Source organism: Flavobacterium sp. CYK-55 (genome assembly GCF_018413465.1).
Classification (GTDB): domain Bacteria; phylum Bacteroidota; class Bacteroidia; order Flavobacteriales; family Flavobacteriaceae; genus Flavobacterium.
The window spans coordinates 1-57,671 of the sequence record NZ_JAHCDK010000002.1; the positions used below are offsets into that span (position 1 = coordinate 1).

The 57,671-nt window shown below is 40.4% G+C and carries 53 protein-coding genes (1 of these 53 running past the window's edge); 23 read left to right on the forward strand and 30 right to left on the reverse strand.

Annotated elements, in window-relative coordinates; genetic code table 11:
- Nucleotides 1-594 precede the first annotated feature (594 nt).
- The gene (locus KIH23_RS02595) at nt 595-1,092 is read left to right on the forward strand and encodes a hypothetical protein (protein WP_213211112.1); all 498 of its coding nucleotides are present in this window, start codon (nt 595-597) and stop codon (nt 1,090-1,092) included.
- Nucleotides 1,093-1,179: 87 nt separating this feature from the next.
- On the forward strand, nt 1,180-1,566 hold the full coding sequence (locus KIH23_RS02600) for a DUF1398 domain-containing protein (RefSeq protein WP_213211113.1): 387 nt from the start codon (nt 1,180-1,182) through the stop codon (nt 1,564-1,566).
- Nucleotides 1,567-1,647: 81 nt separating this feature from the next.
- Here KIH23_RS02600 and KIH23_RS02605 read toward each other — a convergent pair whose 3' ends face one another.
- Together KIH23_RS02605 and KIH23_RS02610 are read right to left on the reverse strand one after the other, a co-directional pair.
- Nucleotides 1,648-2,013 carry a type II toxin-antitoxin system VapC family toxin gene (locus KIH23_RS02605; protein ID WP_213211114.1) on the reverse strand — a complete coding sequence of 122 codons (366 nt, stop codon included), beginning with the start codon at nt 2,011-2,013 and terminating at the stop codon, nt 1,648-1,650.
- Complete coding sequence (locus tag KIH23_RS02610; protein ID WP_213211115.1) at nt 2,003-2,170, reverse strand: hypothetical protein; 168 nt, start codon at nt 2,168-2,170, stop codon at nt 2,003-2,005. The genes KIH23_RS02605 and KIH23_RS02610 overlap by 11 nt, the downstream gene beginning before the upstream one ends.
- 1,086 nt (nt 2,171-3,256) lie before the next feature.
- Here KIH23_RS02610 and KIH23_RS02615 point away from each other — a divergent pair.
- From KIH23_RS02615 to KIH23_RS02670, 12 genes are all read left to right on the forward strand, one after another.
- Nucleotides 3,257-3,985 (forward strand): hypothetical protein, encoded by a 729-nt coding sequence (locus KIH23_RS02615; protein ID WP_213211116.1) that lies wholly within the window; start codon nt 3,257-3,259, stop codon nt 3,983-3,985.
- Between the two features lie 153 nt (nt 3,986-4,138).
- The gene (locus KIH23_RS02620) at nt 4,139-4,381 is read left to right on the forward strand and encodes a type II toxin-antitoxin system ParD family antitoxin (protein WP_213211117.1); all 243 of its coding nucleotides are present in this window, start codon (nt 4,139-4,141) and stop codon (nt 4,379-4,381) included.
- On the forward strand, nt 4,378-4,668 hold the full coding sequence (locus KIH23_RS02625; RefSeq protein WP_213211118.1) for a type II toxin-antitoxin system RelE/ParE family toxin: 291 nt from the start codon (nt 4,378-4,380) through the stop codon (nt 4,666-4,668). Before KIH23_RS02620 ends, KIH23_RS02625 begins: the two co-directional genes overlap by 4 nt.
- 206 nt (nt 4,669-4,874) lie before the next feature.
- Nucleotides 4,875-5,129 (forward strand): type II toxin-antitoxin system Phd/YefM family antitoxin, encoded by a 255-nt coding sequence (locus KIH23_RS02630; protein ID WP_213211119.1) that lies wholly within the window; start codon nt 4,875-4,877, stop codon nt 5,127-5,129.
- Nucleotide 5,130: 1 nt separating this feature from the next.
- Nucleotides 5,131-5,388, forward strand: coding sequence for a Txe/YoeB family addiction module toxin (locus tag KIH23_RS02635; protein ID WP_213211120.1), 258 nt, complete (start codon nt 5,131-5,133; stop codon nt 5,386-5,388).
- A gap of 678 nt (nt 5,389-6,066) precedes the next feature.
- A complete protein-coding gene (locus KIH23_RS02640) occupies nt 6,067-6,606 on the forward strand; it encodes a hypothetical protein (protein WP_213211121.1) in 540 nt (179 codons plus the stop codon).
- Between the two features lie 251 nt (nt 6,607-6,857).
- Nucleotides 6,858-7,811: an AAA family ATPase gene (locus KIH23_RS02645; RefSeq protein WP_213211122.1), complete on the forward strand. Its 954-nt coding sequence runs from the start codon at nt 6,858-6,860 to the stop codon at nt 7,809-7,811.
- A 9-nt stretch (nt 7,812-7,820) separates the two neighbouring features.
- Nucleotides 7,821-10,346, forward strand: a complete 2,526-nt coding sequence (locus tag KIH23_RS02650) for a S8 family peptidase (protein WP_213211123.1) — start codon at nt 7,821-7,823, stop codon at nt 10,344-10,346.
- 40 nt (nt 10,347-10,386) lie between these two features.
- The gene (locus KIH23_RS02655) at nt 10,387-10,830 is read left to right on the forward strand and encodes a hypothetical protein (protein ID WP_213211124.1); all 444 of its coding nucleotides are present in this window, start codon (nt 10,387-10,389) and stop codon (nt 10,828-10,830) included.
- 179 nt (nt 10,831-11,009) lie between these two features.
- Nucleotides 11,010-12,038 carry a DKNYY domain-containing protein gene (locus KIH23_RS02660; RefSeq protein WP_213211125.1) on the forward strand — a complete coding sequence of 343 codons (1,029 nt, stop codon included), beginning with the start codon at nt 11,010-11,012 and terminating at the stop codon, nt 12,036-12,038.
- 28 nt (nt 12,039-12,066) lie between these two features.
- Nucleotides 12,067-12,264, forward strand: coding sequence for a hypothetical protein (locus tag KIH23_RS02665; RefSeq protein WP_213211126.1), 198 nt, complete (start codon nt 12,067-12,069; stop codon nt 12,262-12,264).
- Between the two features lie 274 nt (nt 12,265-12,538).
- A complete protein-coding gene (locus tag KIH23_RS02670; RefSeq protein ID WP_213211127.1) occupies nt 12,539-12,742 on the forward strand; it encodes a hypothetical protein in 204 nt (67 codons plus the stop codon).
- A gap of 164 nt (nt 12,743-12,906) precedes the next feature.
- On the opposite strand, the gene KIH23_RS02675 is transcribed toward KIH23_RS02670, so the two are convergent.
- The 3 genes from KIH23_RS02675 to KIH23_RS02685 all read right to left on the reverse strand — a co-directional run bounded on the left by KIH23_RS02675 (nt 12,907) and on the right by KIH23_RS02685 (nt 14,667).
- On the reverse strand, nt 12,907-13,548 hold the full coding sequence (locus KIH23_RS02675; protein WP_213211128.1) for a DUF6266 family protein: 642 nt from the start codon (nt 13,546-13,548) through the stop codon (nt 12,907-12,909).
- Between the two features lie 571 nt (nt 13,549-14,119).
- Nucleotides 14,120-14,395, reverse strand: a complete 276-nt coding sequence (locus KIH23_RS02680) for a type II toxin-antitoxin system RelE/ParE family toxin (protein ID WP_249684763.1) — start codon at nt 14,393-14,395, stop codon at nt 14,120-14,122.
- A 41-nt stretch (nt 14,396-14,436) separates the two neighbouring features.
- Nucleotides 14,437-14,667 carry a hypothetical protein gene (locus tag KIH23_RS02685; protein ID WP_213211129.1) on the reverse strand — a complete coding sequence of 77 codons (231 nt, stop codon included), beginning with the start codon at nt 14,665-14,667 and terminating at the stop codon, nt 14,437-14,439.
- A 230-nt stretch (nt 14,668-14,897) separates the two neighbouring features.
- Here KIH23_RS02685 and KIH23_RS02690 point away from each other — a divergent pair, with 230 nt between their 5' ends.
- Nucleotides 14,898-15,695: a hypothetical protein gene (locus tag KIH23_RS02690; RefSeq protein WP_213211130.1), complete on the forward strand. Its 798-nt coding sequence runs from the start codon at nt 14,898-14,900 to the stop codon at nt 15,693-15,695.
- 744 nt (nt 15,696-16,439) lie between these two features.
- Here the strand turns inward: KIH23_RS02690 and KIH23_RS02695 are convergent.
- From KIH23_RS02695 to KIH23_RS02735, 9 genes are all read right to left on the reverse strand, one after another.
- Complete coding sequence (locus KIH23_RS02695) at nt 16,440-16,604, reverse strand: hypothetical protein (protein WP_213211131.1); 165 nt, start codon at nt 16,602-16,604, stop codon at nt 16,440-16,442.
- A gap of 109 nt (nt 16,605-16,713) precedes the next feature.
- Nucleotides 16,714-18,063 (reverse strand): c-type cytochrome, encoded by a 1,350-nt coding sequence (locus tag KIH23_RS02700; RefSeq protein WP_213211132.1) that lies wholly within the window; start codon nt 18,061-18,063, stop codon nt 16,714-16,716.
- A 6-nt stretch (nt 18,064-18,069) separates the two neighbouring features.
- On the reverse strand, nt 18,070-19,512 hold the full coding sequence (locus tag KIH23_RS02705; RefSeq protein WP_213211133.1) for a c-type cytochrome: 1,443 nt from the start codon (nt 19,510-19,512) through the stop codon (nt 18,070-18,072).
- Nucleotides 19,513-19,674: 162 nt separating this feature from the next.
- Complete coding sequence (locus tag KIH23_RS02710) at nt 19,675-19,962, reverse strand: YHS domain-containing protein (protein ID WP_213211134.1); 288 nt, start codon at nt 19,960-19,962, stop codon at nt 19,675-19,677.
- Nucleotides 19,959-20,639: a superoxide dismutase gene (locus KIH23_RS02715; protein ID WP_213211135.1), complete on the reverse strand. Its 681-nt coding sequence runs from the start codon at nt 20,637-20,639 to the stop codon at nt 19,959-19,961. Before KIH23_RS02715 ends, KIH23_RS02710 begins: the two co-directional genes overlap by 4 nt.
- Nucleotides 20,640-20,643: 4 nt before the next feature.
- Nucleotides 20,644-21,633: an alpha/beta hydrolase family protein gene (locus KIH23_RS02720; RefSeq protein WP_213211136.1), complete on the reverse strand. Its 990-nt coding sequence runs from the start codon at nt 21,631-21,633 to the stop codon at nt 20,644-20,646.
- On the reverse strand, nt 21,634-22,500 hold the full coding sequence (locus tag KIH23_RS02725) for a helix-turn-helix domain-containing protein (RefSeq protein ID WP_213211137.1): 867 nt from the start codon (nt 22,498-22,500) through the stop codon (nt 21,634-21,636). It abuts the gene before it with no gap.
- 34 nt (nt 22,501-22,534) lie between these two features.
- Complete coding sequence (locus KIH23_RS02730) at nt 22,535-22,909, reverse strand: hypothetical protein (RefSeq protein WP_213211138.1); 375 nt, start codon at nt 22,907-22,909, stop codon at nt 22,535-22,537.
- A gap of 18 nt (nt 22,910-22,927) precedes the next feature.
- On the reverse strand, nt 22,928-23,527 hold the full coding sequence (locus KIH23_RS02735; RefSeq protein WP_213211139.1) for an SCO family protein: 600 nt from the start codon (nt 23,525-23,527) through the stop codon (nt 22,928-22,930).
- Between the two features lie 543 nt (nt 23,528-24,070).
- Between KIH23_RS02735 and KIH23_RS02740 the strand changes: the two genes are divergently transcribed.
- The gene (locus KIH23_RS02740) at nt 24,071-24,502 is read left to right on the forward strand and encodes a PaaI family thioesterase (protein ID WP_213211140.1); all 432 of its coding nucleotides are present in this window, start codon (nt 24,071-24,073) and stop codon (nt 24,500-24,502) included.
- 59 nt (nt 24,503-24,561) lie between these two features.
- On the opposite strand, the gene KIH23_RS02745 is transcribed toward KIH23_RS02740, so the two are convergent.
- Entirely contained in the window at nt 24,562-26,379 is a 1,818-nt protein-coding gene (locus KIH23_RS02745; RefSeq protein ID WP_213211141.1) for a LamG-like jellyroll fold domain-containing protein, read from the reverse strand.
- Nucleotides 26,380-26,484: 105 nt separating this feature from the next.
- Nucleotides 26,485-27,561: a hypothetical protein gene (locus KIH23_RS02750; RefSeq protein ID WP_213211142.1), complete on the reverse strand. Its 1,077-nt coding sequence runs from the start codon at nt 27,559-27,561 to the stop codon at nt 26,485-26,487.
- 149 nt (nt 27,562-27,710) lie between these two features.
- Here KIH23_RS02750 and KIH23_RS02755 point away from each other — a divergent pair, with 149 nt between their 5' ends.
- Both KIH23_RS02755 and KIH23_RS02760 read left to right on the forward strand, forming a co-directional pair.
- Nucleotides 27,711-28,457: a LytR/AlgR family response regulator transcription factor gene (locus KIH23_RS02755; protein ID WP_213211143.1), complete on the forward strand. Its 747-nt coding sequence runs from the start codon at nt 27,711-27,713 to the stop codon at nt 28,455-28,457.
- Nucleotides 28,408-30,336 (forward strand): tetratricopeptide repeat protein, encoded by a 1,929-nt coding sequence (locus KIH23_RS02760; RefSeq protein ID WP_213211144.1) that lies wholly within the window; start codon nt 28,408-28,410, stop codon nt 30,334-30,336. The genes KIH23_RS02755 and KIH23_RS02760 overlap by 50 nt, the downstream gene beginning before the upstream one ends.
- Here KIH23_RS02760 and KIH23_RS02765 read toward each other — a convergent pair.
- The gene (locus KIH23_RS02765; RefSeq protein ID WP_213211145.1) at nt 30,333-30,734 is read right to left on the reverse strand and encodes a TerB family tellurite resistance protein; all 402 of its coding nucleotides are present in this window, start codon (nt 30,732-30,734) and stop codon (nt 30,333-30,335) included. The genes KIH23_RS02760 and KIH23_RS02765 overlap by 4 nt on opposite strands.
- A 106-nt stretch (nt 30,735-30,840) precedes the next feature.
- A complete protein-coding gene (locus KIH23_RS02770; protein WP_213211146.1) occupies nt 30,841-31,272 on the reverse strand; it encodes an Hsp20/alpha crystallin family protein in 432 nt (143 codons plus the stop codon).
- A 214-nt stretch (nt 31,273-31,486) separates the two neighbouring features.
- Here KIH23_RS02770 and KIH23_RS02775 point away from each other — a divergent pair, with 214 nt between their 5' ends.
- Entirely contained in the window at nt 31,487-32,311 is an 825-nt protein-coding gene (locus KIH23_RS02775; RefSeq protein ID WP_249684764.1) for an alpha/beta hydrolase, read from the forward strand.
- A 113-nt stretch (nt 32,312-32,424) separates the two neighbouring features.
- On the forward strand, nt 32,425-32,862 hold the full coding sequence (locus tag KIH23_RS02780; RefSeq protein ID WP_213211147.1) for a DUF1456 family protein: 438 nt from the start codon (nt 32,425-32,427) through the stop codon (nt 32,860-32,862).
- 44 nt (nt 32,863-32,906) lie between these two features.
- Here KIH23_RS02780 and sucC read toward each other — a convergent pair whose 3' ends face one another.
- Nucleotides 32,907-34,100: an ADP-forming succinate--CoA ligase subunit beta gene (sucC, locus tag KIH23_RS02785; RefSeq protein ID WP_213211148.1), complete on the reverse strand. Its 1,194-nt coding sequence runs from the start codon at nt 34,098-34,100 to the stop codon at nt 32,907-32,909.
- Between the two features lie 298 nt (nt 34,101-34,398).
- Here sucC and lysA point away from each other — a divergent pair, with 298 nt between their 5' ends.
- Nucleotides 34,399-35,604: a diaminopimelate decarboxylase gene (gene lysA, locus KIH23_RS02790; protein WP_213211149.1), complete on the forward strand. Its 1,206-nt coding sequence runs from the start codon at nt 34,399-34,401 to the stop codon at nt 35,602-35,604.
- Nucleotides 35,605-35,606: 2 nt separating this feature from the next.
- Here lysA and KIH23_RS02795 read toward each other — a convergent pair whose 3' ends face one another.
- From KIH23_RS02795 to KIH23_RS02840, 10 genes are all read right to left on the reverse strand, one after another.
- Nucleotides 35,607-36,842 (reverse strand): T9SS type A sorting domain-containing protein, encoded by a 1,236-nt coding sequence (locus KIH23_RS02795; protein WP_213211150.1) that lies wholly within the window; start codon nt 36,840-36,842, stop codon nt 35,607-35,609.
- Between the two features lie 7 nt (nt 36,843-36,849).
- A complete protein-coding gene (pafA, locus tag KIH23_RS02800) occupies nt 36,850-38,463 on the reverse strand; it encodes an alkaline phosphatase PafA (protein ID WP_213211151.1) in 1,614 nt (537 codons plus the stop codon).
- A gap of 126 nt (nt 38,464-38,589) precedes the next feature.
- On the reverse strand, nt 38,590-40,467 hold the full coding sequence (locus KIH23_RS02805) for an OmpA family protein (protein ID WP_213211152.1): 1,878 nt from the start codon (nt 40,465-40,467) through the stop codon (nt 38,590-38,592).
- 12 nt (nt 40,468-40,479) lie between these two features.
- Nucleotides 40,480-41,427: a type IX secretion system membrane protein PorP/SprF gene (locus KIH23_RS02810; RefSeq protein ID WP_213211153.1), complete on the reverse strand. Its 948-nt coding sequence runs from the start codon at nt 41,425-41,427 to the stop codon at nt 40,480-40,482.
- Nucleotides 41,428-41,439: 12 nt separating this feature from the next.
- Nucleotides 41,440-48,438 carry a gliding motility-associated C-terminal domain-containing protein gene (locus KIH23_RS02815; RefSeq protein WP_213211154.1) on the reverse strand — a complete coding sequence of 2,333 codons (6,999 nt, stop codon included), beginning with the start codon at nt 48,436-48,438 and terminating at the stop codon, nt 41,440-41,442.
- A gap of 573 nt (nt 48,439-49,011) precedes the next feature.
- Complete coding sequence (locus KIH23_RS02820; protein WP_249684765.1) at nt 49,012-49,440, reverse strand: hypothetical protein; 429 nt, start codon at nt 49,438-49,440, stop codon at nt 49,012-49,014.
- A gap of 4 nt (nt 49,441-49,444) precedes the next feature.
- Nucleotides 49,445-50,389 (reverse strand): NAD(P)H-dependent flavin oxidoreductase, encoded by a 945-nt coding sequence (locus KIH23_RS02825; protein WP_213211155.1) that lies wholly within the window; start codon nt 50,387-50,389, stop codon nt 49,445-49,447.
- Complete coding sequence (locus KIH23_RS02830; RefSeq protein WP_213211156.1) at nt 50,389-52,008, reverse strand: S8 family serine peptidase; 1,620 nt, start codon at nt 52,006-52,008, stop codon at nt 50,389-50,391. The genes KIH23_RS02825 and KIH23_RS02830 overlap by 1 nt, the downstream gene beginning before the upstream one ends.
- Before the next feature lie 26 nt (nt 52,009-52,034).
- Nucleotides 52,035-53,222: a tRNA 2-thiouridine(34) synthase MnmA gene (gene mnmA / locus KIH23_RS02835; RefSeq protein WP_213211157.1), complete on the reverse strand. Its 1,188-nt coding sequence runs from the start codon at nt 53,220-53,222 to the stop codon at nt 52,035-52,037.
- A gap of 64 nt (nt 53,223-53,286) precedes the next feature.
- Nucleotides 53,287-54,033 (reverse strand): toxin-antitoxin system YwqK family antitoxin, encoded by a 747-nt coding sequence (locus KIH23_RS02840; RefSeq protein ID WP_213211158.1) that lies wholly within the window; start codon nt 54,031-54,033, stop codon nt 53,287-53,289.
- Nucleotides 54,034-54,294: 261 nt separating this feature from the next.
- Between KIH23_RS02840 and KIH23_RS02845 the strand changes: the two genes are divergently transcribed.
- The gene (locus KIH23_RS02845; RefSeq protein WP_213211159.1) at nt 54,295-55,266 is read left to right on the forward strand and encodes a fasciclin domain-containing protein; all 972 of its coding nucleotides are present in this window, start codon (nt 54,295-54,297) and stop codon (nt 55,264-55,266) included.
- 78 nt (nt 55,267-55,344) lie between these two features.
- Here the strand turns inward: KIH23_RS02845 and KIH23_RS02850 are convergent, their stop codons facing one another.
- A complete protein-coding gene (locus KIH23_RS02850) occupies nt 55,345-57,435 on the reverse strand; it encodes a M1 family metallopeptidase (protein ID WP_317197019.1) in 2,091 nt (696 codons plus the stop codon).
- 136 nt (nt 57,436-57,571) lie between these two features.
- Here KIH23_RS02850 and recG point away from each other — a divergent pair, with 136 nt between their 5' ends.
- Nucleotides 57,572-57,671: the start of an ATP-dependent DNA helicase RecG gene (gene recG / locus KIH23_RS02855; protein ID WP_213211161.1), read on the forward strand. The gene runs 2,003 nt beyond the window's last position; only the first 100 of its 2,103 coding nucleotides appear in the window; it begins with the start codon at nt 57,572-57,574; its stop codon lies beyond the right edge, outside the window.

The following is a 57,671-nucleotide window of genomic DNA, read 5'->3' on the forward strand; positions in this document are numbered from 1 at the left end:
GTCACCCCGAGCGCAGTCGAGGGGCACTCAGAAACTCAATATCTCTTTTATCCAAAAGCGCAGTGGTTTCTAGCGCAGCGTTTCCCGAATGATTAACGATTAACGAATTTTGAAGTTTTTGAATCGTGTAATCGACAACCATCGCTTTTATCCTAAAGCCAGCGGTCTGAAGCAAAGCGTGTCCCAAAGCGCAGCGGTTATTCCTTGTCACCCCGAGCGCAGTCGAGGGGCACTCAGAAACTCAATATCTCTTTTATCCAAAAGCGCAGTGGTTTCTAGCGCAGCGTTTCCCGAATGATTAACGATTAACGAATTTTGAAGTTTTTGAATCGTATCATCGACAACAATACGTTCTATCAAAAAGCGCAGCGGTCTATAGCCCCGCGTGTCCGTAGGCGCAGCCGTGTCTTAAAGCGCAGCGGTCTGTTTAAAAGGTTTAAAAAGTGCAGGAAGTTTAAGAAGTTTAGTTGAAGCCCCATTCGTAATTCGTAATTCGTAATTCTTAATTCGTAATTCGCAATTCTCACAACGCAACACACAAACAATAAAGGCTTATCTTAGTACAGAATCTAAATTTGAAACAAACGCATACCCATGAAGTCGTTATTTTTTGTCTGTACGTTGCTGTTTAGCTTGGCTCCGAAAGTGTCGGCGCAGATATTATTGCCCAATGAAACCAACCTGTTTTCATTTAAAACCCACAACAACAAAACGGTTACCTTGGCGCAAGACAAAGACCAAAAATACATGGTATACCGATTTGGAACTCCTGAAAAAATAGAACTCGAATATCCTGAAAAAGAGCTGAAAAGCTACAACAAGTTTAAGTATTCATTTTATATGAGAGGCGGCGGAAAAATGAACGAAGGCATGGATGTCAATTTTGTATCGTTTATACAAGGTGATTACAAATATGTGCTCTACGCAACGTACTACGCCATCGATGAAAAATCTGAAATAGGCATCAAAGTCATCCACCTCAAAACCAACAAAACCACCAAAATCAAAGGCCAATTAAAATCACAAAAAGGCAGTTTGATTGATTTTAGATACAATGAACTTTTGAGCATTGACGATCAACTTTACGAATAAACGTGTTTTAAGAGCGCTGGTTCAACGCAAATAGCACACGTCTATGTGGATATAAGTCATTTTATAATCATTAAAAATCAAACCAAAATGTTTACTGTAGAGCAAATCAAAGCTGCGCATAGCAAAGTAAAATCAGGAGCCGACTTTCCGGCCTACATTCAAGAAATCAAAGCCCTGGGCGTTACGCACTATGAAGCCTATGTGTCTGATGGGCATATAGATTACCACGGTGCCGAGCACACCGCCCAAGTACCCGAAAAATATGCACCTTTAGCCATTGCAAGCACCCCCGACCTCAGCACCTTCAAAACTGAATTACGAGCACACCAACAAGGCCAAACCGACTACTTGACTTTTATTCAGATGTGCGCCACCACCGGCATTGAAAAATGGAAGGTGTGTATGGAGCAAATGACCTGTACCTATTTTGATGTTTCGGGGAATGAGGTGTTGGTAGAGGCGATTCCGTTTTGAGGGGCTGAGGTACTGAGTTACTGAGTACCTGAGAAGCTGAGCCGCTGCGCTTCATGAATGAGGCGTATTTTAGCAGGCGTTTTACATTTCAATCAGAACTAAATCTAATTCACTTATTTTAGAAAAACCTTTGTCAGCACTAACCAATGGAATGTCATAAACAATACATGATGCAGCTATTATGGCATCCGGAAGTTTGATGTGATATTTTCGTTTTAGTAGAATAGTTTGTTCTTTAATTTTTGTATTCCATTCAATTTGAAAACAATCATTAAGCAACATTTTCAATTTGGCTTCTTCAGACTTAGTAATTCCGTTAAACCCAAGTAATTCTATTTCAGAAACAAATGAAACACCAAAGTTATACTCCAAAAACGGTTCAACAATTAAATTTCCTTCATGAAGATAAACCAGGAAATTTGTATCAGCAATAAAATCAATCTTCATTTTCCCTTGCTGAAGTTTGATATTCTAAGCCGTCAATATCGCGTTTAAGTTTTCCGAAATGCTTAGCCAAGTTACCAGTCGTGTTTGATTTCTTCAATTTCTCACTAAGAATTTTTGAAGTGTTCTTTAAGTTTGATTTATCTATTACAACTGTCATAACACGTTTGTTTTTTTCAAAAATACAAAATTATTTATATCAAGATAACGATTCGTCAAAAATGCCTTTGGATTGAGTTCTTGAGTGCCTGAGTGCCTGAGAAGCTGAGCAGCTGCGCGGAATGATTAACGATTGAAGATTAACGAACTTTGATTTTTGAAGTAATTGAATTCGTGTAACCAACAACCCACTACACATTTAAAAAGTGTAAAAGGCTCAATAAGTTGATATTGAAGCATCATTCTTAATTCTTAATTCTTAATTCTTAATTCGTAATTCGTAATTCGTAATTCGTAATTTATCCAGCGTAGCGGGCGTTCTTGTCACCCCGAGCGCAGTCGAGGGGCGAGTGAGCCCCTGAGTGCCTAAGCAGCTGCGCGGAATGATTAACGATTGAAGATCAACGAACTTTGAATTTTGAAGTTTTTGAATCGTGTAACCGATAACCCACTACAGGTATAAAAAGTGTAAAAGGGTTAAGACGTTTAGTTTGAAGCAATATTTGCTGAGTGCCTGAGCTACTTAGTGCCTGAGAGGCTGAGAGGCTGCGCGGAATGATTAACGATTGAAGATTAACGAACTTTGATTTTTGAAGTAATTGAATTCGTGTAACCAACAACCCACTACACATTTAAAAAGTGTAAAAGGCTCAATAAGTTGATATTGAAGCATCATTCTTAATTCTTAATTCGTAATTCGTAATTCGTAATTCGTAATTCGTAATTTATCCAGCGTAGCGGTCGTTCTTGTCACCCCGAGCGCAGTCGAGGGGCGAGTGAGCCCCTGAGTGCCTGTGCAGCTGCGCGGAATGATTAACGATTGAAGATCAACGAACTTTGAATTTTGAAGTTTTTGAATCGTGTAACCGATAACCCTCCACGCGTTTAAAAAGCATACAAGGTTAAAGAAGTTTAGTTGAAGCCCCATTCGTAATTCGTAATTCTTAATTCGTAATTCTTTCAGCGCAGCGACCCTAAATCACAACCTGATTTTCTGAACTTCTAAACAATTTCTACCAGAAAATGATATCTTAGCGTTACATCCGCAGTGAGCGGCTCTGTACAGCAACTATATAAGCCATTTCGAATGAACAATACAACTTCAACAAAAAAGTCAATTGTATCAAAATTAACTTTTCACAAACTTGATTGGTTAGAAAAGGTGACACTATGTATGGGTTTGTGGTTCTGGATTTATCCCAAGCCCTATACATTACTTTTTACAGCGCTACTCATTATTCCAATTTTAGGATTAATCCTCAACGGATTAAACGGAAAACCAAGCATTGCCAGCCTGGTAGAAATAAACACCAATGAAGACGGAGATGACAAATATGACGTTGCTGATTTTATTGATTTTGCCGCCATCGTAATATTTATTAGGGTATTAAAAGATTACGAATTTGAAGACTTTTATAGTTTAATGATTCCCGGAATGATCGGATTCATCATCATGATCATTATTGTTGTAGCAACACACAAAATAATCGTTGATAATGGCAAGAGCAAGTTGTGGATTTACGGTTCGCTCACCTTTAATATATTTCTCTATAGTTATTCTGCAACCTATGGAATCAATTGTACTTATGATTATTCTAAACCTCAAGTATATGAAGCCCAGATACTTGAAAAAAGAATCTCAAAAAGCAGAAAGAACACAAGCTATTATGTGCGTGTAACACCCTGGGGGCATCACTATGACTCTGAAGAAATATCTGTCGCGCCAAGCCAATATCAGGCGCTTCAAACAGGGCAAACCGTAAAAATAGATCTAAAGAAAGGGGTTTTTAATATTCCTTGGTATGAGATTGAATAAAACGATTACTCGGAAACATAGCAACTGAACACCTGAGTGCCTGAGCGGCTAAGCTTTATGAATGAAGCGTATGCTATGAGCCATTCTGTTAAAAATCCGCAAAACATTTCAATTTATACCATAGTTTGGTATATTTAGCAAAAATATTTTGTTATGGCAAAAAACACATCAATATTACTTGGAGATCATTTTAGTAATTTTATAAATAGTGAAGTTGCATCAGGGCGCTATAGTTCAGCAAGTGATGTAGTGAGATCGGCACTCAGACTATTAGAAGTTGAAGAGAGCAGAACTAAGTGGTTGCAAAATGAACTTGAAATTGGAGAGAAAAGTGGATTCGTTGAAAATTACGATCCCAAAAAACATCTTGAAGAAATCAAGAGAAAGTATTTATGAAATATAGAATAACCGAAGCTGCTTATCGAGATTTGAATGATATTTGGTTCTACACATTTCAAGAATGGTCAGAAAATCAAGCTAACCAATATTTTGAATCAATAATTCAACAAATCATACTGTTTAGTGAAAATCCGAGTAAAGCAAAGAAGCTGGCAAAAGTAAAGTCTGAATACTATTATTTTCGTGCATTATCTCATTATGTATTTTTCAAATATGGAGATCATCAAATCGACATCATTAGGATTCTTCACAAAATGATGGATTTCCCAAAACATTTGGAATAAGAACGGCTCATAACCGCGGTCATGACTTATGGCTTTATTTTCTTAGCTTCTCGCCTATTTTTAACGAACAAAATATCTTAGCGAAGCGTACTCTGCTCACTTTTCTACAACGCGCGCCTAGCAAGAGAACGTTAGCGCCCATAATTTAACAGAGAAATTAGCTTTTCGTATAATATTGTACATATATTTGTACAAATTATACAATTATGGTAGTAGCAAATATTTCAGATTTTAGAAAAGATATCAAATCATATTTCGATCGTGTTGCAAAAAATTTTGAAACATTGATTATTAATCGTGGAAAAGATTCCGGTATCGTTATAATGTCACTTGAAGAATACAATTCTTTAATGGCTACTAATCATGAATTATCGTCAAGAGCTAACGAAAAAAGATTAGATTCTGCAATCGAAAAATTAAAAACCGGAAAGTCATTTTCAAAAGATTTAATCGAAGAATAATATGAAATATGTTTTTGTAGATGAATCTTGGGAAGATTATTTATACTGGCAAAAGATTGACAAAAAGAAAGTCAAAAAAATAAATGACTTACTAAAAGATATTTCAAGAACTCCGTTTGAAGGTTTGGGAAAACCTGAGCCTTTGAAACATAAATATGCTGGATTTTGGTCGAGAAGAATTGATGACGAGCACAGATTAATTTACAGGTTTCAAGACGACGAAATTCAAATCGTTAAGTGTAGACATCATTACGATTAATTATTACGGGCACTAACCCACTACACATTTAAAAAGTGTAAAAGGCTCAATAAGTTGATATTGAAGCATCATTCTTAATTCATAATTCATAATTCGTAATTCGTAATTTATCCAGCGTAGCGGGCGTTCTTGTCACCCCGAGCGCAGTCGAGGGGCGAGTGAGCCCCTGAGTGCCTAAGCAGCTGCGCGGAATGATTAACGATTGAAGATCAACGAACTTTGAATTTTGAAGTTTTTGAATCGTGTAACCGATAACCCACTACAGGTTTAAAAAGTGTAGAAGGTTTAAGAAGTTGAGCTGAAACAGCCGTGAAACAGACAATCCACTACAGGTTTAAAAAGTGTAAAAGGGTTAAGAAGTTTAGTTGAAACCCCATTCGTAATTCGTAATTCATAATTCGTAATTCTCACAGCGCAGCGGTCCTACAGCGCAGCGGTCTTACAGCGTAGCGTGTCTTCTCATCCCCTCATCCCCTCATTCAACACACAACATTCAGCATTCAACATAAAAAAACTTGTCTCCGTAAGAAAAATCACTACATTTACCCCACTCACCACTTTTACTACCTCATAACACCGCTACTCAAATTGACTTTTGAGGGGTGGGTATTGTTGTGGGGATAATCTTGATTTAAGAATTAGAATTGGGAAATATAAATTTAGTTTGCTGCAATTATTATGAAATTTTTTGTCTATATATTAACCACACTACTACTAGCAATAGCATGTAAAAACACACCGAATGATTCAGTGAATTACGATTCAGAGGAAATCGAGATGTCAGACATTCAAACTGATGATGATGCCCAACAATACTATGACCAAACTGGCAATTATCCAGATGGCACATATTGCTCAGAGGTAGAATATTATAATCCAAATACAGGAACACGAAACACATATGACTTAGATGTTGAAGTCGAAGATGGAGAACTTACTGTTATACATTGGCCAAACGGTGGTTGGCTTGATGAAACACATTTTTACCCTGAAGACATAACAAGTGGTCAATGCGAATTTACTTCTGATAGAGGTTATAGATACACAATAACTCTTGGTGAATTTGGAGGTTGCGGATATACTGACGATTACAAAATAAGAAATGATGTAAATAGTGAAGTTGAGAGCACTACATGTCCCAATTGTGGCGATGAAAAAAACAGCTATGATGATTATTGTGATAGTTGCCAGAAAGAAAATGAGGAAGAGAAAGAATAAAATTATAAATGTGCATAACAATACATAAAACCATAGTGTAATTCTGTTGGTTTAGCATTTCTTTTTCCGTCAAACACACGTAACACACTGACAAAAAGACGATTGAAGACTTAGTTTAAAAATAGTCGAGATTAATTCTATGGAAAAACATTATGTTTTAAGAATCCGAAAATAGTTTCCAATAGAAAGTTAAGTTTTTTAAAAAAATATCGGGTATAAATTTGGTAAATTTGCGTTATACATAATAAATAATGGCAAAAGCAGACTATATAGTATCGTTAATAAAATTACATTACAACAACGAACCTGAAAGGTTTACTACGGTAGCGTTGCAGATAGCTGCACACGAAGCCAAGCTAGGTCATACAATTGTTGCTAATGACATTAAATCAATTATTGACAAGGCAAAGGAAGCCAAACATAAAACCAAAACATTTGCACCCGACTTACAGGGTTTGATACAGGAAAATGTTCCTGCAGTAAAACTGTTAGATATTATTGCTACTGAAGATATTAAATCAAAAATAAATCGCATCATTTCTGAATTTGTACAGCGGGATAAATTGCGCAGACATGATTTGGAAAATCGCAGAAAAATTTTACTGTCTGGCCCCCCTGGAACGGGCAAAACCCTAACAGCCTCAATCATTGCCAACGAATTAAACTTACCTCTTTACACAATTCTAATGGATAAAATGGTGACAAAATTTATGGGCGAAACTAGTGCAAAACTTCGCCAAGTATTTGATTTGATAGAACAACGTCAAGGTATTTACCTTTTTGATGAATTTGATGCCATTGGTGGTGAGCGGAGTAGAGATAATGATGTAGGTGAGATGCGAAGGGTATTAAATTCGTTTCTTCAATTTATTGAACGTGACAATTCCGATAGTTTAATTATTGCCATTACAAATAATAAAGAACTATTAGATCAAGCCTTGTTCCGCAGGTTTGACGATGTTATTTTATATCACTTACCTAGTTTAGAAGAAAAAGAGGAATTACTGAAAAACAGACTTTCACAGTTTACAAAAAAAATTAAGTTTAAAGATTTATTACCTGACATAAACGGGCTTAGCCACGCTGAAATTTCACTTGCTTGTATCGATGCTATAAAAGAAACCATCTTGAATGAAAAGCAACAGATGAACAATAATTTAATTTTAAAAGCAATCAAAGATCGTAATTCAGCTTATTACAAATAAGTTTAAAATATGGCATTATATAAACACTTCTTCATACAAGGAAATATAAATAGTGAAAAATATAGAGCACCATCTACAATGGGAGCGAAACCTCGTATACCCGTTCGTGACAGGTCAGCTCAAAGTCAAAAACTTTTGAATCAGTTTGCAGAAATTTGGCAACAAAAAAACCAAATGCAAGAACAGCGAAGTGCTGAGCAAATCACAACAAGAGAAGGAACGTATATCCAGTTTACAAGTGCAGCAGACAACGACTTGATTAGTAAAAGTCTTGAAAGTATGCGAGGTAAAAAGTCAGAAAAATGGATAAGGCTTTTAAATATTAAAACTGAATTATCGGAACAAAATCAAATTATTACTAAGGCTATTATTTATGTCCCAAATGGAAAGGAAGGACATTTCATCAAGAAAATCCAAGATTATCAAAACAAAAATTTTAGAGATACCGAAAATCCACTTAATGCAGATTTAGTAAATAGCATCGAAGATATCAGCATAGCCCTACTTGAGGGTTTATGGACAGATAATCCAAAGCTTATTCCAACAGATTCGGCTAAATGGTGCGAAGTGTGGCTGAATGTGAACACAAAAGACAACCAAGAAAAAGAACAAATTGCACAGTTTCTTAGAACGCTAGAAAGCATTGGAATAGAATATAAACACAATAGCATTGTTTTTCCTGAAAGAACCGTTTTATTGGTAAACGCAAATCGTGAACAGTTAATTGAGTTGATGCTACAAAGTGATTTATTAGCAGAGTTCAGAGCAGGACAAGAACCAGCAGGATTTTGGGTAAACGAAAGCCGGATTGAACAACAAGCATGGGTAGATGATTTGTTGCATAGAATACAAATTGTAGATAGTAATGTAAAAGTTTGTCTCTTGGACACAGGCGTAAACAATGGGCATCAACTTTTGCAGCCGCTAATTGATAATAACAATACGTTGACAGTTGATAATTCTTGGGGAACAAACGATCACGCCAACGGTTCAGGACACGGAACACTTATGGCGGGTGTTGCTGGTTATGGACAAATGGAACAAGTGCTTACTTCAACCAATACTGTTCCGCTTACACATCAATTGTGTTCAGTAAAAATTCTACCCAATCAAGGGCAAAGCCCCCGAGAATTGTGGGGAGATATAACTTCACAAGGAATTTCAATAGCCGAAATACAAAATCCTAATATGGTTTTGGTGTATTGCATGGCGGTAACATCACAAGATGACACAGATAGAGGTAGGCCTTCTTCGTGGTCAGGAGCTGTAGATAATCTGGCTTATGGAGAAGGTGAAAGCCAACGCCTGATAATCATTTCGGCAGGAAATGTAACTGATGAAGAAATGTGGCAAAATTATCCCAATTCAAACTTTACATCTTCTATTCAAAATCCTGCCCAAGCTTGGAATGCATTAGTAGCAGGAGCATACACGAATAAAATTCAGACAAGCGACCCAAATTTTCAAAATTACAAACCTGTTGCAAACGAAGGGCAACTTTCACCTTACAGCTCAACTTCACTAGTTTGGGAAAAAAAATGGCCAATAAAGCCTGATTTAGTTTTTGAAGGTGGAAATTTATTAAAAGCTCCTGATAATAGTATTTCGAGACACGAAGAAATGGAGCTTTTGTCCACATCAAAACAGTTTAATACAAGAAGTCATTTTGATACGATTTGGGCAACAAGCGCAGCAACTGCTAAAGCATCTTGGTTTGCAGCAAAAATTGCTTATGAATATCCAAACGCTTGGGTAGAAACTATAAGAGGTTTAATGGTTCATTCTGCTAATTGGAATGAAGCCATGTTTCATCAATTAAATATTCGCAAAACAAAAAAAGGAGATTATATAAATTTATTAAGAACTTTCGGATATGGCATTCCCGATTTAGATCGCGCATTATACAGTCAAGAAAGTGCCTTGACCTACATTGCACAAGAAACTATCCAACCATTTAATTACAAAATTAAGGACGGAAAAAAAACGAATGATAGCGAAACAAATGAAATTCATTTTTTCAATCTACCATGGGCAAGTGATTTACTTTTGCAAATGGGTGAAACGCCAGTAAAATTGAAAGTTACACTATCCTATTTCATCGAGCCCGGAGCAGGTGAAATCGGTTGGAAAGATAAATATCGTTATCAATCACATGGTCTGCGTTTTGATGTTAACAACGTAAATGAAAGTGAAGACGATTTTAGGAGACGTGTTAACATTGCTGCTCGGGAAGAAAACGAAGAAGTTAACGGAACAGCAGGGAGTAATCGCTGGACAATAGGAACAAACAACCGAAGTACAGGTTCAATACATTCCGATTATTGGGAAGGAACAGCAGCTGCCTTAGCAACCAGCAATCACATTGCTGTCTATCCTGTTATTGGTTGGTGGCGTGAACGCAAACATATAGGTAAAGTAGAAAATCAAACTCGTTATTCTTTGATTATTTCTCTTGAAACACCTACCGAAGATGTTGAGCTATACACAACTGTTAAAAATATGATTGAAATACCAATTGAAATTAATATGAGATAGTTACAAAATTAATATTAATTATCATCACTAAGTACCCCCCATGACCCTCCTCCCTCACAATTCCCTCATCATCTTCGGCGGCATCGGTATGATGTTTACGGCCGTGGTTTATCCGTATATCCGACATGTGGTTTTTGATTGGTATAATGACATCAAAAAGCTCAAACCGCTCAACCAAGAAATTGCCAAAACCTATGGCCGCTATATACAGGGCTTAAACTTTTCGTTTGGGCTCATCACGATTTTGTTTACCGACGAGCTCAAAAACCAAACCGGGCTGGCGGTGGCCTTAACCGGTCTGATTGCCGCCTACTGGACGGGCAAGGTGGCCACGCAATTTGCCTATTACCCGATGTATGAAATTCCGAAAAAACCTATTTTTAAAATCGGTGAGGTACTCATGAACACTTTGTTTATTTCGTTTTCCCTGATTTTTATCGCTTTGTTTGTGAGCAATTTGATGGGATATCTGAGCGCACGATAAACCCCTAGTACAAGTGAGCACCGGAACAAAGCAATCCAATAAACTTGATGTTTTATAGTGGCTTTTGAATCGGGTGGCTACATTAAAACAAAAAACTTATCTTAGCTAGGCATAGGCTGTACATGAATTTAAAACCGCAGCCATGTATAAAATATTCGTTAGAACTCATAAAACAACACATGTATAGAATCCTATTTTTATGGTTATTTATTTCATTAGTTTCATGTGGCCCGGGCGAGCTGATTGATGAACACAAATCAAAATCATATTTTATAAATTCTTCTGGGGACATTATTTATTGCACCAACGGAAATTATCTGGCTTTTGGTACAGAAACCGTTGATGCTGATAAAGCATCATTCAAAGTGATTGAAGATGCCTTTGCCCGAGATAAAAATTACATATTCTACAAAGGCCTCAAGCAACCGCAAATTGATTATCATAGTTTTTACCTTGAAAAAGGAATCCCAAAAGACAAACAATCGGTGTATTTGATGGATTTCAACCGACTTAAAAAAATTGAAAATGTTGATGCCCAAACCTTTGAGTATTTATCAATAGACACACTCAACAATTGTTTGTCAAGAGATAAATTCAACTACTTCTTGAATCTAAAAAAGCTAAAAGTTGATAGAAAAACATTTACTTTTCTGAATGATACATTTGCCAAAGACAAAGATTCTGTATATGCCTATTTTAATTGTTGGAAGCTACAATCTTTGTTGCCCAATAATCAAAAAATAGAGGTGCTCAATGAGCGTTACATCAAAACCAAAAATCAACTGTATTATGTCAGTGATTTTGAAAAAGCTGAGCTACTTTCAATCAACTACACAAATTTTAAATACATCAGAGTCGTTGATAAAAACATCATCTGTGTGAACGATGACGTAGTTTATGATGGCAAAAAGTTCAAAGATAAAACGGCCGATGCAAAATCATTTGTAGTTTATTTTCCGGGGACTATGAGCTTTTATACTAAAGATAAGAATAGTGTGTATTACGATCAAGTTAAAATTCCGGGAGCCGACCCAAAAACATACAAACCCCTGGTGCTAGGCTTCGGAAAAGATGACAAAAATGTTTATTACGAAACCAAATTACTCCAAGGAGTTGATGCGCACAGCTTCAAAGAAACCGGTGAATATTCAACCATTTTTGGTGACAAATACGGACATTTATTCAACAGCGAAGGAAAAAAACTGTAGCCAAAACCTATAACCAAACACCAACCCCATGAAACAAAAAAAAGGCACCAACTTCTTCTTCATCGTCATAGGCCTCATTACCGGCAGTAAACTGCTGCAACACTTTGACTTTCAAACCCTGAGTTTTCAAAAACCGTGGATTGATGCAATTTACCTGATTACTTTTTTGGTCATGGTTGTTTTGATGATCAAAAACCTGATCAAAAAGCCTGAAAATAAAAAATAGACGTGTTTTTTTGCCGCTAAATATTCCAACAACCCATAAGTATTTATGTTATTCTTAGGGCAACTTGGCAGCAAAAACCGCTGCCAAGGCCCCTGTTTTAGGCGCTGTACTGCCTTAAAACCGGCTTTGGTGTACGCTAAAAACCAACGACCAAAAACAAAATCACAAAAATTTGAATTAATGGGTTCAAAAAAGTATCTTTGAATTTGTAAACGCCAATGACAATAAAACGTCATGAAGTAAATAGTATAAACCATCTAAAACCATACCCACCATGACTGATTTTTTGTTAGACTCAGCCTTCCCTTTTCTGGACATCATTTTTGGAATCGTTATGCTCTTAACAGCCTTCAAGGTCATTAACCTGATAGACGACGATGTAGTTTTAAAAAAATACAGAGTGTACATCATTATAGGCGGACTTATTTTGATCTCGGGCGGAATTATATACTTCTACTTAGAATATGTTTCTGAGTAAAATTATGTTCAGATTATTGTTTGAAGCAAACGGTACAACCGAGTGCCTATGCGGTTATTGGTTTAGACCCGTTTAAACCCATGCTTCAAACCCACCTGCCATCATAAGGTTGCACCGCCGGCGCGCGCGTTTGGCTCGTGCCGCACCCACTTTTTTTATACCGCTTATACCAACGCCACAGCGCCCAAATACAAGCTGTTGGCGCATTTCTGACCTGTTGGGTTGGTCATACTGATCCAAATATGAGCGGTATTGCCTACCCAGGTGGGCGGAAGCTCATATAAAAACACGCCATCGGCACGCATGGCGGCTTGAGTGCGGTAGGCAAACACATCGCGTGCGGGGTTGTACACCACCACCAGCAAGCCATCGGTAGCTTTGGCCTGCCCCAGCCCGCTGTTGTCTTGCCAGGTAAACCGCAGGGCAGCCCCTGCCTGTGCTGCTACGGCGGGTTGGTCAACGCCCAAGAGTTCGCCCTTGCTGATGATGACTTTGGGGTAATCAATTTGAAAGTTGGGATAGGTTCCGCTCAGCGCCTCAAGGCGGTGGTAGGTAAATGCTTGATTGAACCGCGATTTAGAGCCTGAAGGCGCCCCGAAATAAACCGCCAATACCTCCTTGATTTGCGCCAAAAAGTGCGAGGTCACCGCAAACCGGGCGCGGACCTCTAATTGGGCCGGGCTGGCTTTGCGGTTGGATTTTTTAGGGCGACTGCGCATGACGTCTAAGCCGCGCCAGTTATAACCTACGATGGTTCCGATGGTGCCTGAGAATCCGCCCAGGATGCCTTTGTTGAATATGCTCATGATTTCTAAAATTTAAAATGAAACAAACTGTTTTTAATGGGTTGGCCACCCCATCGACCCCCGAAGTTAAAACAGCCGTTCCGAGCACGCAAAAAAACGACCGAAAATGACCGAAAATGACTGAAAACGACCGAAAACGACTGAAAACGACCGAAAATGACCGAAAAAAGGCTAAAAGCAAACGAAAAGACTTACAAAAATAGCCCCAAAACCCACGCATTCGTTTTAGAGGGCACCGAAACTGCGTTTGTTTGAATCAAACTCGGGTTTTGTTTGACTGTTGTTTGTAAAATAGGGGTGTTTTACAAACATGATTCAAAGAAGAGTCAAAGAAGAGTCAAAGAAATAGACACGGCTGCGCCTGCGGACACGCTGCGCTGTGAGAATTACGAATTAAGAATTACGAATTAAGAATTACGAATTGGGAATTACGAATTACGAATGGGGAATTACGAATTGAGAATTACGAATTAAGAATTACGAATTACGATTGGGGCTTTAACTAAACTTCTTAAACCTTTTACACTTTTTAAACCTTTGAAACAGATCGCTGCGCTGTGAGCAGAAGGCTTTATTTAGTTCGCTTTAGTTTTATTGGATTTTGCCTTGTATCAAAAACATCGGCAATCTTTATCAACTTTGCTTTTTTATCAATAGAATAAATCAGTTTGTAGTTTTTAAAAACTAAATATCTATATTCATTTTCTCTGTCTAATAAAAGTTCTTCACGTTGGCTTATTTCAGGAATCAATAATAACTTTTTCGGTTCTGAAATAATTTTTTGCAATAAACTTTGTGCAACTCTTACACTAGCATTTTCACAATAATATTCATAAATTTTATCCAATTCAATTTCGGCTTAATCAGACCAAATTATTTGAAATGCCATTATTTATACTTTTTGAGAAGTTCAGAACTAGTTTTAAATTTTCCATTTTTAAAATCTAATTCAGATTTATCGATTCGGGAATTTAGTTCTTCAATTGACATTGGAGTTATTGTCGGAGATTTTCTCGAAGATTTATTTTTGAGCAAACTTTCAAATTGAGAAATTACTTCTTCATTTTGAAGTTTCAAAAACTTTTGTACAAATTCAATTTTTCTAGTTTGCAAATCCATAATTAAATATTTGAATCCAAATTAACAAATTATGTAAAAAACACGTAGATATTTTTGCAACGAATTTAGTTAAGCTTTCTGCTAACTATACGCTAGCCGCACGAAAACTCATTCATTGGTTTTAAGTGTTTGTTTGCATAAAAAATTTATCTTAGCAAAGCATACTACGCGCGGTTGCGCAAGGTTTGCATCAATGCTTCATGGCCTCTAAAACGTGATCAACTATTCAAATGAAAAAAGCACTGCTGTTTATTTTTGGTTTTCTCATCATGGGTTGCAATTCTGATGATCAGAGCTCAACCACTCCTGAACCCACCTATCACATCAATGAATATTATTTCAACCATATGATGTATCCCAACGGAGTAATGGAAAATTTAGACAACCTTGTCAAGATTGAATATGACACCAACTTGAATATCACCCAACGAAAAGGAGGATATACCGCATTTGATCCGGCTACAGGTTATGCCTTTATTTTTACTGATGTTCTTTATGACCAATTAACCTATTCGTCCAACCAAATATTCATTGAGAAAAAGACCACTTCAACGTTCTCAGTTCCTAAATTTGAAAGAAAAATATTTTTAGACAACCAGCATAGAATGATCAAAAAAGCAATATTCAGAGAATTTGATTTGACGCCCCGAGATACCTTCTATTATTCATACAATGCAAACGGAAAACTCATAGAATCAAGAAACGGAAACATCAATAGTGTTCATGAAGTTTCAAGCTTCTATTATAACTCGGCAAACAATCTCGATAGCATTGTGACCCAAAAGTACCAGGCAGCAACACTACAATCTAAAGTTGTAGAAGAATTTTCAAACTATGATTCAGCAGCAAACCCGGTAAAAAATCTCTTTCTTTTTGAAGAAACATTCTACAGATCGCTCACGCAGAATAACTTCAGAAAATACGAACGAAAAGAATACGATGCAGATGACCATTTGACTTTTTCGTCATTTAAGAATTGGACTCTCATTTATGACGAATCAGGAAACGTTCAGTTTGAAAGTCATTAGGAGCTCTGCCAACACGTATAAAACAGTTAATGAGTGACTGAGAGGCTGAGTGCCTGAGCAGCTGCGCTCCACGAATGAGGCGTTTCTCTTTTATATTGTTTTCCTGAATAATTTTTTGAAACCGTCGTGTAAAACCACATCCCTTCTGTCCTAAAGCGAAGCGGTCTTACAGCGCAGCGGTCTGTAGCGCAGCGTGTCCGTAGGCGCAGCCGTGTGGTCTGTTTAAAAGGTTGAAAAAGTGTACAAAGTTTAAGAAGTTGAGCTGAAACAGCCGTGAAACAGAGAACCCACTACAGGTTTAAAAAGTGTAAAAGGTTTAAGAAGTTTAGTTTGAAACATCATTCGTAATTCGTAATTCTCAATTCGTAATTCTTTCAGCGCAGCGATCTTACAGCGCAGCGGTCTTACAGCGCAGCGATCTTACAGCGCAGCGGTCTGTAGCGCAGCGTGTCCGTAGGCGCAGCCGTTTCTCTCATTCCGACGCAGGAGGAATCTCACTATCTCCCCTGCTCAGGCACTCAGCCGCTCAGCAACTCGAAATTTTGACTTACCGTGTAGCTTATAAATCAAAAAAAGCCCTGTGTGTGTCAGCAACAACAGGGCTTCAAACTAACCAAAATGTAAGAACCGCTTATTGCTCAATAGCTTCGAGCCAGTTCTTAAAAATGAAACCTTACATTTACGACTATACAAGATTTCAATTTACCAATTTAGGACTTTACTCATGGGAAATGCACTTTTTAACTAGTAAAGCCCTTTGATAAATTGGTAGTTTTTTTCTAATGGATTTTCTTGGTTGTTTACTTCTTTTGATTTGACAATTTGTGTGGCGACACTTTTGATTTTGATCAAAAAGTAAATACACATGCCCACAAAGAGCAAAATCATAATGGCTAAAACTTGAGTCATATTTTTTTGTTTTTAAAATTGTTAGTTATGTCCTGACCGATACCTCAACAAAAGAAACATACCCATTGCAATGAGTACCGGCACCCAGAAGAATATTTTTAATTTCATTTTACTTTTTTATTGTCAATATATACTCGGCCAATTGGTCAAGCTGTTCTTGATTGAGTTGGGCTGCAAAACTTGGCATCTGCGGATAATCAGGGCGTTTTTTACCGGGATTTTTAATCCAACTTTGCAAGCCGTCTTTGTTGCCTTTATAAATAGAATTCATTTCAATAATCGGCGGTCCTACTAGTTTTTCATTGGGTTTGTGACAAGCAGCACAATATTGATTGAATACATTTTTCCCTTTGTCAGCTAAGGATAAATTAGCGTTTTGTTCAGAGGCTTGCTCTTTTTGGCTTTCAACAAGCGCTTCTTTTTTGCGTTTTTGGAATTCTTCGGTGCGCAGTCGAACCAATTCTCGGTGTTTTTCAAGTGCATTGGCCCGATATACCTGACGGCCTGAACCCATAAACAAAACCGTAACAGACATGAGTATCAAAACTTTCTTGAAATCTTTATCGATGGTTTGTTCGTTGCCGTTGATTCCTTTCCACATCATCCACATGGCGGGTATGGCTATAGCAGCACCGGTAAAAATAATAGCGATTAAATTCCAACCCAATCCTTTAGAAGGTAAGGTCAAGAGAACAATTGGGCCAATCAAAAACTGAATGACCGAAGCCACCAAAGCCAACGAATAACCTTTTTTCTTGAGTTCAAATCGGGTGAGTTGAGTAAAAATTGTTTCGAATGGATAGTTTTTTCGGCCCATATACCAATGCAAAAACAAACCTGTAATGGAGAGCGAGGCCATGATGAAGTGCAAATACCTCGGGAACACGTTGGGCAAAAGCAAGGCGCTAAAAAATCCTTTGACCGTTCCCCATTTTTCAGGAAACAGCATCAGGTTGATGTTGGTGAGGAAAATCAGCGGAATAAACAAAAACAAAGCTACCGAAACAGCCAGAATCGAGATGTGTATGGCTTTGTGTTTTTCTAAAGCTTCCCAAGTAAACTTGTGCAAATAAGTCAATAAAAAAGCTACGGTGACCAGTGGTACGATGGCCAACCACATGAGTCCGGTAAGCGCATTGGCCGAATAAAAATAAAGGCTGTACAACGTGTTGATACACAACAAAGGTGCAATACCCATAACCACCGCCATACTTTTGTTGACTGTTATGGTCGAGGCAATTTCATGGGCCAGTGTATCGTATTCTTTATTTTTTAACCCTTTGATTTGTGCCATCAAAGTAAGGATAGAACCACCCACCATCAGATTGACAAAAAGGATGTGCACTAAAAAGGAAACCACCAACAAAACCACCAGCAACCACTCAGGTAAAGGTAATGGCAAAGGAAGGTCTCTGGGTACAGGCGTGGTTTGCCAAAAAATCAACAAGCTTGCGAACATATCTATTTATTTTCTGTTTTTTAATAAGGCTTCGGCGGTATGTTCAGGATTGATTTGAACTCCCTCTTCTTGCGCACCCGAGTATACATCATCGGTTTGTTGCAAATAGCGGATGTAGGTTGCCAGCGCATCGGCCTCGGCATCATTCCCCGGAAATTCGGGCATAAATGTTCGTCCGTTGTGCATGTTTTTCATATAACCGGCCATTGAATTTACATCGAGCGGTTGGTTAAAACCATACATTTTTTCATAGACATACACAATGCTATTCACGCCTTGTGTGGTGTGGCATCGGCTGCAAGCAATGGCAAAAACGTTTTTACCGGCTTCAAGTTTATTGTTGGGTGTGACTTCATGCGTTGAAACATAGGTGGCGTGTTTGAGTACACCGTCTTTTTTAAAAACCACATAATCGTCTTTGAGCAACAAGTTTGAATACATATACTGACTAATGACATACGGTTTTCTGATGAATTCGCGCACGCGTTCAAAAAAGCCCAGATAACCAATGGCAATCACCACCGGAACCACAACATAAGCCGGTTTGAGCCACTGAGTTTTCAAGATGCCAATGATTCCGATGGCTAGGGTAACCAACACGCCTGCCAATGCCACATAAAGCAACAAGTCATAGTACTGAGCAAATTCTAAAGTTCCTACCGCCGTGCTGAGATTGGCGGTCATGGCTTCAGGCATCACTTTATAGTAGATGTACGCGCCCATGAGTGAAATTGGTGCCCAAAACAAAATCCATTTAGAAGCGTATTTTACAGCGGTCAATCGCAACTGAGAGCCCGCTTGGGTAAATAAGGTAATAAGAAACATGCCGAAGATGCCTGCAACCAACATGGCAGTGGGTGTTCTGAAGAGCAACTGCGGCAAATAAATCGGGTTGGTAAAACCATTGAGTAAGGTATGATTGGTTTGCCAGTTTCCGGGATCCATCATAAAACCTAAAATTGAGACAATAATAGCCATGGTAACCCAAGAGAATACACTCAGATACCAGCCAAATTTGATGTGTCTTAACTTGGCCTTGAGTGAACTATTGCTGTTTTTCCAGGTCAAGAAATAAATCATAATAAGAATGACTTCGGTAACAAACACCAACCATTCAACAAACCAAGCCCAGAAAAACACGCGAATCAAGCTTCCGATAGAACTCGGGCTCACCAGTGCCACCGAAACCCATATTCCTACTCCGGTCATGGCTCCTAGAGTGGTGGTAATGATAAACGCCACCTTCATGATTTTATAAACCATTTTGTCCCACTCCAGATCGGTAATCTGGTCTGTGCCGCTTTTTGAAACTCCGCGTTGTTCCAGCCATGTTACAAAGGGCATAAAACCCACCGCCAATCCGTGGTTGATGATGACGTGCAAAATGGCAATAATGGCAATGAGCATGCGGTTGTTGAGCCAGTCTAGGTGAAAAATCGGAAAATCCATATGATTCGCATTTTTTGAATGATGCAAAGTTGAAATCAATGTGTGAATAGTCCTAAAAAGAAAAAAGCAGGATGTTTAGAAAAACGTTCCTGCTTGCTTTGATAAAAGTGCTTTTTTTGTTGTTTTTTGCATCCTTTGATTTAGATTTTCAATCCTAGTCATTCAATTTTGGTTCTTCTGCAAATACATTTCAGGATTTTTCTTGAATTCATCCTTACACATTTTGGCGCAAAAACCATAGAGTTTTCCCTTGTATACTGCGGTATCGCTTACACCGTATTTGGTGATGTCCATTTTACAATAAAAGTCGATTTTGTTGGCGTATTTTAATTTATTAAGAGGATTTTTGGGATCAAGTAAACTCTCAGATTCTTTTACCGCAACCGGCGTTTCTTTTTGGTGACAGCTGATTGCTGCTGCTATGATTAATAGGTAGATGATTTTTTTCATTTTTTCGAGTTTTTGGTCATAGCCGATTTATAATAATTACTTACTTCATTCCAATTAATCACATTCCAAATGGCAGTTAAATAATCGGCACGTTTGTTTTGGTATTTCAAATAATAAGCATGCTCCCAAACATCAATGGCTAAAATGGGCATGCCTTTGTTTTCGGCAATGTCCATCAATGGATTGTCTTGATTGGCTGTCGTGCAAATGGCTAATTTTCCGTCCTGACCCACATACAACCATGCCCAACCAGAGCCAAATCGAGAAGTTCCCGCCACATTTAATTTATCTTTTAAAGCATCTAAACTTCCAAAGCTTTCACGGATTGCCTTTTCTAAATCGGCTGACGGTTTGGTATTTTTTTCTGGAGTCAGAATTGACCAAAAGAATTCGTGGTTGAAATGGCCGCCTGCATTGTTCCGGATTGCAGGACTTAACTTCGAAATGTTAGCAAAGATCTCGGTAATGTTCATTTTTTCGGCATCGGTGCCTACGATGGCTGCATTGAGGTTTTTTACATACGCCGCGTGGTGTTTGCTGTAATGGATTTCCATGGTTTGTGCATCGATGAATGGTTCCAAGGCATTATAGGCATAAGGCAATGGTTTTTGGGCAAACTGTGCTGATGCGGATACGCAGACGAGCAAAAGCAATGATAAGAGTTGAATTTTTTTCATGAGATTAGTTTTTTGTGTTATTGTTTTTCTTTTTGTGTTTGTCAAACCATGCGAACATTTGATCAAAGCTGTCAAATTGCGAAAAAGGCAAGGAATGACTGGGTTCGTTATAAATAATCATCGCATATTCCTTGTTGTATTCCTGTAGTTTGGCAGCCATTTTTAGTCCGTCAGCGCAAGGCACTTTTGGGTCTTGTCTGGAATGCAAGATCAACACTGGCGTATTTATTTTATCTGCCCAATAAATGGCGGAACGGTTTTTTAAAATTTGAATGCTGTCTGTTTTCCAATTCGGAAAAACCTTTGCAAAACCTAGATAATTCAGCGAGGAATCATCATCGGTCCAACCTTCAACAAACTCTTTGCGGTCTTTAGCCCGACTGACCCAATCGCTTGTTCCGGCGGTGACCACCATAGCATTCAACTTCATTTTTAGTGAGGCTTGATAGGTGTTTTGTCCGCCACGCGAAAATCCGTACATGAAAACATTGGATGTATCTATATAAGGTAAGTTTTCATAAATGGTTTTTAGGTTTACAATATCATCCACATCAATGCCTCCATGTTGGTCATATTTTCCGTATTTTCCAGCAAATCTGGTTTTACTTGCAAGTACAACATAACCGTTTTCTGCCATTTTGTAAAAATCTACTAAGTTGGTTTCTTCGAGATTTCCGAAGTTCCCCATACCACCACGGTTATATATAATTAGTGGGAATTTCTTTTTGTTGGGCTTAACGGGCTTGTACAGCCAAGCTTCGACCGTAGCAGTATCGCTTATGTATTGCAATTGCAGGCATTCAAAAGCTTTGGTTTTCCGAGCTTTTTCATAAAATTGGGCATCATAATACCATTTGTAAAATTGGGTTTGTTTTTCGTACGACGTTTCAATTTTAATTTTGCCAACAATTTGAAAATCACTTTTGCCAGTCTGTGCGCAAGTAATGCTGGTTATCAAAATAAAAATGAACTTTAGGTAACTACTTTTCATCATTTAACAACTTTCTTTTTTTCGGAATTGTTCCGGTGTGACCAAGGTTTGCTTTTTGAAAAAAGTAATGAAATACGAAACGTTCTCAAACCCCAAATCATGGGCAATTTGGTTGATGGTCAGGTTGGTGTAATGCAAAAGTCGTTGTGCCTCAATGGTGATTTGCTTTCGGATGATGTCACCGGCTGTTTTTCTGACTTCGCCTTTACAGATTTTATTGAGATAATTTGTGGATACATGCAACTTTTCGGCATAAAATGAAGGCAATTTATTTTCGCGAAAATGCAACTCGACTAACTTTTCAAATTCTTTGACCTTATCGTTTTTGGTGTTGTGCGTTTTTACCGTTGAACTCGGATTATACACGCGTTCAAGTTGCACCAAGAGTATATTTAAATAGGAGCGCAACACTTTGTTTTTGTCTTTCAACACAGCGTTATATTCGTAGGCAAAGAGTTCAAAAAAGGTTTGTAAATGCTCATTCTGAAACGTACTGAGCGACATATAAGGTTGACAATCTTTTTCAAAAAACGAAAAGTCATTCAGCGCATTGTTGTTATAACGCAGCGAAAAAAAAGTTTCGGTAAATGAAATCATTTGCCCATTGGTTTGGGGCGGTAAATTAATTTTTGAAATGCAGTTGGGCTGAATAATAACAACTTTCGGGCAGTTAAAATGAATTTTATGATGGTCAACCTCAAGAATTCCCGCGCAGGAATCAATAAATAAGACCGAATAAAAATCTTGTTGATGCGATTCTTCCACAAACGGATATCGGGCAGTAAAGCCCTTTAGGGAATCATAAAAAATATTGCCGTTATTGTTGCTAAAATCTGCCAAAGTGCAATTCAAGATGGTACTTGATCGCATAATGGTGAGATTTTAAGTTCATAATTGCTAAGAATTAAGAAACTAACTCAGGCGGATCATCAACTGAATTGAGAAAAGAGAAGTAAGTGGCATCGGTTTTAAAACCAATGACTTCTTTTGTAGTAAAGATTTGAATTTTCGGGCATTCTAGGGTTATGTATTCTGGGGCGGTATAGAGTACTTCTTTCTCTATGGTAGTGAGGCTTTTTTTGTTTTCTTTTTGTTCTTTGTTTAATTCGTTGTTCAGATAACATTGACCTTTACAAACAGGAATTTTATCAAATCTATTGATACATATATTGTTAGCAATATATTCTCTGTTGATTTGAAATGAAGAAATAATCCATAAGCTTTTGGTGCTTTGGATGGTGAAAATAAAAAGTAAAAAATAGACAACTCCTTTTTTCATTTTGCAAATGTACAGTATCTATTCGTTTAATAGTACTTTAATGTCTTTAATCAATCGATTGGTTTCTTGTGGATTTGTTCCATCATACACACCTCTGATGTGTCTGTTTTGGTCTATTAACAAGAGCCCGCCCCCATGCACCAATCCACCGGGTTCTTTGGCATCAGGATAAGCAGTTGTAAAATAGCTTTTTGTTGCAATACTAAAAATACTGTCTTTATTGCCTGTTACAAAATGCCAATTCTGGTTTAAAGCTAATGAATTACGATAGGCTTTGAGCCTTTCTATGTTGTCGTGTTCTGGATCAATGGTGTGTGATAAATAATTCACTTTGGGGTTATTTTTATAGACATCATAAACCTTATTGAGTTCGAAATTCATCTTCGGGCAAATAGTCGGACAGGACAAAAAAATAAAATCCGCAATGTAGATTTTACCTTTGAAAGTTTCATTGGTAACAATCATACTGTCTTGATCAATAAATGAAAAGTCTTTTATTTTGGGATAAATGGTATCATTTCCGCGCACAACAGGTTGGCCGAGAAACGGCAGTTGTTCTTGTTTTTTGTTACATCCTAAAGCAAAACAAATGAGTAATGTTGCTACTATATTTTTCATTTTGTAAAGATACATATTCGGAGCTTTTTGTCATTCATTGGCAGTTTCTCTTTTTAAGCACCTTCGTGAAAAGGAATTCTGCACCCCACAACTTCAGAACTTCTCAGGCACTCAGCAGCTCATACAACATAGAACATTCAACATAAAAACCACCCTTCTGTCCTACAGCGCAGCGGTCTACAGCGCAGCGTGTCTCTCATTCCGACGCAGGAGGAATCTCTATAAAGAGGCTGAGTGCCTGAGTACCTGAGCAGCTGCGCTCAATGAATGCGGCGTGTACTATTGATAGTTATGTTTTACTGAATGTTTTTTGAAACATCCATGTAAAACCACAACCCACCACACGTTTAAAAAGTGTACAAAGTTTAAGAAGTTTAGTTTGAAGCTTAATTCGTAATTCCCAATTCGTAATTCGTAATTCTTACAGCGCAGCCGTATCCCTCATTCCGACGCAGGAGGAATCTCAGCAACTCAGGCACTCAACGGCTTAAAATAAAACCCCTAACTTTACCACCACACAAAAGTTTCAAAGCAGCACCTCGTATGACCCACTACCAAAAACTCCAAAACATGTATCTATCCGGGCCCATCAACCGGGCCACATACCCCAGTGTTCAGATGGAAGTTTCAGAAGGCCAAGCGGAGATTACCCTTGAGGTACAACCCGAGTATTTTCATGCGGGGCAAAGCTTGCACGGTTCGGTCTATTTTAAGATGCTCGACGATGCGGCTTATTTTGCGGTGAATTCGGTGGTGACTGATGCCTTTGTGTATACAGTTGCCTTTAACATTCAAATCTTACGGCCGGTGAAAAGCGGGAGGATTAAAGCGGTGGGCACGCTCAAGTTTGCGTCTAAAAATTGGTGGGTGGCCGATGCCGTTTTGTATGACGCCAAAGGACGCGAGGTGGCGCGCGGCAGCGGAAACTTTATGAAAAGTGCCCTGAGCTTAGAAAGTGTTGAAGGGTATCAATAAAAAAATCCGGTATTGACCTAAGCCTCAACCGGATTTCATTAACAAAAAAATTACTCAAATTACTCTACTGAAAATTTTCGGGTTGACCACAAACCTTCGGCTGATTGCACACGCACGAGGTACATACCCGATGACAAAGTTGAAACATCAATTTTTGATTGGGTCGAAGAGATGATTTTTTGACCTTGTATGTTATAGATTTCAATTGAATCAATCTGCTCAACCGACTCAATATTTAGGTATGCACGCGCAGGGTTTGGATAAAGCTGCATTTCAAAATCATTTTCAAATTGAGCCACACCCATAGCATTGGTGGTAAACTGACCTTCGGCATAATGATAAACAATGTCCGGAGTAAAATCGCCTAAACCAATTCGATAAGAATACGTTGTGTTGGGCAATAAATTTTGAACTTGAATACTGTTAGCGCCCAAAGTTGGATTGTTACTGATGTACACTTGGGTATCAAGATCAGAATCGTATTCTACACCGGGGTTCATGACAATTTCAGCAATTTGCATCGGAGCATTTCCTACCGAATCTACGTAGAAATTAATGGTCACCGAATTAGCCGTAATATTACTCTGGTTTACCCCTAAAATGGCAAACTTTGAGGTAGTTGTAAAAATTCTTGATTGTGTGTCAACTCCGGCACTGTTGGTAGCGATAATGCGCAACCAATACGACTGCTGTGCGGCAAATAATCCGTAGCTGGTTGAATATGATTGTACGGTGTTTCCGGTGGCACTACCGCCTGAATAAGTAATCATAGGCGGATTGGTTAAATCTCCTTGCCCCACCTCAAAAGTAACTGAGGTATTCCCGCCATTGGCATTCAAATCATACGAAGCCTGGAATGAACTCGAATCAACAAAGGTAATGTCAAAATTGGTGACTGTAGGAGCTGTGACTAAATTGGCTTGGGTGGTAAAGCTTCGCCAAGACCCTAAGGTGGTTCCACCTGAATTGGTGGCTTCAACACGGTAGTAATAAGTGGTTCCCGGTTGCAAACCTGTTAAGGTTTGGGTTAAGTAATAAGCGCCTGTTCCAGTAGCCGAAGGCCCGTTCTGAACCAAATTGATGTTGGCAAAATCAGTTCCGTAGCGAATTAAGGTGGTGGTGGTGGTGCCAAACGGATTGACATAATATTCAATACCGGTTGCATCTTGTGTTGTATTGAATGAGTTTACACTGCTGATGGTCGGTAACGATGCAATTCCCGCCAAAGTATTGACCTCAGATTGGCTCAAGGCAAAATCAAAAATCTTGAGGTCGTCAATGGTAGCATTCATTCCGAACAAAGCGTTGTTGATAAGCTTACCTACTGAAAAAGTAGTTCCTGACGTGTTCCAAGCGGCGGTATTGGAAATAATCTGTGTACCGTTGACATAAGCTTTTAGGGTGCTGTTGCTGTAGGTTACGGTATAGTTATACCACACTCCGGTTGAAGGTGCAAAAGCTCCGGTAAAATCGCTGCCCCAGCCGTAGTGAACCAATTCATTCAAATTGCCCGGATTGCCCTGAACAAGTCCGTATGCTTGGCCTGAGGCGGCTGATCCGTATCCGTATAAAAATTGTCTGTTTTGTAGGTTGTCAAACTTTACCCACATTGAAATTGATCGGGCAGCTGAACCCTGCGGCAAGTTCGGAATTGTGGCTTCTAAGTAATCAACACTTGTGCCCGCTCCGAGTTGTTTGGCGCTGTTTGGGTTTCCGTTTCGATCAGCCACATAAGTTGACCCATAATTACCTCCAAATACAATTGAATTGTTTGAATTGTACATGGTGTTGTTGAACGTAAAATGGTGAATCGGATTTTGTGCCTGTGCCAAAGTGGTCATCAGGCCCAACCATAGTAATTGTAATTTTTTCTTCATAATGTTAGATTTGAAATTCAAGACAAAAATATTTTTAGGGTACTTTTTTTTGATGGTTGACTTCACCAACGGTTGATATGAATTCACCAACCGTATTTTTTTTGATTATTGCGCAACCACAAATTCTTGTTTGTTCATAGAGGCATTGAGCTCGGCGCTCCAACCTGAATCAGTACTCAAAGTGCCTGAGCTAAAACTCTCTGAACGCTTGCTGCGTGGGTTTAGGGTTGTAACGTATTTTCCGTTGCGGAATAACTTAACCGGTCGGTCAGATTTGTTATTTAAATAAACTACTATTGAACCTGAAGATGATTTGCTTGAGCTGCCGGAGCGCGGAATTCCGTTGGGGTATAGCCTTTTCATTTCGGCGGCCCATTCTTTGTCAAGGTCGTTCTTAAAACGCTTAAAACCTTGTGCGTACAATTGTGCAAACTGATTGGCAAACGCGTGTAAATCGTCAGCGGTGTAGGTTTGTGCTTGTTCTTTTTTGTCGGCGGTATAAAACAACATCAAGTTCTGAATTTTTACATCGTCATATTCTGTTTTGTTTTGCTCACCGCGATTGTGCAAAGGCATATATCGGTTATTGCCCACCAAAAGGATGCCCGGCTCAAGCTGCATGATATCGGCATCTGCAAAACTGACCAACTCGGCAGCTCCGCGTTCATACGGGTGCTCATTATAATCTTTGGGTTTGTAATTGGTATAATAAAAATGTTCACTGCTGATGCGTTCAATCAGGGCCGGTTGCTTGAATGAATTTGAAATGCGCAAAACAGCGTCTAACGGATATGAGGTTCGCCCCCAAACCAGCGGTCTGATTTTTTGATTGCCTGATTGGTAAGCATACTGACTTTTGGCTGATAGTTCCATTTTCTTTTCGTCAAATTCAAAAAGAAATTTCTTGAGGGGCACCTTATCGCCTGCCTCATTCTCGCCATAAATCACTTGTGAACAATAATAAACCCCTCCAAAACCATAGGAGTCTTTTTTGATGCTTTGCTGATCTAGAAAATTCTGTGCTGCATCTTCATCAGCACGGGTTTGATCTTTTTTTGAAGCCGAACCTTCGGCCGATTTTACTTTGTCTTTGAGTTTTCCGAGTAACCCTTGCGCGTTGGTTTGCATACCTTGACTCAAGGCTAAAACCAACAATCCGACGGTTAATTTAGTTTTCATCATCTGAAGTATTTTTGGCCAAAATTACCTTTGAAGCAATCACTTTCGGGGCACTTATTTCACCAACGGTTGTTTTGACTTCACGAACGGATAAAATGGATGACGCAGCAATGGCTTAAAAAATGTATTTTTGAAAAAAAACAATTCTATCCATGAAAACAATCATCGTTGACGATGAACCCAAAGCCCGTTCAATACTGCACAACCTAATTACCGAGCATTGCAAAGGAATCGAGATTGTAGGCCAAGCCCAAAACATTAAAGAGGCCGTTAAACTCATCAACAGCCAAACGGTTGAATTGGTTTTTTTAGATGTTGAAATGCCCAACGAAAATGGTTTTGCCCTATTTGATTATTTTGAAAGACCAACCTTTGAAACTATTTTCTGCACTGCCTACAGCGCATATGCTTTGAACGCTTTTGAAGTATCGGCTATTGATTATTTGCTCAAACCGGTAAGCATTTCTAAGCTACAAAATGCTATTGAAAAAGCCATCAAATCACGCGGTCAGAATCAAATTCTTGAACGTGTCAATGCGCTTCGTGACAACATCACGGTGAATCAATTGCAAAAAATAGCGCTACCGCTCTCAGACGGTTTATTCTTTATTAAAGTTGAAGACATTTTATATTTTGAAGCCGATGGTTCGTATACCTATGTAATCACGCTTAAAGACAAGTATATGGTTTCAAAAAAAATCAAAGAGTTCAATGATTTACTCGAAAACGACCATCGTTTTTATCGCGTCCATCGCTCGTATTTGGTTAATATTCAACAAATCAAAAAATACAGCAAAAAAGATGGAGCCAATTTGGTTTTTGAAAACAATCAATCCATTCCGGTGGCCCGTGAAAAACGAAGCGACTTTGACCAATACATCGGAAACCTCAGTGTATAGTATGATGCGTACCCCTATTATGATGTTGCTTTTGTTGACATCAATTCATCTTTGGTCACAAAATGAAAAAGTAGTGTTGCAAAAAAAAATAAAGCAACACACAAAACTTGATACCTTAAAATGTAATCTTTGGGCCGAACTAATTGAGTTAGAAGAAGACCCAGCTATTTGGCCCAAATATAACCTTGAGCTCAAAAAAATTCTACTGCAAATCATTGCCGATCAAAAGCTTCAACAAACATCCCCGGAATGGTATGTCCGAAAACTCTTTACGGTTTTAATGTATGAAGCCCAAGATGCCAAATGGCAATACGGAAATAATGCTAAAGCGATTGCTCTTGAATTTGAAATGCTCAAATATGCCCAAAGTATTGATGATGCTAAAATGATTTGCCAATCATATATTGAAATTGCAGCAACTTATATTGGACAAAAACTGTATCCCGAAGCACAGCAGTACCTTGAGAAAGCACTGGTGGTTGCGCGAAAAAGCAAAAGCGAATCTGAAATAGCTTTGGTATTAAATAACCTCGGACAGAACTACAATGATTTGTTGCAGCCTCAAAAAGCGATTCCGTTGTTGCATGAAAGTTTGCAATTGGCCCAAAAGAACAAACTTAAAATCTGCATCAATATTCAAAACAATTTGGGTGTTGCTTATTATAAACTAAAACGCTTTGACTTGGCGGTTGATCATTACAAACAATCGCTCAAAATAAGCCAAGAATTGCAAAACACTTCAGGGATAATCATCAGTTATTTAAACATTGCCAACAGCCTCAGAGATAATAAACAGTATACAAACGCCATTGAATATGCCGAGCAAGCATTGGCATTGAGTCAAAAAATCAATAGGATTCCCTATGTTGAGGCAGCCTACAAAATGCTCACCTCGTTGTATGAGTTAAGCCATCAACCCCAGAAAGCTTTGGATGCTTTTAGAGCATCGACCATTTTAAAAGACAGCATCATCAACGACGAAAACAAAAGTGCCATTCTTAAAACCGAGTTCAAGTATGAAAACCAAAAAAAAGAAGCACAGATTAAAGCACTTGCGCAACAAAAAAAGATTGTTGAGCTAGAGAGTAAGCGTCAAAAAACTTGGTTGTATGTTTCGTTGTTTGCTGCGTTTGTTTTAGCACTGATTGGCTATTTGATGTTCTTGAGATACAAAACCAAAAAGCAAAATGAGTTGCTCAAGGTTCAACTTGAAGAGACTCAGAAAACCTTAGAAGCCGAGAAGAAATCAGTGCAAAGCGAACTCAAAGCACTCAGAAGCCAAATGAATCCGCATTTTATTTTTAATGCGCTCAACTCAATTCAAGAACAGTTTATGTATGGTGATCGCGTGCTGGCCAACGAACAAATGGGCAACTTTACAACCTTGACCCGACAAATTTTAGATATATCGCGCAAGAAATACATCTCGATGGCTACTGAAGTTGATGTGTTGACCAAATACTTAGAGCTTGAAAAAATGCGCTTTGCAGATGATTTTAGCTATGAGATTACCCTAACCGATGAAGTAGACGAAGATTATCATCAGATTCCGCCGATGCTCGTACAGCCTCTGGTTGAAAACAGCATCAAACACGGCTTACTGCACAAGTCAGGCCCTAAAAAAGTAACGATTTGTTTTGATTATGATGAGGCCGAGAACACGCTGATTTGCACGGTTGAAGACAATGGCATTGGTCGTGAAAAAGCCTTGGCCATCAAAGAGAGTAATACTAGAACGCATCAATCATTTGCTACCCAAGCCACCGAACAAACGCTTGAATTGTTGGAAGGCGAAAAAAGCACACTACACTATGATGATTTGATACAAGCAGGTGAATCAGTGGGTACGCGGGTTACTTTAAAAATTTCTTTGGCTTAGTTGTACTGCTCCTGAAATGCATCGAGCAAAAATTCAGGCGATACCATACCCGTAGCAGATACTTCCATGGCTTGCAACACGCGTTTGATTCCGTTCGGGTTAAGCCCCATGGCTATGCCGATTTCTCGGATTTTTTTCTGTTCATTGCCGTGCAAAACACCATCGCAATGCATGAGCAACGCAAGTCTATAAAACTGTTGGATGCGCTCAAACTCTGATTTAATCACTTCAGGGTATTGCTCTTGGTGAAACAATTGTTTGAGTTCATCGCCACCTATTTGAAGTTCTCCGGCCACCAATTCAATGAATTGATATTCTCTGGGGTGCAGCTTTCCGTCTACAATGGCAAAAGCAATCATATCAGTCACCAAATGAAGTCTTTCTTTGTGTTTGTTCATGCGGCTAATGTAAAATATTTTGCGCTTTCTTTGAAGAGGGTCATAAAAAAACCCGCACTTTACGAAGGAAAGCACGGGTTGCTATTAACCACCAACGTTATGAAAATTAAGCAATTTCGATGAGTCTTTTGGGTTTTGGAAGCGCTTCTTCTTTTTTCGGAAGCTGTACGTGCAATACGCCGTCTTGGTAGCTGGCGTTGATGCTGTCAGCATTGACCGTTTGCGGCAAAGTAAACGATCTTGTAAATGAGCTGTAGCTATACTCGCGACGGGTGTATCGTGCGTGGGTGTCTTTTTGTTCGTTTTCGGTTTTGGTTTCAGAGGCAATGGTGAGCACATTGCGATCAATCTCAATAGAGAAATCTTCTTTTTTCTTGCCCGGAACAGCGAGTTCTAAGACAAATTCAGCATCGGTTTCTCTGATGTTCACGGCCGGTACCGAGGCCAATGCATTTTGCGAGCCGCCAAACCAATCCGGTTTTAAGAATTCATCTAAAATAGACGGAAAATACTCTAAGTTTCTTTTTACTAAGTTCATGATGTTTTATTTTTAAGGTTCAACTTATTTTGTTTTGGGCTGTTTTTGACAAATGATGTACCAACTGATTTTGAATGTCATTTTTTCATAAAACATCCGCCGTACAATGAAATTTTGACCGTTTTAACAACTCTTTAACTGACTTAATATCAGTTGGTTTAGCACAAATAACCGTTGTGCAATTATTCATTATCTTAGCACAAAAGACAACGCCTTGAAAACGCTCAGAATACAGCTCGTGATTTTGGTTTTGCTGTGGGTGGGTTTACCGGTCTCGGCACAAGAAAACCGCAAACCTTCGACCGCTTCGGCTCAAGTATCAACCTTTGTGCTCGAGGCGCCACAACTCAACACCCAACGCAAGATTTGGCTGTATTTGCCCCAAGATTACAAAACCTCCAAAAAACGATATCCGGTAATCTATGCTCATGATGCGCAAAACTTGTTTGACAGCACAACCTCTTTTGCCGGCGAGTGGAACCTTGATGAAAAACTCGACAGCCTCAAAGCCCAAGTGATTGTGGTGGGCATTGAAAACGGTGGGGATAAACGCCTTTCTGAGCTTACACCCTACCCGCACGAAAAATACGGAGGTGGTAAGGGCGATGCTTATTTAGATTTTATCGTACACACCTTAAAACCCAAGATTGATGCTGAATACCGCAGCCAACCTCAGGCCAAAAACACCGTCATCATGGGCAGCTCGCTCGGTGGGCTGATATCATTTTACGCCTTGCTCAAATATCCAAACGTGTTTGGCAAAGCGGCGGTGTTCTCGCCTGCCTTTTGGATCAACCGCAAGCCTTTGCTCGATTTGATGCAACAAACCCAAAGCTTTAAAAGCAAAGTGTACTTTTTGTGTGGCGATAACGAAGGTGACGAAGATATGATCCGCGATTTGAACACCGTAGAACATTGGGTCAATACACAGCGTTGTTCGTGCAAGAGGCTCAATAAGAAAGTCATCGTCAAAGGCGGACAACACAATGAAAAATTATGGCGCGATGGTTTTGTAAAAGCGTATCTATGGTTGAAGTAAGAAAAAAGACCGCTGCGCTGCAAGAACCAAGACCGCTGCGCTGTAAGAGAAAAGAATTATGAGTATCTTAGCCGGATATCTGTTTCAGTGAAGCGATCTTAAAATCAAAAAAAATGACCAACAACGATATTTTTAAAAAACTCCGCGTAGCGCTTATGTTGCGCGATGACCAAATTGTCGAAATTTTAGAATTGGTTGACTTTAGAATGTCAAAAGGCGAAATCGGCAACTTCTTCAGAAACGAAGACCATCCTAAATATATGGAATGTGGCGATCAGGTTTTGCGCAACTTCTTAAACGGTTTGGTAATTTATTTGCGCGGCACCAAAGAAAGTCCGAAAGACCCGATGGCGGTGATCCAAGAGAACAAAGCCACGGCTGCTGCACCAAGACCTAAAACCGATGCAAAGCCTCAAGCCATAAAAGCAAGCACGGCCAAGCCGAAAGCCTTTAAACCCAAAACAGCTAAACCCGCCAAAAACAAAAAGCCCGGACTCGGTGAAGTCATGGGCAAAGTGCAATTCAAAAACGGTAAAAACAAAAAATCCTGAGCATTAAAACACTCAGGATTTTTTACATATTAAATTTTAAAAAACTAGTTCAAAGCTTTCTTTACCTGATCGGCCGCTTCTTGAAACTGTACCGCAGATAAAATAGGCATGCCTGAATTGTCAATCATTTCTTTGGCCAACTCGGCGTTGGTTCCTTGCAAACGAACAATAATAGGCACTTTAATGCTGTCCCCCATGTTTTTGTAGGCATCAATAACGCCTTGCGCCACACGGTCACAACGAACAATTCCACCAAAGATGTTGATGAGGATTGCTTTTACGTTCGGGTCTTTTAAGATGATTCTAAAAGCCAACTCAACGCGTTTGGCATCAGCGGTTCCACCTACGTCTAAGAAGTTAGCAGGCTCAAAACCGGCATATTTAATCAAGTCCATCGTAGCCATCGCAAGTCCGGCACCGTTTACCATACAACCTACGGTTCCATCTAAATCAACGTAGTTCAAACCGGCTGCTTTAGCTTCAACCTCAATTGGGTTTTCTTCACGCACATCGCGCATTTCGGCATATTTCGGGTGACGGAACAAAGCGTTGTCGTCTAAGTTTACTTTGGCATCAACGGCAATGATTTTGTTGTCAGAGGTTTTCAAAACCGGATTGATTTCAAACATCGTCGCATCGCATCCTACATAAGCGCTGTACAAAGCTTGTACAAACTGAGTCATTTCTTTAAAAGCGTTTCCGCTCAAGCCTAAGTTAAAGGCAATTCTGCGCGCTTGAAAACCTTGCAATCCTACTGATGGATCAATTTCTTCGGTAAAAATCAAATGAGGGGTTTTCTCAGCCACTTCTTCAATGTCCATACCGCCTTCGGTTGAATACATGATCATGTTTCTTCCGCTGGCACGGTTGAGCAATACTGACATGTAAAACTCTGAAGTTTCGCTTTCGCCCGGATAATAAACATCTTCTGCAATCAATACTTTGTGTACTTTTTTACCGGTGGGTGGCGTTTGTGGCGTGATGAGTTGCATCCCGATGATTTGTTCTGACAACTCTTCTACTTGTTGTAGATTTTTAGCCAATTTTACACCGCCGCCTTTACCGCGACCGCCCGCGTGCACTTGGGCTTTGATCACGTGCCATCCGGTTCCGGTTTCAGCCGTGAGTTGTTTGGCCATAGCCACCGCTTCTTGCGGATTGTTGGCTACGTGTCCGCGTTGTACTTTTACACCAAAACTGGCGAGAATTTCTTTCCCTTGATATTCGTGTATATCCATATTGATTGTGCGTTAGACTTATTAAAAAGTGTGACAAAAATAATAAAAAGCATTCTAAGTTTGATGGCCTTTTTACAGATAATTTTAAGATTTTTTAGGAGCTCTTTCCTGCTGTCCGCTATATCTTTTGTGCTCGAAAATTTCTTATCAAAAAACGCTGCAGTTAGCACAAAAGGATGCCGCTGCCATCAGGGCTAGGCTGCGCTTGCCTGTTACTACAACGTTAGCGCAAGATTTCTTGCCTAGAATATTTGCACAAGCCAACCAAGCGGTTTAGATTTGCTTAAAAACCAAGCTCATGCAACCTTCTGAACTTACCGCTCTGGCCAACGAATTTGGCTGCCCTTTATATGTCTATGACGCGCACAAAATACAAGCGCAGTATGAGCGCCTGACCAAAGCTTTTGCTAAAGTGGAGCGCTTGCGTGTGAATTACGCCATGAAAGCGCTGTCAAATATTTCCATATTGCAGTGGTTCCAACAAATGGGCGCCGGGCTTGATACGGTATCGATTCAAGAAGTGCAGTTGGGTTTGCACGCAGGCTTTAAGCCCGAGCAAATTATCTTTACGCCCAACGGTGTTTCATTTGAAGAAATTGAAGCCGCCGCCGCGCTGGGCGTACAAATCAACATTGACAACTTATCGGTGCTCGAGCATTTCGGGGCTAAATATCCGGAGGTTCCGGTGTGCATTCGCATCAATCCGCACGTGATGGCCGGTGGCAACACCAATATTTCGGTGGGGCATATTGACAGCAAGTTCGGCATCTCGATTCATCAATTGCCGCATATGCTGCGCATTGTTGAAAATACCGGTATGCGCATCAACGGTATGCACATGCATACGGGCTCAGATATTTTAGACATTGAAGTGTTTTTATACGCCGCCGAGATTTTGTTTGACACCGCCATCCATTTTAAAAACCTAGAATTCCTGGATTTTGGCAGCGGATTTAAGGTTCCGTACAAAAAAGGCGACATTGAAACCGATATTGAAGAACTCGGCCGCAAACTCAGCAAACGCTTTTTGGCTTTTGAAAAACAATACGGCCAACCGCTGACTTTGGCCTTTGAGCCGGGCAAGTTTTTGGTGAGTGAAGCGGGTTATTTCTTGGCCCAAGTAAATGTCGTCAAACAAACTACTTCAACTGTTTTTGCTGGGGTTGACAGCGGTTTTAACCATTTGATTCGCCCGATGCTATACGGCTCACAACACCATATTGAGAACCTCTCCAACCCCAAAGGCAAAGAGCGTTTTTATACCGTAGTGGGCTATATCTGTGAGACTGATACTTTTGCCAACAACCGCCGCATAGCCGAAATCAAAGAAGGCGATATTTTATGTTTCAGAAACGCCGGAGCTTATTGTTTCTCGATGTCATCAAACTACAACGCGCGCTTTAAACCCGCCGAGGTTTTATACAAAAATGGCAAGGGTTATCTGATCCGCGAACGCGAAACTTTAGACGATTTGCTGCGCAACCAGATTCTGCTGGCTGAATAAAATTATAGCTTGTAGATTTTTTGGGTCATGATTTGACCGTCGTGCATCCATTGCAACACATAAAAACCCGGGGCTAACTGCGGGTTGACCTCTATCCTATTGCCCTGAATTTTAGGCGCATCCATGAGTTGACCTAATTCATTGTAGATTTTAGCCTGCGCCAGATTTGCATTAATCCCGCTGATGAATAACTCACTGACAAAAGGATTTGGATAGACCACAACTTCTGCGGTTTCAAAAGTATCTTGCGCTAAAGGCGTGCAATTGCCCACTGCGGTAAAATTGGTGAATCGTTTGAGCGATGAAGTTAAGATAGCGGCATCGTCATTATTTGATACATCGCGACACAACCAAGCGCTTCCGGTAACGGTGCTGTTGCATTTGGGCATGAGCGCAAAACCTTCAAAGTTTTCGTTGCCATCGCCGGCGGTCGGGATAAAATATTCGGCTACGGTATGAAAAGCCGCATTGGCACTGGTGGCCGCTGACAAAGTCATATCGGTTACTTCAAGGTAATTATCATCAATATTGTGTAGTATATACAGCAAACCCGTTGAGCGATCAAAAGCCAAATCGCAGCTTTCTTGGCGAGCGGTTTGGTACTTTCCGACATAGGCAAAATCATCGGTCACATTCGGATTGAGGTCAAACACCCAAATATAGCCGCCGTCTTGATGCGCAATAAAGAACAGTCCGCCCGCGCCTTTGGTCGAGGTATACAATTGTCCGGTAACCGAACTGGTAAAACCAATGGCGGTTAAATAACTGTCGGGGATAAAACAAATGCCCTCGGGGCCGGTGTTTCCGGTGTCTTGCATGGGCGATGGTGCGCTGAGTAAATTCCAAGAACGCGATGGATTAACCGTAGAAAACGAACTGTTGTGGGTATACTTTTGAATTTCGTAGTTGTTCTCATCCATCACATAAAACTCATTGGCCGATAAATTGGCTTGGGTAATGCCTTCGGGGCCGCCCGATAAGGTTTTACTGCCGATTTGTGAAAACACATTGTTTGTAGGATTGTATTGCAACACGCGCACGCGTCCGTTGTTTTGCACGGCGTATAATCGGTTGTTGATGGGGTTCCAATGCAAACCGCTGAGTTCATCGATTCCGGCCGCATCCATTATAGTTGTGAGGTTGCTGCCAGCGCTCCACGAGCTAGCCGGCCAAGCTTGTTGTGCCTGCCCTTGTACAGCAAAAAACAATAGAACAAACCCAATATACCAACGAATCATAAGCTTTTTAATTGTTGTCAATTACCTCGGTGAGCACTTCGGCTTGGGTGGCATTCGGGAAAGCAACGCCTATTTTTTGGGCAATCGTGGGCGCAATTTCCGTGATGACTTTGCGATCAGCAGTATGCCCGGGCTTGATGTTCCATCCGTAAAAAATAAGCGGCACATGCGTGTCGTAAGTATAGGTGGTTCCGTGTGAGGTTCCGGTTTTTCCGTATTCAATATAACCCGGTTTGTCCAGGATGACCAAATCACCGTTTTGGGTAACGTCATAACCTTTGGCAATGCAATCTAAATGATCATCTGCACCGCTTTGGCTCAGGATTTCTTCTTCAGAATAAACGCGTTTCACCTGCGGTTGGGTCATCAGATAATTTTTAAAAGTTGTTTTGACATCCGATAAGTTCAGGTTTTTAGATTTTAATTTTTCGTAGTCAAAAAAAACATTGAAACTTGAATATTCTTTAATCAAATCAACTCCATACGTATCGTTTGAAAATTGACGCAAACCTTTGGCTATGTCTTTTGGATCGATGGGTGATACATTGTATTTATGGTCAGCTAAAAACTGTGCATTCTCGGCACCGGCATGATCAGCCGTGAGAAACATCAAGTAATTGCCTTTACCTACTTTTTGGTCGAGGTAACTGATCAAATCAGCCAAGGTCAAATCAAGTCTGAGGTAGGTATCTTGCAATTCTATAGAGCGCGGCCCGAGGATGTGCCCGACATAATCAGTCGAGGAAAAACTCACGGTTAGAAAATCGGTTACTTCATCTTGGCCCAATTGTTCGGCCTCAATGGCGCGCTTGGCAAACATTGCGAGTAAATCATTGCCAAACGGTGTGGTCCGAATCACACCAGCGTCATTTTTGTCATACATCGCCTTTAAATCATACGGAAATATAGGCTTGTCCACTTTGTATAATTTGCCTTCATACGGGTTGTCGTCGGGTAAACTTTCGTTATAGGTTTCAATCGGTTTGAGCAAGTTCCAAGGTTGGCTGAGAAAATCCATGTAGTTTTTCTCGGCATTGAACTTATTGACCCAATCAGGCAAAGCGGTTCCGTAAAATGTACTGGAGATGAAATTGCCGGTTTTGCTGTACCAAAAAGCCCAATTGGCAAAATGTCCGGCGGGTAATATAGCACCGCGATCTTTGATGCTCATGCCAATGACTTTTCCTTTGAAGTTGGTGGCTAGTCTGAGTTCATCAGTAATGGTGGTGGCCAATAGGTTTTTGGGTGACATTTTTCCTTCATCGGCTTTGCCTTCGCCGAGCATCTGAACTGCATCGTCATCGGTACAATAGCGCTCTTTGCCCAAACTGCGGCTGAACCATTCGTTGCTGACAATTCCGTGCTGTGCAGGTGTAGTTCCGGTATAAATTGAGGCATGCCCGGGAGCCGTATACGTAGGCAAATAGTTGTAATGCATATTGCTAAAAACATAGCCTTGACTCATGAGTTTCTTGAATCCGTTAGCCGAAAAATCAGCAGCAAAACGATTGAGGTATTCGGGCTTCATCTGATCAACCACTATGCCGACCACTAATTTGGGTTTTTGCTGGGCCTGTGCAATTGAAGCTATTAAAATCAATAAGCAAAAGTATTTTTTCATGCTCGAGTTGTGTTTTTGAATTGCAAAGATAACATTCTAATTGACCGCAACCCCAGTTATCTAAAAACAAAAAGTGTCGCTATCCCTAGCGACACTTTTAACCCAAATTATTAATTACAATATATATTATTTCAAAATAATAAATTCACAACGTCGGTTGATGGAGTGTTCTTGTTCGGTACAAGTGTCACCACAATTGACGAGCGGTCTTGACTCGCCATATCCTTTTGAACGCAATCTTCTGCGCTTGATTCCGTTGTCAACCAAATACTCGAGCGTTGAAGCGGCACGACGGTTTGACAACATAATGTTATAGGTAGTTGATGCACGCGAATCAGTGTGTGCGCCAAGCTCGATTTCCATTTCAGGGTATTTTTTGAGCAAATCAACCAATACATCTAAGATTCTGGCCGCATCGGGTTTGATGTCCCATTTGTTCAAATCAAAATAGATGTTTTCAAGAACAATCTCTACACGACCATCTTGACGTTTGGTGATGATTTCTTCGGCATCGTCATAGCATTCCATAAACAATTCAATGGTGTAGCGCAGCTTGCCATCTTCATTGGTCATGAACTCTTCGCTGTGCGGAATATAGAAATCACGCGTAGCTTCAATGCGGTATTTTTTGTTGGGCTCGGTAGCAAAAACATAGTCGGCTTCAGCGCCTACCACCATTTGACCAATCAGAATGTTGTTTTCATCATACAACGACACCATGGTTCCCGGTAAGAGATTTTGGGTGTTTTTATCGCGTACATCGCCTTCAACAACATAGCGTTCTTGGTTTTCGGTACGCGTAAAACTGTATAGGTTATCACCGCCTTTTCTATTGGATGAAAAATAACCCAAGTTGCGTTTCTCATCTACCACATAACTAAAGTCATCCATAGAACTGTTGAGCGTTTCGCCCAAGTTAATCGGTTTGGCAAACTCGCCGCCTTGGAAGGATTTACTCATAAAAATATCGAGCCCGCCCATGCCTTGATGACCATCTGAGGCAAAATACAAAGTTGATCCATCATTGGAAATTTCAGGAAATTGTTCGCGGTGAATGGTGTTTACGGCTTTTCCTAAATTAACCGGTTCGCTGTAGGTTCCGTCTTCTTTCACATCAACATAAAACAAGTCAAATGAACCCATTGAGCCGGGCATATCACTCGAAAAATATAATCGTTTGCCGTCTTTGGTGAGTACCGGATGCTCGCAAGAATATTGGTCGCTGCAAAACGGAAGCGCGGTAATGTTGGTCCATTTTCCGTCAACGAATTCGGCTTTATATATTTTGATGTTGGCAATTTTTTCCGAACCGATTTTAACCATTTTGTCATTGGTTCGGTTAAAATACATGATGTGTCCATCTTGGCTGAACGTGGGATTACTCTCGTGGGTTTTGGTATTGATTTCTTTAGGGAAAGGCTCAATATTGGCCAGCAATCCTTTGGCATTGATATCGGCACTAAACAAATCGAGATAAGCGCGTTCGTTCCATCCGTATGATTTGCCTTCACCGGCACGCAAAGATGCAAAAGCAACTTTATCACCGTAGAACACCATTCCGAAATCGCCGTTTGACGTGTTTTTGGACATGGTTTGCACCTCATAGTTAAAAGGCACATTGGTTTTGAGATTGGCTATGAACTTGAGCGTATTGACATTGTATTTTAGGTATTTGGCCATGATGCCATCGCCTTTTTCATAATCGCCTGAACCCATCAATGCGTGGGCATATCTGAAATAGTATTCCGGATAAATGCTGTCTTTGGCTTCAAGCATCAGTTTTGCGTAGACACGCGCTGCATCTTTTACTTGGGAGTTGTTGTAATAACAATCACCTAAATTTTGAAGTACATGCTGGTTGGGTTCAATTTGTTCATACAACTCGGCCGCTTTTACATAGGAACGCTTGTTGAACAAAGCGTCTGCCTTTTTTTCACGACCTTTCTGCGCATAAGCCGCAGTGTGTAAACAGAGAATCAGTATTATATAACCGTATTTTTTCATGCTTGTCTCGAATTAGAAGAACCTTGGTGATTTTTCATAGCCTTTAGATGCAAAATTCGATGTATCTAAATCAAATAATAAAAATATCTCGTGTGAGCCTGAGTTGTATCTGCCCAAATTTGATAAGGTATAATCATAAGCATAACCAACCTTTAAATTCGGTGTAATATTTATGCCCACCAAACCGCTCACAGAATCATCAAATCGGTATCCGGCGCCAACTTCAAAATCGTTAAAAAATAACAAGTTGGCAGTAACATCAAGTGATAAAGGAGCACCTGAAACGCCTTTGGCCATAAATGCCGGTTTAAATTTTAAGTTTGAATTCAGATCAAAAACATAACCTCCGGTTAAGAAAAAATGTGTTGACTCAACTCCGGTGGCGCGAACTCCGTCTTTGGTTTCAATATGCTTTGAGTTGAGCAAATTAGGTACTGATAAGCCCACATAATAATGATCACTAAAATAAAATGCACCCGTACCAATATTGGGAAAGGTTTTACTGATGTTTTCAGAAAACGCATTGTCCGGGTTAGGGTCAGTATATTGAAATCCGTTGAAATCAACATCAAACAAAGTAACCCCGGCTTTGATACCAAAAGATAATTTGTTGTTGTCTGATACCGGAATTACATAAGCCACATCAGCATAAATATTGTTTTCATGAACTACATCGCCAATCACATCACTCACTATTGAGAGTCCGGCCTCAACGCGCTTGGCAATAGGAGAATGGACAAATGCATTGGCCGTTTTTGGTCCGCCTACTGCTCCAACCCATTGGGTGCGATACATTCCGCCTATGTTGATTACACCCGGATTATCGGTTGCGTATGCCGGATTGACCGAGCTCATATTGTACATATAATGGGTAAACTGCGGATCTTGCTGAGCCGAAGCTAAAGTAGACATCAGGAAAATGCCGATAAAAACTATATAAAAAATGGGAGTCTTTTTCATCTTGTATTTCATTTATCTACTTAAATAAAGTCGTCCTTGTTTGTCTTTTGTAGTTCCGTCATTGAACTCTAACACGTAAAAATATACCCCTGTAGGAACTGTGCTGTTGCCCAAATTAACTCCGCCTTCATTGTTGGTTCCGTCCCAATTAGGCGTATTGATATCGCCTTTGTATAATATGTTTCCGTAACGATTGTAAATCTCAAGTTTGAACTTCGGATACTTGGTAGACAGATTCTTGATTTCAAAAGTATCGTTGACGCTGTCATTGTTTGGTGAAAAACCGTCCGGAATCAGGATATCATCACAAGGATCAAGAATAACGGTAACGGCCAAACGGGTTCCGCTCTCACAACCGGTAGTTGATTGATAAGCGGCATAATAAATCCCTCCATCAATAAGCGTAGTAGTTGATACGTATAAGTTTCCTCCTGTTGGTGCATCATACCAAAGCACGGTGTCGGTTCCGGAAATGTTTGACGTTAGATTGGCAATGGTTGGATTGGTAGGGGCACAGAATTTATTACCACCGTCATTAAGCGTTGGTGTACCTACCACCGGAGCAATATCAAAATCAACAGGCGTTAGTCCGGATACGACATTTGAACAATTATATTCAGAAACTATCTGTGTGATATCAACTGTGACTGTACCTGCGTTTGTCAATTCAGAGGCAGGAACATCAAAGGTTGCCGTACCACTTGCAACGGTAATTTGCGCAGTACTTGTTGTGGTAGAAGCACCTGAAAGTTCATAAGTGATGGTGTAATCGCCATCGGCAAGATTAAGTGCCGAGTTGACCGTAATAACATTATTATCACCCAAACATATATCAGAAGCTGTTAACACAGCTGCACTCAAATCAGGTATTGGGTATACATTAAAAGTAGTTTCGGCATCTTCGGTGGTGTTATTACATCCGCCGGATAAGCTTACTATAGACGTAATTTTAAAATTGTATAACCCGGTAACATTTAACACCGAAGCCGGAACATCAAACTGACCGGAACCTCCTGCTATAGCAATGACAGCTGTGGTGGCTGTGGTAGGAGTTGCTTGTGGAATTTCGTATACAAACTGGTAATTCCCATCGGTCAAACCGGTAGCGCCCGAAATCAATACTGTAACGCTATTTCCTGAACAAACATCGGCTATACTCAAATGAGAACTATCCAAGTCTGAAGTTGGTCGAACAATAAAATCAGCACTCACACTCGGATTAATCGGTACGGTACAGCTGGTTACCGAGTTGGTGATGTTTGTAAAAGTAATACGTGTGTTACCTGTATTTGAAAGGTCGGCAGCACTAATGGTCATAATTCCGGTTCCGCCCGAGATGATTACTGGGGTTGATTGATTGTTCAATACGTTACTGATCGAAAGGTTGTAATTCAAGGTGTAAGAACCATCAACCATATTGTTGAAGGTTACCGTTACATTATCGCCCAAGCAATTTGGTGACGAGACCTGAATGTTGGCACCTGTGAGTACCGGATTTGGCAATACCGTAAACAGAACCGTTTCAGTATCACTGCCACAAGTATTGGTAACCGTATAGGTGTATGTATAAGTTGCGACAGGCAAAGTGGTTACATCAACTATGTTGTTTACAGTAACTGAATTACTATCGGTCCAAACCCCTCCGGTTTGTGGCGCGTTGAGTAAACTATTTAAATCAATGGTGAGTTGTGAATTACAAACATCCTGATTTGGCAAAGCTGTACCTGCATTTGGAATCGGATTTACGGTAACGTTAACCGTTGCTGTATCATTGTCACAAGGGTCATTACCGCTGAGTGTATAGGTATAAATGGTCGCTGCATCAACCGCTGGGTCAAACACTCCAGTTCCGCTAGCCATGGCCGGAGACCAAGTTCCGCCAGCTTGAGCGGTAGGCCCTAAAAGTGTAAACAAATCAGCAGCAGCATCGGTAACACAATAGGTAACTGCTGCGCTAACTCCAGCCTCTGGGCCAGGTACAATGGTTATGGTTAAAGTTGCTTGCGCCGGATTACAGAATGGTGCGCCCACAGTATACACGTAGTTTCCGGCTAAATCAACTGCAGGGTCAAACATATTGGTTCCACTGGCCAATGCCGGTGACCAAGTTCCGCCGGCTTGAGGAGTACCGGCCAATTGTGTAACCAAATCAATAGGAGCTGCATTTGAACAAATATTAACAGCATTATCTTGCCCGGCATCCGGAACAGGGTTTACCTGTACCGTTACAGTAGCCGTGTCGTTTTCGCAAGGGTTGTTTCCGCTTAAAGTATAAGTATAGACCGAACTCAGATCAACTGCCGGGTCAAATAAATCAGTACCGCTGGCAAGTGCAGGTGACCAAGTTCCTCCGGTTTGAGCCGTTGGTCCTAAAAGAGGAAACAAATTAAACGTTGGGTTGTTGACACAAACGGTTACTGAAGCATTAACACCTGCCTCAGGACCTTGGGTAATACTTACGACCACTTGAGCAGATGCACTCGTACATGGAGCTGTTCCGGTTACTGTATAAGTATAGGTTCCTGCCGTGTCAACTGCCGGATTAAATTGATTCGTTCCGCTGGCCAAAGCTGGTGACCAAGTTCCGCCCGACTGAGGTGTTCCTCCTAAATAGGTGGTTAAATCAACCGGATCAATATTTGAACAAAGATTGGCAGCTCCGTTGGTTCCGGCATTAGGTTCAGCAACATAAGTAATAAAAACCACTGCTGTATCATTGACGCAAGGCGGTGTACCGGCCACTAAGTATTGATAACTTGACGCTGAATCAAACTGCGGATCAAAAATATTGGTTCCGCTGGCAAGCGCTGGTGACCAAGTTCCACCCGGTTGTGCATTAGGACCCAACAAAATGAACAAGTCTTGCGTTGGCCCATTGGTACAGGTAGTATAAGCAGCATTGCTTCCCGCTACAGGAGGTTGCGTAACTTGTAAAGTAGTTGAACCCGATAAATTTTGACTACAAGCCGGCGGGTTATTCATGACTATACTCACCAAAGTAAAAGTAGTGGTAACAGTAAGTGGTGTATTGAGTGTAAAGGTTCCCGATGCGCCAATAATGATGGTTGCGTCAGTAGTTCCGTTGTTATAAGTGACTGTTGAGTTTGGCGTACCAGTGAATAAAATGGCAGCCGATGTTCCTGAACATACCGTTCCACTTGATGATATGGTGGCCGTTGGCAACGGATTGACTTGAACCGTACTCGATGCCGAATTGCTTTGACAAGTGGTGGCTAAATTTGTGATGATAACGGTATAAGTTCCCGCAACTGTTGTATTAAATGAATTGACATTTCCCGGATCGGTTGCTCCTGAAGGAACGGTCCATGCAAAAGAATAATCGGTCGAAACTCCAGAACCTGGTATTGCAGTAATGGTAGCTAAACTACCCAAACATACTGAAGGATTATTGACCGTAACGGTTGGTTGTGGATTGACGGTTAAAGTTCCTGAAACACTCAAACTTGAACAACCACTCAAGATATTGGTGATAACCACACTGTAATTACCCGCAACAGTTGCACTAAATGAAGCTACATTTCCGGGGTTGCTTGCTCCGGCTGGAACTGTCCAAACGTATGAATAATCTGCTGCCGAGCCTGAACCCGGAGTTGCCGTTATGGTTGCAGACTGCCCAGAACATACCGCAGTACTATTGACCGAAACGGTTGGTTGTGGATTATTGGTTACCTCGCCAGAGGCGCTTTGACTGACGCAATTGGTTGTAAGATCGGTAATAATAACACTATAAGTTCCAACTACATTGGTGGTAAATGTGGCAACATTGCCCGGATCAGAAGCTCCTACCGGTACCGTCCATGCATATGAATAGTTTCCGGTTGCCCCCGGAGTTGCTGTTACAGTAGCATCTAAGCCAGGACAAATGGATGGACTGTTAACTGTAACTGTTGGCAAGGCACTGATCGTAACTGTTGCAGCACCGGTGGCACTTGAACAATTGGTTACCAAATCAGTAATCACAACTTCATAGGTGCCGGCAACAGCCGTTGTAAAGGTATCAACATTGCCCGGGTCAGTTACTCCTGATGGAACCGTCCAAGTATAAGTATAAGTTCCCGGGATTACCGGTGTTGCTGTAATTGTTGAAACTCCTTGCGCACAAAGCAGCGTACTGCTCACTGTTACAGTTGGTAATGGATTCACAATCAAAGTACCTGAACCCGGCAAGCTAGTACATGTAGTAGTTGTATCGGTAATCACTACCGAATACGTTCCGGCAACACTCGCATCAAATGAAGCTACATTACCCGGATCAACAGCACCGCTCGGAACGGTCCATGTATAAGTATAAGTTCCGGCTGCGCCCGGTGTAGCTGTTAAAGTAGCTGTTTCACCTTGACAAATTTCATCGCTGTTAACCGTTACGGTTGGCAACGGGTTGAGCGTAACAATACCTGAGGCAGCAGCACTTTGACAATTGGTTGTGGTATTGGTTGCTACAACCGAATAAGTTCCGGCAATAGTTGTTGTGAACGAAGCCGCATTGCCCGGATCAGCAGCTCCTACCGGTACCGTCCAAACATAAGAATAGGTTCCCGCAGGATTTGGCACGGCAGTAACCGTTGCCGGCTGACCTGCACAAACGGTAGGGTTATTTACAACAACCGTTGGCAATGGGTTAATGGTTAAAGTAGCACTACCCGGATTACTTGGACAAGTGGTCGTTGTATTGGTAGCAATTACCGAATAGGTTCCGGCAACATTGGCACTAAAACTGGCTACATTGCCCGGATTAGCAACCCCTGAAGGCACAGTCCAAACATATGAATATACCCCAGCTGGGTTTGGAGTAGCTGTTACTGTTGCAGATTCTCCCGGACATATCGGTGGGATATTTACCGTTACTGTTGGCAACGGGTTAATCGTTACTACTCCTGTAACACTCACACTGGAACAAGTAGTTACCGTATTGGTAATAACTACACTATAATTACCAGCCACAGTTGTAGAAAACGAAGCTACATTACCGGGATTGGTAAATCCGGCCGGAACGGTCCAAGCATAAGAAAATGTTCCCGGCTCTCCCGGAGTAGCAGTTACGGTTGCTGTTTGACCAGCACATACTGAAGGGCTATTTACGGTAACCGTTGGTCGTAAGTTAATGGTTACTGTACCTGAAGCACTATCACTTGAGCAAGTTGTAACTGTATTGGTCACTACAACACTGTAAACACCCTCAACCGCAGTTGAAAAAGCAGCTACATTGCCCGGGTTAGTTGCTCCGGCTGGGACTGTCCATGCATAAGAGTAATTACCTGCAGATGGATTAACCGTGGCTGTCAAATTAGCAGTTTGACCAAGACAAACCGAAGGACTATTTACTGTAACTACCGGTTTAGGATTGATTGTAACAACACCGGTTGCACTTGAACTGACACAAGTTGTAGCGGTATTGGTTATCACCACACTGTAGTTTCCGGCAATTGTTGTTGTAAAGGTTGGAACATTACCCGGATTAGCAACACCTGAAGGCACCGTCCAAGCATAAGAATAAATACCGGCCGATCCTGGTGTAGCAGTTACCGTAGCGTTTTGTCCCGGACAAATAATTGAACTATTGACCGAAACAGTTGGCAACGGATTAATGACCACTGTTGCTGATACACTATCGCTGATACAAGTAGTATTTAAGTCGGTAATTCTCACGCTGTATACACCGGCTACCGTAGTTGTAAAAGTAGCTACGTTACCGGGATTGACTGCCCCTGAAGGAACCGTCCAAGCATAAGAATACGAACCCACAGCTCCGGGCGTAGCCGTGACTGTAGCACTTTGCCCAGCACAAACCGGTGGGCTAGAAACGGTAACTGTTGGCAAAGCTATTACGTTTATAGTCGTAGATGTACCTGCCAAACTAGCCGAACATACAGGCGGACCTTGTGAGGCCACGCTAACTAAATTAACAACGGATGTTGTAGTATAGGTATTGGTTAAGGTAGCAGCACCTGAAGAATTCAAAACTATAGTTTGATCTGAACCTCCACCTATATTATAGGTAACTGTAGCGTTAGGCGTTCCGTTGAAGTTGATGGTTGTTGATGTTCCGGAACAAATACTCGGATTTGTTACAGATACAGCGGCAGTTGGCAGCGGCAAAACATTGATTGTTACCGTAGATGTAATTGTTGGACAAGCAACAGACGAAACTGAATAGGTAAAAACATACGGACTACCCGCCACAGTTAACGAATTGATATTTACTGTACCTAAATGACCGTTGGTTGTAGTTAAAGGTCCGGTCCAAGTTCCCGTGGTATTGGGAATACCGGTTAGGTCGTCAAATAAATTAAAGGCCGGATAAGTCGGAATATCTGAAATACATATACTTCGAACCCCATTCACCCCAGCGTTATTGGGCTGAAGTATTGTAACATCAACCTGAAAGCGACTTGTACTTTCACACGGAGGATCAACACTAGTAGCAAAATAACTCTGACCATTTACAAGCGGAGTTGTTGAAGTTAAAGGAGTAGCTGAAGATATAGTTGCATACCAACGAATATTTCCGCTGGGTTGCAAATTGGATACCGTTGGAGGATTCCCGGGCGTATTACAAAATACCTGATTGGGATTACCTGTTGGAACCGGAACAATTCCGACATTTACAAAAACCGAAAGCCTTGATGTTTCACAACCTGTATTGGGATTGGTCTGACTAGCATAATAAATAGTCCCGTCAACCAATTGTGTCGTTAAAGCCAAAGCAGTCCCTCCTGTTGGTTGATCATACCACTGTATATTGTTCCCCGCCACGACCAAATCAACCAGAGTTGCATCTTCAGGAATTCCGACACAAACTCCTTGAAAACTCAAACCAACAGGCGCCGCATAAATAGTAACTACGACACGTGTTCTGCTCCCGCAGGTACCGGCGCTGTTGTCAGCATAGTAATCTTCGCCATTAACAAGTCCGGAAAAAGAAGCCAAAGGAGTTGTAGAGGTTTCGGTAGCAAACCAAGCAATGCCTCCACCGGTATCGGTAGCTTGCAAACTTGCAACAGTTGGCGATTCGACATCGCAAAAGGACTGATTTAAATTGGATACTGTGGGGCATTGTCCAAAGGAATTTGAAACAAAACCGAGACAAGCCAGCACAAGATTAATTTTCAGCAGTTTTTTAGCACGAGTAAAAATTCTCATAAGCATAAGGATATTGGCCAAATTTTGAAACAAAACCAAGCGTATAAACTTTGCTTAAAACACAGATTTAACACCTTAATAAACACGCCTGATTTATGTTTTTTGTAAACCGGATAAAACACACCAGAATACGAACACTATATTAGCGCATTTACAGAAGTTAATATTTTCTATTTTTTAATGTTATTAACAAAATGATTAACATACTGTTGATAACAAATAAATGAAAAATTAAACGTAAAAATCTGAAAAACAAATAAATAAAAAAAGTAAGCTCTGATTAAAAGTAAGAAAATATACGATTAACGGCATTAAATTAAGGTTTTTAACAATTAGATATTGTTAATAACTATGCCTGAAATGGATGTAGATATAAGAAAAAAAGAAGAATCTAAACCAATAAGATTAATCCTAAAAAAGCACTTATTGATGGTTTTTATCAATGTGGTTTACGATATTATAAACCACGATAAAATCTTTCTGATTGATGTATAATTGCTTTCGGTTTCCTTGATTTTTTCGGGTGATGATGGATATAGTAAAAGGCTGCCCATCATCATCTGAACAGCTAAAAGCATTGATGATATCGGTATCATTTTCTTCCTCAGGTTGATACTGAACAATATTATACAATTGAACCTCTTGCGAATAAACAACAAACCTGTTTTTATTGGTATCGAGCATGATAACAATTGATGCTTCTTTTAAATCAGACCATTTACCCCATTCACCGCGCTCATTGCGTTCCATAACACTAAACCCGGTGGTCAAAAATTTGTACACTTGAGCCTGAGCAGATGAAGCCCATGTAGTCAACACCAAAAAAACGAAAATTCTAAATACACGCATCATAAAATTATAATCGAAGGGTTTGCATTTCTTTTTGTACTTGTTCAAATTCTTCAAGTACATTTTTTATAATAACTTCAACCGGTAATATGTCATCTATAAGACCGGCAATTTGGCCAATTTCAAGTTCGCCTTCAATCAAATCGCCTTCAAACATTCCGCGTTTAGCGCGAGCCCTTCCGAGCAATTCTTTGAGTTGGTCTACCGTAGGGCATTGAGCGTAGAGCTGTTGTAAATCGTCAAAAAACTTATTTTTAATCAAACGTACCGGAGCTAATTCTTTGAGTGTAACTAAGGTATCGCCTTCTTGGGTTTGCACAATGGTTTGCTTGAAATCATCATGTGAAGATGATTCAACTGAAGCCGCAAATCGACTGCCCATCTGTACACCATCGGCACCCAGCGCCATCGCTGCATACATACCGCGACCGGTAGCAATTCCGCCAGCAGCAATAAGCGGAATCGAGATATTTTTTTTGACCATCGGAATCAAAGTCAGCGTTGTGGTTTCTTCACGACCATTGTGACCACCGGCTTCAAAACCTTCGGCTACCACGGCATCAACACCGGATTCTTGCGCTTTTAAAGCGAATTTAGAACTACTCACCACATGCACGACTGTTATACCGTGTGATTTAAGTAGCGATGTCCAAGTTTTTGGATTTCCGGCTGATGTAAAAACAATCGGAACTTTTTCTTCAATAATAATCTGAATGATTTCTTCAATATTCGGGTACAACATCGGCACATTGACCCCAAAAGGTTTGTTGGTTGCTTTTTTACATTTTTGAATGTGCTCGCGCAAAACATCCGGATACATTGAACCGGCACCAATCAAACCCAAACCTCCTGCATTACTCACAGCACTGGCCAATTTATAGCCGCTGTTCCAAATCATTCCACCTTGAATAATGGGATATTGAATTTTAAAAAGCTCGGTGATTTTGTTCATTATTGCTTGATTATTTTACCCGATGAAACAAAAGATGCAGTTTCAAGATTGTACACATACATACCCGCTTTGAGCGATGCCAATGAAATTTTTGATGTTGACTCAGTGATTTCTTCGGTTTGTACCAACTGACCTATATTATTGTAGATGTTGAGTTGGGCGGTTGTTATTCCTGATGGTAAAGTTACGTTTACGGTTCCGAAAGTCGGATTCGGAAAAACCGTCAATTTGGTTGTACTGGATGGATTAATCCCTAAAAACTGTTGCGCCAAGGCCACAGCTATACTAAAATCAGGAATTCCATAACCATATTCATTATCCGGGTTAGCAAAACGATCGGCCGATTGCTTAACAAACGAAACCACTTCTTCTTGTGACAACTCTGGTACAGCACTCCAAAATGTTGCAATCATACCGGCAGTAATGGGGCCTGAAAATGAAGTTCCGTTAGCCGTCACAATATTTCCGGAAGTATCTGACAATACTGAAGCTTGCCCTTGCGCCATGACATCGGGCTTGATTCTACCGTCAAAAGATGGACCAATAGAACTAAAACTAGCACGGCTGCGATTAGAACGAACCGCTCCAATGGCCAAAACGTTGTTGGCTTCGGCCGGAACACCTACATGTGGCTCATCATTATTGCCTTCGTTTCCTGCACTGGCCACAACCACAATTCCCCGCGTAAAGGCGATGTTAGCACCTTGTGATGCAAAAGCCGAATTTCCGGTCATATCTTCATAAGTATGTCCATAAGCCGGATTGTCAAAAGCAAAGTATCCTAAAGAAGAGGTAATAATATCGGCTCCAACTCGGTCAGCTTGTTCGGCTGCTTCAACCCAATTGCTTTCTTCAACCGGATTTTCAGAAGTAACATCTTCTGTAATGTATAAATAATATTGAGCATCTGGTGCAGTACCTACCAATTCACCGTCAACATATCCGCCCATGGTTGAGAGCACCATAGTTCCGTGGCTGTTGTTTGTATAAAAGTTATCACTCTTGCCAACATAGTCATATCCACCTAAAATTTGATTGTTGTTTCTGAGCCTGTCAAACGGAACAGCAGTATCTACACCCGGAAAACCAGCATCAAGTACTGCAATAACTTTTCCGACCCCGGTGTAATTTTGTTGGTGCAACACATCACCATTGAGCATATGAATTTGGTTGAATGAATTTCCGTAGTTAAAGTTCACTAAGGTTTCCATTTGTTTTTGGACCGGTTTGGGTCTGATAGGAACAACTACACCTCTGTTGTTGAGCGATGTGTTGGCATAAAAAATATGATGTACAAATGGCAATACAGCCAAGGCTGCAATATCATTAGCCTCACCACGTACATGCACACAATTAAGCCATTTTGATTTGGCCATTACAGCTATACCGGAAGCTGCCGCAATTTGATTGATGTAATTTTGACTTATGGGCGCGTCTTTGATATCAAGTGCAATGTTTTGTGCAGTTCTTCTGTCAAGCGATCGCTGCGAGAGTTCACTCAGCGGATTATTGAAAAATGCAGTAGCACCCGGCTTATCACTAAAATAAACCCAAGCATCTTCTTGCGCCCAACTATGCGTGGTGAGCAAAAACATCAGTAATAAAGTAATCTTTTTCATAGTATAGCGGTTAATAGATTTCAAACTTACGAAATTACCCCGGAACCCAACAACTCATCCTCTTGATACCAAGCTACAAACTGACCGGGCGTAATGGCTGATTGAGGCTCATCAAAAGCAACGTACATACCGTTTTCAAACTGATGTAAAGTAGCTTCTTGCAAAGGTTGACGGTATCTGATGCGGGCTTTTACTTTTAGTGTTTGCCCGTTTTCAAGACGCAAATCTTCACGAATCCAATGCACTTCATGGCCTTTGATGTAGAGGGCTTTTCTAAACAAACCCGGATGATTTTGACCTTGACCTGTGTAGATTGTATTGTTGACTACATCGGTTGCAATCACAAACAAAGCTTCAGGAGTTCCGCCCACGTTGAGTCCGCGGCGTTGTCCGTTGGTAAAATAATGAGCACCTTGATGTTTGCCTACTACCTTGCCCATTTCTGGGGAATAAGCAATCGGCTGGGCTTCAAAAGCCAGCATTTCTTCAATGGAAACACCTTCGGGTTTGGCCATATGGTAGATAGATTGTTGTGCATCAACTTCAAAAATAAGCCCGTCTTTAGGTTGTAGTTTTTGCTGTAAAAACTCGGGCAATCGAACCTTGCCGATAAAACACAAACCTTGCGAATCTTTTTTATCAGCGGTTACCAAATCCATTTCAGTAGCAATGGCGCGTACCTCTGGTTTGGTCAATTCACCAATGGGGAATAAAGCTTTTGAGAGTTGTTCTTGCGAGAGCTGACACAGAAAATACGATTGATCTTTGTTGCCATCAACCCCGGCCAGCAATTGATATAGGGTTTGTCCGTCCTTTTGAATAGTTCCTTTGCGGCAATAATGTCCGGTGGCTACATAATCGGCACCCAAACTCAAAGCGATTTTCATGAATACATCAAACTTGATTTCGCGGTTGCACAAAACATCCGGATTGGGTGTGCGGCCGTTTTCATATTCGTTGAACATATAATCAACGATGCGCTCTTTGTATTGCTCGCTGAGATCAACCGTTTGAAACGGAATACCCAGTTTTTGCGCTACCAACAAGGCGTCATTGCTGTCTTCGAGCCACGGGCATTCGTTAGATATGGTTACAGAATCGTCATGCCAATTCTTCATAAAAAGACCAATCACTTCATAGCCCTGCTGTTGCAACAAATAGGCCGCAACACTTGAATCTACTCCGCCCGATAGGCCTACCACTACTCTTTTCATATGCATGATAATTATCGGGCAAAATTAAGAATAATTTCGGCTTGTGTATGGGTATTAACAAAGCTTATTTTGCTTGGGGTGTTGCCTTGTCTTCGGCTGCTTTTTTTGCGCGTAATTGTGCCAATTTATTGGTTTTTGACTTGCTCATGTTTTCTTCGTGATCGAGCTTTCCGTCTTTGTAGAACTTCCAAATGCCGCGTTTTTTTCCTTTGTTGTAGTTGCCTTCTGACGCGATTTTCCCGACCGCATCTCTAAAAATTGCTTTGCCGTCATACTCGCCGTTTTTGTAGTTGGTTTCTTCAAGCACAATGCCGCTTTCGGTGTATTTTCGGTACGGACCTTCTTTGATTCCGTTTTTGTAAATGATTTCTTCGGCAGGTTTACCACCGATATAATAAACGGTTCGTTTGCCTTCAAGCTTTCCGTTTTTGTAGTTTTCAAGTGTAAATATTTCAGTAGATGCTTTGTGATAGTATTTCCAAAGGCCTTCATACTTTCTGTTAACCTCTTTGCCTTCGCTGATTTTGTTGTTTTTCTGATCATAAAAAATGGTATACGCAGAACCATCCGCAGCAAATTCACGCGTGGCCACAACAACATGCTCTGGTGAATCTTCAAAAAACTTAAAAGTTCCGGTTTCTTTTCCGTGATTAAAAGTTCCTTCATAACGAACGCGTTTGCTTTCGGGGTACAATCCGTGCCAAGCACCGTGTCGCTGACCTTTTTCATCAAGTTTATTGGTTTCGGATTGCGCAATGGCTGAAAAAGCGATGAATAGAAAGCTGATAAAACAGTTAAGATATTTGAACATATGTTTTAAAAATTTTGAAGACAAAAATAGTAAACGACAAAAGTAGATGAATATTTTTTTGAATTGTTGAATTGCAAAACAGATTAGAAAATGGATTTAGCTTTCTAAAAACAAGAAAAAAAACAATCTGCTGAAAATCTATTAGTTGCGTAAAAATTAAACAATTAATAAATATTTGTTTTGTTTATATTTTTTAAGATTTTTTTAAACAATTCATACTTTTTGTTTAATAGATTCGCAAAACAATTAAACAAATTTATTATGAAAAAAACACTTAAAAACAGTTTAGTGATCATTCTGGGAATCACTTTTTTATCAATCACTTCATGCAGCAGTGACAGTGATTCATCGTCAAACACGCCTGACAACACCATCACAGGTATAGCCAGTAGAACTTCGAATTTATCAACTTTAGTAGCGGCTCTTAACAAGGCCGGTTTGGCGGCTACTTTAAAAGGAACTGGCCTCTATACTGTGTTTGCACCAACTAATGATGCTTTTGATGATTTCTTGGCCGAGAACGGTTATGATAACCTTGACGCAGTGCCGGTAGCCACTCTAAAAGAAATACTGCTCAATCATGTAGTTAGTGGCGAAAACACCTCTTCTTCCCTATCCACAGGTTATGTAAAAACGCTTAGCAAAGGCAGTGCTTCATCAACGAACACTTTGAGTATGTTTATCAATACGGCCAGCGGTGTAAAAATCAACGGAATTTCTAATGTAACAGCAGCCGATGTAGATGCGTCAAATGGTGTTGTTCATATTGTTGATGCAGTAATTGGTTTGCCAACCGTTGCAGCTCATGCTAAAGCCAACAGTAACTTCACAACCCTAGTTAGTTTGCTCAACCGACCAGGCCAGCCAAACTTTGAGAGCGTATTGTCAAATCCGGGCACCTATACTGTTTTTGCGCCCACCAATGATGCTTTTACTGCTTTAAATACCGAACTTGAACCAACCGGAGGAATCGCAGCTGTATCAGCTGACAACATCACCAAAATTTTACAGTATCACGTTGTGAGCGAGGCTAACGTTTTATCTTCACAATTAACAGAAGGTCAAAACATAACACCTATCTTAACACCTTCGCAAACTTTTCAGGTTTTATTATCGGGAGGGGCAAAACTCAAAGACGCATCCAACAGACAATGTAACATAATTGCCACCGATGTTCAATGTTCAAACGGAATCATACATGTTCTTAGCAAAGTACTGCTACCAAACTTGTAATTTTAGTTAGTTTGTTTTTGTGAAAAGCCTCTGCAAAGTGAGAATAGCGGAGGCTTTTTTTTATGAAATGCCTAAAAATTACTTAATCTCTTTTTCTTTGAGCAAGCGTTGCAACTGCGTTTTTTCGCGAATGGGCAACTTGGGTTCAAGCTCGGTAAACATCTTGCGGTATTGATCATCTTTGAGCAATTTACGGATGTTTTCTTTACAAAAATTCACAAACTGCCAACGGTGATTTCCGGTTCCGTAGGCCAAACTTTTGAGTACATCTTCAGTAAAAAGCTCTAAACTGATGAGTTTGAGCAAAGCCAATTCTTGTATACCCGAATCATAATTGGTTCCGGTAAACTGCAAAAGCTCGAAGTAAATTTTTGATTTTTCATCCGCCTTATCTGTGGTTAAATAAGCCAAATACAAATGCATCAAACGTAGATTTTGGTCTTGAAAACCGATCCATTTTTTTGATTTATCGATGTATCGTACGCGCTCATTCGGAAAGTTTTTCCACAAGAAATACAAAGCAGCTTCGCGGGTTTCGTAGGATGCATCGTCGAGTAAAGTTTCATAATTAGCTCTGAACGATTCCGGAATTTCTTCAAGCGAATTGGCCACCGCTTGACGCACTTTTATATCGCCGGTTTTGATCGCCGCTTGCAACAGAAATTCTTTTTCGACAAAAGGCTTTTCAGTTGCTTGATACACAAGCAATTCTTTGATGGGGAAATACGCTTTTGAGTTGAAAATGTCTAAAATTTGTTGGCGATTTTGTACCAAATCCAATCGGTGATCGCGCAAATCGTAATATTGTTTGACGAATGTATTTTTGAGCAACAAAGTATCGGCATGCGCAGCCGGAAACTGAGCTGACTCTAACCACAATTTCTGAAACGCAACAACATCAAACGACGAAACTTTTTTGACTTCGTCCAAGAAATCATCGGTGGTCACGTTTTTAAAAGCGTATTTCTTGAGGTAATTCTTCACAGCCAAATCAAACTTTTTCGCACCGATTTGTTCGCGCAAAACATGCAACGCCCACGCGCCCTTTTGATAAAATGTCAGTGAACTCGCTTTGGGGTTCAGCAACGGAATCGTATCGGTCTTGGCGGCTTCAATCAATTGACGAGAAGTTTTGTACAATTTGTTGTAAAAATAATCGTCACCAAAAACCGAGCGTTCGGCGAGCAGAGCGTAATAAGTCGCGAAACCTTCTTGTAACCAATGGTCTTTTCCGGATTGCGCCGTAACCAAATCGCCAAACCACTGATGCGCCAATTCATGCGCGTTCACATTGAGGTAATTTCGGTCGTTATAGGCTATACTATCAACCACAAAATCTCTTGAAAACAAAGTAGATGAAGTGTTTTCCATGCCGGCATACAAGAAATCACGCACCGGAATTTGGCGATAAACCTTCCATGGATAGGCCACGCCAATGGTTTTTTCAAGGTAATCAAATATTTTTTTGCTGTAGCGATAGGTGGGTTCAACTTTATCAGCATCCTTGGTTTCATAATACATCTCCAGCGGAATACCCGAAGCTGATTTTTCGGTTTTTTTCTGAAAATGCCCGATGGCCAACATCACCAAATAACTGCTCATAGGCTCATTCATGCGGTATTTCCAGATGATATCGTTGCCTTGCGCTTGTTTTTCAAGCAAAACTCCGTTCGAAATGACTTCGAAACTCTTGTGAAAAGCAACGTCCAAACTAAACAGCGCTTTATCATTCACATCATCTATACACGGCAACCAATGGCTTGTGTTTTTGCCTTGTCCTTGTGTCCAGATTTGGCCTTGAACTTCTTCGGGTGTGTCATTTTTATGGGTAAAATCCCAGTTGACAAAATACATGGCTTGCGTCGGAAAAGCCTCATAATCAAAACTCAAAACATTTTTACCAACCCGCAAACCTTCATAGAGCAAAAGTTGTTTTTTGTTTTCTTTGAATTGGACGTTTTCGCCGTTTAGTTTTACATGGGTAAAAACCATTTTTTGAGCATCGATGCGAAGCGTGTCTGTACTTTTAAAAAGCTCAAAAGTGTATTTGGCTTGCCCGGTTACATTTCGTTTGACGGGATTGATGCTCAACGCTGCATGAATGGTTTTAAAATCAACCACACGGGCCGGTTGTGCCCATAAAGTCAAGGTAAATAAGAGGAAAAACACGATTTTTTTCATGCGCAAACAAATGTCATGGCAAATATACACAGAACGCCTTTGCAGCTTGTTATGCGTTTCTTAATTTTCAAAATATACTTATCTTCGTCGGGGTAAAAGCCGTTAATTTTTAATACAAATCGACATGTCTGAGTTGTTGCAAACCCCGATTGAATACCTCAAAGGCGTTGGCCCGAGTCGTGGTCAATTGCTCAGAAAAGAATTGGGTATTCACACCTATGCCG

Bases quoted from the DNA above. Each gene is read 5' to 3' on its own strand.
- KIH23_RS02645 (WP_213211122.1), top strand. From the start codon at position 6,858: ATGGCAAAAGCAGACTATATAGTATCGTTAATAAAATTACATTACAAC.
- KIH23_RS02630 (WP_213211119.1), top strand. From the start codon at position 4,875: ATGGTAGTAGCAAATATTTCAGATTTTAGAAAAGATATCAAATCATAT.
- KIH23_RS02640 (WP_213211121.1), top strand. From the start codon at position 6,067: ATGAAATTTTTTGTCTATATATTAACCACACTACTACTAGCAATAGCA.
- KIH23_RS02770 (WP_213211146.1), bottom strand. From the start codon at position 31,272: ATGAACTTAGTAAAAAGAAACTTAGAGTATTTTCCGTCTATTTTAGAT.
- KIH23_RS02675 (WP_213211128.1), bottom strand. From the start codon at position 13,548: ATGAGCATATTCAACAAAGGCATCCTGGGCGGATTCTCAGGCACCATC.
- KIH23_RS02805 (WP_213211152.1), bottom strand. From the start codon at position 40,467: ATGAAAAAATACGGTTATATAATACTGATTCTCTGTTTACACACTGCG.
- sucC (WP_213211148.1), bottom strand. From the start codon at position 34,100: ATGGATATACACGAATATCAAGGGAAAGAAATTCTCGCCAGTTTTGGT.
- KIH23_RS02845 (WP_213211159.1), top strand. From the start codon at position 54,295: ATGAAAAAAACACTTAAAAACAGTTTAGTGATCATTCTGGGAATCACT.
- KIH23_RS02715 (WP_213211135.1), bottom strand. From the start codon at position 20,639: ATGAAAAAAATTCAACTCTTATCATTGCTTTTGCTCGTCTGCGTATCC.
- KIH23_RS02600 (WP_213211113.1), top strand. From the start codon at position 1,180: ATGTTTACTGTAGAGCAAATCAAAGCTGCGCATAGCAAAGTAAAATCA.
- KIH23_RS02735 (WP_213211139.1), bottom strand. From the start codon at position 23,527: ATGAAAAATATAGTAGCAACATTACTCATTTGTTTTGCTTTAGGATGT.
- KIH23_RS02840 (WP_213211158.1), bottom strand. From the start codon at position 54,033: ATGTTCAAATATCTTAACTGTTTTATCAGCTTTCTATTCATCGCTTTT.
- KIH23_RS02670 (WP_213211127.1), top strand. From the start codon at position 12,539: ATGACTGATTTTTTGTTAGACTCAGCCTTCCCTTTTCTGGACATCATT.
- pafA (WP_213211151.1), bottom strand. From the start codon at position 38,463: ATGAAAAAATACTTTTGCTTATTGATTTTAATAGCTTCAATTGCACAG.
- KIH23_RS02795 (WP_213211150.1), bottom strand. From the start codon at position 36,842: ATGATTCGTTGGTATATTGGGTTTGTTCTATTGTTTTTTGCTGTACAA.
- lysA (WP_213211149.1), top strand. From the start codon at position 34,399: ATGCAACCTTCTGAACTTACCGCTCTGGCCAACGAATTTGGCTGCCCT.
- KIH23_RS02825 (WP_213211155.1), bottom strand. From the start codon at position 50,389: ATGAACAAAATCACCGAGCTTTTTAAAATTCAATATCCCATTATTCAA.
- KIH23_RS02690 (WP_213211130.1), top strand. From the start codon at position 14,898: ATGAAAAAAGCACTGCTGTTTATTTTTGGTTTTCTCATCATGGGTTGC.
- KIH23_RS02700 (WP_213211132.1), bottom strand. From the start codon at position 18,063: ATGTTCGCAAGCTTGTTGATTTTTTGGCAAACCACGCCTGTACCCAGA.
- KIH23_RS02625 (WP_213211118.1), top strand. From the start codon at position 4,378: ATGAAATATAGAATAACCGAAGCTGCTTATCGAGATTTGAATGATATT.
- KIH23_RS02695 (WP_213211131.1), bottom strand. From the start codon at position 16,604: ATGACTCAAGTTTTAGCCATTATGATTTTGCTCTTTGTGGGCATGTGT.
- KIH23_RS02595 (WP_213211112.1), top strand. From the start codon at position 595: ATGAAGTCGTTATTTTTTGTCTGTACGTTGCTGTTTAGCTTGGCTCCG.
- KIH23_RS02685 (WP_213211129.1), bottom strand. From the start codon at position 14,667: ATGGATTTGCAAACTAGAAAAATTGAATTTGTACAAAAGTTTTTGAAA.
- KIH23_RS02730 (WP_213211138.1), bottom strand. From the start codon at position 22,909: ATGAAAAAAGGAGTTGTCTATTTTTTACTTTTTATTTTCACCATCCAA.
- KIH23_RS02750 (WP_213211142.1), bottom strand. From the start codon at position 27,561: ATGATGAAAACTAAATTAACCGTCGGATTGTTGGTTTTAGCCTTGAGT.
- KIH23_RS02615 (WP_213211116.1), top strand. From the start codon at position 3,257: ATGAACAATACAACTTCAACAAAAAAGTCAATTGTATCAAAATTAACT.
- KIH23_RS02745 (WP_213211141.1), bottom strand. From the start codon at position 26,379: ATGAAGAAAAAATTACAATTACTATGGTTGGGCCTGATGACCACTTTG.
- KIH23_RS02720 (WP_213211136.1), bottom strand. From the start codon at position 21,633: ATGATGAAAAGTAGTTACCTAAAGTTCATTTTTATTTTGATAACCAGC.
- KIH23_RS02810 (WP_213211153.1), bottom strand. From the start codon at position 41,427: ATGAAAAAGACTCCCATTTTTTATATAGTTTTTATCGGCATTTTCCTG.
- KIH23_RS02705 (WP_213211133.1), bottom strand. From the start codon at position 19,512: ATGGATTTTCCGATTTTTCACCTAGACTGGCTCAACAACCGCATGCTC.
- mnmA (WP_213211157.1), bottom strand. From the start codon at position 53,222: ATGAAAAGAGTAGTGGTAGGCCTATCGGGCGGAGTAGATTCAAGTGTT.
- KIH23_RS02740 (WP_213211140.1), top strand. From the start codon at position 24,071: ATGACCCACTACCAAAAACTCCAAAACATGTATCTATCCGGGCCCATC.
- KIH23_RS02665 (WP_213211126.1), top strand. From the start codon at position 12,067: ATGAAACAAAAAAAAGGCACCAACTTCTTCTTCATCGTCATAGGCCTC.
- KIH23_RS02655 (WP_213211124.1), top strand. From the start codon at position 10,387: ATGACCCTCCTCCCTCACAATTCCCTCATCATCTTCGGCGGCATCGGT.
- KIH23_RS02830 (WP_213211156.1), bottom strand. From the start codon at position 52,008: ATGAAAAAGATTACTTTATTACTGATGTTTTTGCTCACCACGCATAGT.
- KIH23_RS02610 (WP_213211115.1), bottom strand. From the start codon at position 2,170: ATGACAGTTGTAATAGATAAATCAAACTTAAAGAACACTTCAAAAATT.
- KIH23_RS02765 (WP_213211145.1), bottom strand. From the start codon at position 30,734: ATGAACAAACACAAAGAAAGACTTCATTTGGTGACTGATATGATTGCT.
- KIH23_RS02635 (WP_213211120.1), top strand. From the start codon at position 5,131: ATGAAATATGTTTTTGTAGATGAATCTTGGGAAGATTATTTATACTGG.
- KIH23_RS02710 (WP_213211134.1), bottom strand. From the start codon at position 19,962: ATGAAAAAAATCATCTACCTATTAATCATAGCAGCAGCAATCAGCTGT.
- KIH23_RS02620 (WP_213211117.1), top strand. From the start codon at position 4,139: ATGGCAAAAAACACATCAATATTACTTGGAGATCATTTTAGTAATTTT.
- KIH23_RS02725 (WP_213211137.1), bottom strand. From the start codon at position 22,500: ATGCGATCAAGTACCATCTTGAATTGCACTTTGGCAGATTTTAGCAAC.
- KIH23_RS02650 (WP_213211123.1), top strand. From the start codon at position 7,821: ATGGCATTATATAAACACTTCTTCATACAAGGAAATATAAATAGTGAA.
- KIH23_RS02780 (WP_213211147.1), top strand. From the start codon at position 32,425: ATGACCAACAACGATATTTTTAAAAAACTCCGCGTAGCGCTTATGTTG.
- KIH23_RS02605 (WP_213211114.1), bottom strand. From the start codon at position 2,013: ATGAAGATTGATTTTATTGCTGATACAAATTTCCTGGTTTATCTTCAT.
- KIH23_RS02820 (WP_249684765.1), bottom strand. From the start codon at position 49,440: ATGATGCGTGTATTTAGAATTTTCGTTTTTTTGGTGTTGACTACATGG.
- KIH23_RS02660 (WP_213211125.1), top strand. From the start codon at position 11,010: ATGTATAGAATCCTATTTTTATGGTTATTTATTTCATTAGTTTCATGT.
- KIH23_RS02755 (WP_213211143.1), top strand. From the start codon at position 27,711: ATGAAAACAATCATCGTTGACGATGAACCCAAAGCCCGTTCAATACTG.